We start from the raw sequence: 57,671 nt of genomic DNA on the forward strand, positions 1-57,671 counted from the left end.
GGTTGTTTAACTCATATGCCCCCCTACCAGCTGGGCTCAAAGTGCGCCTGCTGCGCTGGTTTGGGGCTACCGTGGGGCAGGGCGTGTTGATCAAGCCGGCCGTCAACATCAAATACCCGTGGCTGCTGACCATTGGCAACCACGTCTGGATTGGTGAAAACGTCTGGATCGATAACCTCACCCAGGTCACGCTGGGCGATCATGTCTGCCTCTCACAGGGCGCCATGTTGCTGACCGGCAACCACAATTACAAAGTATCAACATTTGACCTGATCGTTGGGGCTGTCACGCTGGAGGCGGGCGCCTGGATCGGGGCCAAAGCAACCGTTTGCCCGGGTGTACACGTCGGCTCACACGCCATTCTGGCGGTGAATTCGGTAGCCACCCGGAACCTCGATCCGTATACGATCTACCAGGGCAACCCGGCAGTGGCGGTACGGAAACGGGAAATTCAGTAACCATGAACGTCTCTATTATCACGGTCGTCTACAACGGTGCCGACACCATCGCCGAAGCCATCGACTCGGTGCTGGCGCAAACGTACCCGGCCATCGAATACATTGTCGTGGATGGCGGCTCAACCGACGGCACGCAAGCCATTGTGGCGGGTTATGGTGACCGCATTAGCCGGTTTGTGTCGGAACCAGACGAAGGTCTGTATGACGCCATGAATAAAGGGGTCCGGATGGCCACGGGCGATGTGATCGGCATTCTGAACGCCGATGATCTGTACCGCCACCCTGACGTGATCAGCCGGGTTGTCGAGACGTTTGCCCAGTCGGGAGCCGATGCCGTTTATGCTGATCTGGTGTATGCCGATCGGACGAACCCTGACCGGGTTACCCGCTACTGGCAAGCGGGCGATTACACGCCCGGTGCGTTTCTGCGTGGCTGGATGCCGCCGCACCCCACGTTCTTTGTTCGGGCAACGGTGTACCGGCAGTACGGTTATTTTTCCACGGAATTACGCTCCGCTGCCGATTACGAATTGATGCTTCGCCTGATTCACAAACATCAGATACGCGTGGCTTATCTGAAAGAGGTAACGGTGGTGATGCGCATGGGCGGGGTTAGTAACAGTAGCCTGCAAAATCGCATTCGAGCTAATCGGGAAGACCGGTTGGCATGGCAATTGAATCAATTGAAACCTAGTTGGTTTACACTGTGGCTCAAACCATTACGTAAAATTGGGCAGTTTTACCGCTCAATAAGCCCAACCAGTTAATGAGTATTTGGTCTTGCCGTTTCGTTTAAAAGCACAATTTTTGTAACCCACTTGTGAGTTCACGCCGCTCAACCACTTGGAAAACGGGAAACCGATCTGTCTATGAATCCTGATCTACTGATTGCCTACATTCAGCAAAAGCTAGGTGAGTCCGTCTTCCAGCAGGGCCTCTACTATGCGATTATGGCCTTTCTGGTGGCCTGCTTTGTAGCAATCGTTTCGGTACCAGTCGTGATCAAAATCACGGAACTGAAGGCCTTGATGGAAAAACCGGGCGAACGCCGGTCGCATACCGTACCAACGCCCACGTTTGGTGGTGTCGCCATATTCGCGGCGGTGCTCATCAGCTATTTTATCTGGCCAATCAACGGCGACCCTACCGATCTGTATTGCACGAACCTGTCGATTGTGGGCGCCGCCATCCTGTTCTTTATTGGCATGAAAGATGATCTGGTCGGCATCGACCCGAACAAGAAGATTCTCTTTCAGTTGTTGAGCGCCAGCAGCCTTATTTTCCTGGGCAATCTGAAGCTCGACTACCTCTACGGCATCATGGGGTTCCATCACATCACGGATGTGGTGAGCATTCTGCTGACCTGCTTCGTGTTTATCGCCCTCACCAATGCCATCAACCTCATCGATGGTATCGACGGCCTGGCGGGCGGCATCGCTACGATCGCCAGCCTGACGTTTGGCAGCTGGTTTCTGTTGTCGGAACACTACGCCATGGCCACGATGGCCTTTGCGCTGGCGGGTGGCCTGGTCGGCTTTCTCCGGTTCAACTTCTCGCGAACCAGCAAGATCTTCATGGGTAACACGGGCTCGCTGCTCATTGGCTTTTTTCTGGCCTTTTTTGCCGTACGCTTCGTCAACCTGAACGCCTCGTATCGCTTCGACCCGCGCAGCTTCTTCAACGCGCCCATCATCGCTATCGTGGTCCTGATCGTGCCGATCTTCGACACGTTGCGCGTGTTCATGGTGCGGGTGCTCAACGGCAAGTCGCCCTTCTCGGCCGATCGCAATCACATGCACCACATCCTGCTCGACAACGGTCTGTCGCACGCGGCCGCAACGGCGGTGCTTTGCGGCGCGTCGCTTGTCAACACGGTGCTGTTTCTGTTCCTGCACCGCAACATCTCCAATACGGCCTCGCTGATTATTCTGGTAGCGTCCTTTTTTGCTTACCTGCTCATCGGCTCCCTGCTCAAGATGCGGGCGGTCTACATGTCGACTCACCCACGTCGGCGGATGGCGGCGCTACGGCGTGAGTTTCAGAACGCCATTACGGGGCGTGAAGGCCGCCGCCTGACTGACCTGCTCTAGGGGTTGTTTTCTAGCCAACAAAAAAGCTGGGTACGTATCGCATGATACGTACCCAGCTTTTTTGTTGGCTATATGGTTACTGCCCGGCCTGCGCCTGCCGGGTCAGAATCAAATCTTTACTGATAAAACGAACGCCCTTATATACGGTCGCAACCAGCGTGTTGGCATCGGTCAAGTGCATAACCACGTCGAACCGGGCCCCCGACGAGGGATGAATCATGCTCCCCCCCTTCCACTCGTTATTCACGTAGGAGAGATCGGTCAGCACAATTTTGTTGCGAATGTTGCCATAGTTGGCAGCCGCACTGGCACTTACTTCTGCCATCCGCCCGTAGTAGCGGCCGTTTTCGCGGTAAATCTCAACACAGGTTTGTTTCTTGGGAAACAGCCAACGACCCAGAATCCGATCAGCACCGGCGTCGGTCGATTGACCTGCCGTCGTGACCACAAAGCAGAGCAATAAGCAAAGTAGGGTTTTACTAATAAGGGCCATGTGATGAGTTTAACCGTGCTGAGCTGTAAACGGTTAGGGTATCGAAATTAGTTTCTTAAAAAACACGAATTAATCTACTAATAAAATAGATTTATCCTACGGTGAAGCCACAAAAAAGCCGTCGGAGAATCTCCGGCGGCTTTCCGCTTCTATCCACACCATTTCAGAGGTGGTCGTGCCGCAACAGGGTTGCGGTTACCGGCCTCTGATGTTCAACCTTCCCTTTGTAAAGGATCTTTATACAAAGCAGCGGTGGCGTTTGCCCCTACCACGTGTATGTCGTTGTTCAGAAAGCGGCTGTGACACCTGCTTGTAACGATAACGCTGTTTCGGCAAAGCTATGCTCATCAACCTGGTTAAAAAATGATGAGAATTTGCTTAGAACTGCCTCGGTAGCCGAACGGTGCCCAGCCAATAGGACTGTAGCGCGTTCATGGTTTCTACCAATTGTGAGAACGTAATCGGTTTAGTAACGAATGAAGCGGCTCCCAAATTGTAGCTCTCCCGAATATCCTGCTCGGCTGATGACGTCGTCAGGATCACCACGGGCAAATGCCGATAATGGGCCGACGACTTGATTTGCTTTAAGGCTTCCAACCCATTCACAATGGGCATGTTCAGGTCGACCAACAGGAGAGCCGGAGCTGGTGGGGCATCTGGTTCGCCCCGCAAACAGGCATCGAGGTATTGGATGAGTTGCTCGCCATTTTCAACAAACTCGATGATGCCATCAAACGAGGCGCTCATCAAGGCCTGACGCAACAACACACGGTCATCATCATCATCATCGGCGATGAGGATAACCATTTTCCCATTACGTTTCATATCAAGTACGGTAGTAGCCCGCCAGACCGGGTCCGACGAGCGCGTAAAGGTAACAACCGTCTTTAATGAATGCTGTACCGGGGCAAGGGGGGCGGCTTTATTTTTTCTTCAATTGCTTAACCGGTATGAAAAAAGCTACTCAGGACTCCTGAATAGCTTTCCGACTATATCCACACCATTAAAGCGAGGCCATAGAATTACTCATATGACCCAGCCGTTATGCTTTTGTAAAAAAGCAGTGCAAAGGTATCAATGGGCTATCTATCAAGCAATAATGGGTTAAAAAAATAATAAATTCCTCGATTGACTACTATCTAAAAAGTAAGTATATATGCTTATTTCACCAAATTCAGTAAAACAGATAACAAGGGCCGATCTATTATCTTTGTTTTATGGTCATTGTCAATTTACTGGCTAAGTTACCGCTGTGGTTTCTTTACCGATTATCGGATGTTTTGTACGGGCTGATCGCCTACGTTATCCGGTATCGACGCGCGGTCATTACCGATAACCTTCGTCAGTCTTTTCCCGATCGGTCCGATGCCGACATCGCCCGGCTGCGGCGCGGCTTCTACCGCAACTTCTGCGATCTACTGGTCGAAATCATCAAGTTACCGGGCCTGTCGGCCGACGAACTGCGGCGGCGGGTGCACTACACTAACCCTGAGCTTGTACGGGCTAGCCTGGAGGCAGGCAAACCGGTGATCGGTTTGGCATCGCACCATTGCAACTGGGAGTGGCTACCGGCCGCCGCCACGTTGTATGGCATGCCGGTCGACAGTGTGTACAAACCGCTGCACAATGCTTTTTTTGAGCAGCTCATGGTTCGGATTCGGTCAACGTTTGGGCCCTTGCCGGTTCCGATGGGCAAGCTCCCCCGGCAAATGGCCATCGACCGTAATCGACCGCGCATTATCGCGCTGGTGGCCGATCAAATGCCCGACCGCCCCGAAAACGCCTATTGGACCGATTTCATGAACCGCAATACACCATTCTACCCCGGCCTTGAGCGGTTGGCGCGGGGGCAGCAGCTCCCTGTTTTTTACATTGAGATGGTCCGGGTACGTCGGGGCTATTACACGGCTACGTTTACGCAAATTGGCACGCCGCCCTACAGTGAATTGGCTACTGGCGAGCTGATCGAACGCTACCGGGATGCCCTCACCAACACGCTGGAAAAGCACCCGGCCGACTGGCTTTGGTCGCACAAGCGCTGGAAACACCATCGCGAGAAATACGACCGGGTGATTACGAAGCTGGAGTAGGAAGAGTGTATAGTGTATCGTATAAAATGCATAATGGGCTGGCGCTAAATCAAGGTGCGCCAGCCCATTATGCATTTTACACGATACACTATACATGCTTTTACTGATACTGAATGTACATCGGTTTTGGATTCAGCGACAGCACTTCCGAAGGTTCCATCAGGTGTGGCACCTTGTGCTTCGAGCGCATATCTACTTTTTTCAAATCGTTGTGGTAGAACAGCTTAAACCCAGTATACTGCACCGGCTGCGTCTGGATGTAGTCGTGGTACGTGTCGCGCTTGAGCGAAGGCGGGCCCCAGCCATCCATGTTCATGACAATCTGTACGTTGGGGTCGAGCTTGATGTTCTTGTAGTTCGTGACCATCCGGTTGGTGAAACGGTGAACCACCAGCACTTTGGGCGGTAACTTGTTTTCGCGAACCACGCGGCTGACGAACTGCACCGCCTGATTGATGTCGGCGGCATCGTACGTACCGATTTTTGTGCCGGGCCGGGCACCCGTTTTCATCGAGAACTCGGGGTCGATACCCAGGTGTACGTAGGGCAGTTTCAGGTACGGCTCCAGAAATTCCATTTCGGGCCCGAGCGGGGCTAAACCCACCTGAATATCCAGAAAGCATATTGAGTTGTGCTCGGCTGCCCAGCGAATCACCTTCCGAATGGTTTTGTCGGACATACGCATGCGGTATTTGCCATCTTTGCCGGGAGCCCCCTGTGCCGAGATCGCGACGAGGTGCAACGCTTTCTGAACCGGTGTTTTGGCCGAATCCTGCTCTACCCAGGCGACCGCCTGCTTATCGAGGCGACTCAACATCTCGTCTTTCGGGTATTCACCCAGAATCCCCATTTTCTTCGAATGCGGATTGCCGTAGTAGGCCAGAATTCGCTTTTTCGGCAGAATAGCCTCCGTAATTTTAGGGCCAATCATGCCCAGCGAATCGAGGGGAGACAGCTCTTTCCCGGGGGCGGTTGCGGTCGTATCGGTTGTGGTCGTGCTATCGGGGGCGACGGAGGCGGTAGTGGCGGAGGTACTGGCGGCCGTTTCGGGAGCGGCCGCAGCGGTGGAGTCGGTGTCTGTCCGGTCTTTAGCGGCGTTTGACTGGCACCCAAGGCTGAACCAAAGGGCGGATAGGGTAAGTACGGTTAGCGAAAACTTAGTCATGCGGTGAAAAATACAGTCGGCAATCGATTTATTCTGTAAAGTAAGGGAAGAAAGAGGAAAGGTACGTTGCCGATTCCAGCAGCCGACTTCCGTACCAGCTAAAAAGTTCGCCATCAACCAGCCTGATACGCGCCATTGGGCAAATCGCCTTTAACTCAATAATGTGTTTTTCTTTAAACGGGTACGGTTCCGACGACAGAAAGACCCAATCGGGCTGAGCGGCAGCCAGTTCGTCGGCCGACACAACGGGGTAGCGCGTTTGGCTGGCAAAGGCATTGTCGCAGCCGGCCTGGGAAAGCATGGCGTCGATGAACGTATCGGCGGTGGCCACCATCCAGGGCTTGCGCCAGATCAGGTACGTTACGCGCGGCCTTCGGCCGTTGGGTACGTTGCGGGCAAGCCCTTCCAACGACGCTTCAATCTGCTCGGCCAGTTGATTGGCCTGGGCGCTTCGGCCAACCAACTGGCCTACCTCACGGATCATGGCGTAGGCGTCGGGCAAGGTTACTACGTCGGTTACGTGCACGGGGGCAATGGCCCGCAGGGCGTCGACGTCGGCCCGGGTGTTTTCTTCCTTGTTGGCAATGATCAGCGTGGGCTGTAAAGCCCGTACCTGCTCGATCTGAACGTTTTTAGTACCGCCGACCTGTGGCTTCCGGGCTACTTTATCGGCAGGATGAATGCAGAATTTGGTGATGCCCACCACCTCCTCATCAAGCCCCAGATCGAAAAGAAGTTCGGTCTGCGACGGCACCAGCGAAACAAGGCGCGGTTGGGGCGCTAGGCTCATAGGGTATGCTCGTTGTCTTGCCAAAGTAAACGCAGTGGGGCACCAAAGCGCCCGATAGCCACCACTATATTTTTCAGCTTCGCCCTACGTACCCAACGGTCCGTTGGCCCACATCTCGTTTCGTCGGTTCACTAGCGGCCTAAGTCGGCACAGATAAGGTATATGTCGGCACAGCACCCGGCTAGCGGGATAGTTCATGCCCAACAGGCCATATCTTGGCGTCAGCAACGATGCAACGCTGCTTCGGCCAATCACGTCTATACCAACATGAACTCACCTCGTTACACCTTTTTAGCGGCGATGCTGCTGACGGTCGGGACGGTAGTTGCCCAAACGGCTCCCAATTCGGGCACCATTACCTACGAAACCATGCGCCGGTTCGACCCGGCCAATATGCGCATCAACATCAACGGGCAGGAGATCCGGCCCGGCGGCACCATGCCTAACGGCGCCACCTTCAACCCGCCCGAAACGATGGAGGGCGAAGAAAGCTTTCAGTTTGGGGGTGGGTGGGCCAAGCGCAACCCGATGGCCCGGGGCGGCAACCGAACGTTTATGATGCGGGGCCCGGGTGGTGGCGACGGCAATGGCAACACGCCTCCGCCGACCCTGACGCCCGAACAGATGCGCCGGATGGAACAGATGCGCAACTTCCGCCCCCCGTTTGAGGAAACGCAGTATACCGACCTGGCGACGGGCAAAACGGTGCAGATCATGACCATCACGGCCGATTCGCTGCACAAGGAATCGTACCGTTCGGAAACGCCGGTTACCCGCCCCGCCGATTGGCAGGTTACCAGCAAAACCAAGAAGTTGCTGGGATACACGTGCCAGAAAATCACCTGCACGATCAAGGAGCAACCCTGCGCTGTCTGGGTCACCACCGAGTTGCCCTATACGTTTTCGCCCGCTCCGCAGTTTACGCCCGACAAAGGCGTGGTCCTGGCCATTGAAAGCGACGACCTGACCTACCGCGCCACCAGGCTCAACGCGGGTCCGGTCGATGCCGCCACGCTACTACCGAGCGCCGATGCTAAAACCGTTTCTGCCGACGAACTGCGCGAGGTGCGTCGTAAAGCGATGGCCAATTTCCGGCAGCAGCGTGGCATGAACATGCCGATGCCCAATCGGGAATAAAATTTAACCAGCCCGAGACGTCTCGGGCTGGCCTTACCCACTCACGCTATGCGTCAACTTCTCTTGGCTCTGCTGCTCCTGCCGGTTTCTTTGTTGGCCCAGAAAACGTCGCCGCGGATTGGCACGGTGCAGGGGGTCGTGCTCGACTCCGCCACCCGCAAACCGCTGCTCGAAGCCAACGTCTCGCTGCTCTCGGCGCGGGATTCGTCGTTCGTGCAGGTGCAGAGCACGGGTGGCGACGGCGATTTCAGGCTCCATAACATAGCGGCAGGTACGTACCGGGTGCTGGTAACCTTTGTGGGGTACGAATCAAAAGCGGTACGCGTGACCATCACCGCCGACCGGCCCGACGTGGCGCTGGGTACGTTGCTGCTTCAGCCCCAGACCCAAACGCTGGGCGAAGTAGCCGTGAAGGCCGAACGGGCGCCGGTGAGCGTGAAGGGTGATACGCTCGAGTTCAACGCCGGCTCGTTCAAGACGCAACCCAATGCGCAGGTGGAGGACCTGATTCGGAAGCTACCGGGCATGGAGGTCGACCGCGACGGGAACGTCAAGGCGCAGGGGCAGGATGTGAAGCGGGTGTTGGTGGATGGTAAACCGTTCTTCGGGAATGACCCCAAGATGGCGACCCGCAACCTCCCCGCCGATATGGTGGAGCGGGTACAGGTGTTCGACCGGCAGTCGGATCAGTCACAGTTTTCGGGCGTCGATGATGGCGAGCGCGACCGCACCATCAACATCGTCACCAAGCGCGACCGGCGGCGGGGTGTCTTCGGGCAGAATGCAGCGGGCTACGGGGCCGATGAGGCCAACGATCCGCGCTATCAGGTACGGTTGGGTGTAAACCGCTTCAACAACGGGCAGCAGCTATCGGCCATCGGGCAGTTCAACAACATCAACCAGCAGGGTTTCACGGGCGAAGGCCTGAGTACAGGCGGCGGGCAATTTGGGGGCGGCGGTCAGGGTGGCAACGGTGGCGGTGGCGGCGGGCGGCAAACCATCACTAACACTGGTGGGGGTAGTTCGTCGGGCAGCAACGGGCTGGGGCCAACCGGCATCACGCGGGCGCTGGCGGGCGGGCTCAATTTCTCCGATGCGCTGGGGACCAAAGTCGACCTGAGCAGCAGTTACTTCCTGAACCAGACCAACACGCGCAACCTGCAAACCAATTTCCGCGAAACGACGATTCCGGGCCGAAACGGGGGCGCACCGACGGTGAACCTGACCAACAGCCACAACGAAAGCGACAACACCTACACCTCGCACCGGTTCAACGTGCAGCTCAACTGGCGCCTCGACTCGATGAACTCGTTGCGCGTAATCCCGAACCTGACTTATTCGCCCAACGTGTCGAACAGTGCCAATAACAGCCGTACCACCGACGCCGCCGGGAACCTGCTCAACAGCAGCGTGGGTACGTTCCGCAACGAGGGCCGCAACCTGTCGGGGACGAATGTGCTGTTGTGGATGCACAAGTTCAAGCGGCGGGGGCGCACTTTCTCGGCCAACCTGGCCACGACGATCAACGACCAGAACAGCACGGGGCTGAATCAGTCAAGAAACGAGTTTGCGCGCTCAACGGACGTGGGCAGCCTGACGAGCGTGCCTGGCAGCAGCACCGTCACGCCGGGTACGTCGGGAACGGGGCCGTTCGCCACCAACATCAACCAGCAGAACCGCCAGATCACCGACGCGATCACTAACAACGTAACGCTGTCGTATACCGAGCCGCTGTCGCTGGCCAAAACGCTAGAGTTTCGGTATTCGCTCAGCAGCAGCAACAACGAGTCGGACCGGCGGGTAGACGATTTCAACGAAGCGACGGGGCAGTATGACCGCGTCAACACAAACTTGACCAACCGCTTCAACAACCTGTTTCTAACCAACCGGGCGGGGATTTCGTACCAGTTTCGGCGCGTAAAATACCAATATACCCTGGGTTTCGACGCTCAGGAAGCCTCCCTGCAATCCGACAACCTTAGCAAAGACACCCGGATCAGCAAGTCGTTTTTCAACATGCTGCCCAACGCCCGATTCCAATACAACCTGGGCCGCAATCGCAACTTCACTGCCGACTACCGCACCCGCGTCAACGCGCCGTCGGTCACGCAGCTACAGCCCGTAATCGACAACAGCAATCCGCTCTATATCCGGCAGGGCAACCCCGAACTTCGGCCCGAGTACACGCACTCGCTGAACCTTAACTACCGCACCTTCAACCAGAGTACCTTCCAGAATTTCGTGGCGTCGGTGAGCCTCACCAATACGTACAACCGCATCGTCAATGCGACGACCATCTCCCCCGCCGGGGCGCAGATCATTCAGCCGGTGAATGCGGATGGGTTTTATTCGTTCTTCGGGTTTGTCAGCTACGGCAAGCCAGCCACCTGGGGCGGGCAACGCGTCAACATCAACCTGACCACCAATATCAACGGCTCACGGGGAATCAGCTACGTCAACCAACTGCTCAACCGGTCACTGACGGTTGGCTTTGGCCAGGGGTTGAACCTGAACACCAACCTGAACGAGAAAACCGACCTGTTGCTGTCGGGCAACGTCACCTACTCCATCGCCAACTACTCGGCTCAACCGCAGCAGAACGCACGTTACCTGACCACGACCGGCAACTTCCGGGGCTTTCACCGGTTTGGGCAGCGCTTCTTTGCCCAGACGGACGCCTATTTTATTGCCAACGCCGGCCGGGCGGCGGGCTATAACCAGCAGTTTGTGTTACTGAATGCCAGCGTGGGGCAATACCTGTTCCGCAACAAACAGGGCGAGTGGCGCCTGACGGGCTACGACCTGCTAAACCAGAACCGCAGCATCACGCGCAACACCAGCGAGACGTATGTGGAAGACACGCAGAGTCTGGTGCTGCGCCGCTACGTCATGCTGACGTTTGCCTACACCATCCGCTATTTTGCGCCGATGCGAGCCAATTAAGTGGTGTCGCCTATCATGCCCTGCCCTGCTTGTATGGGAATCATGAACAATTTCATGATTCTTCTGCCTTCTGGTTCGTTGGGGTTTATATCGGGTGGTAAAATCCACTCCATTCATCACAATCTGTTGCCGTGTGCGGCGTTTGGCCGTATTTTTAACGGAAACTCAAAAGACTGTGCATGAATAGACGACACTTCATTCAACAGGCAGGGCTCGGATTGGGGGCCTTGTCGCTGGCTAACGTACCTGTGGCCGGCATCCCGGTGATGGGTTACGCCGTTTCGCCCGAACGGCTACTCGAACCCGGCATTGATGTGGCTGCCAAAAAGCGCCTGTCCGACGTAGCCCTGAATGCCGCCAAGAGCAAAGGCGCGACCTACGCCGACGTGCGCATCGGCCGTTACTTACAGCAGTACCTGTTTACCCGCGAGAATCGTGTGCAGAGCGTGACCAATGCTGAGAGCTTCGGCGTGGGGGTGAGGGTAATTGCCAACGGCACCTGGGGCTTCGCGGCCACCTCCGACGTAACGCCCGACGGCATTGCCAAAGCCGCCCAAACGGCCGTCGCCATCGCCAAGGCCAACGCCCGGTTGCAGAAAGAACCCGTGCAACTGGCGCCACAGGCGGGTGTGGGCGATGTGAGCTGGAAAACACCCATCAAGCGCAACGCCTTTGAGGTGCCTGTGCAGGAGAAAGTCGATTTGCTGCTGAAAGTCAACGGGGAGGCCATGAAAAACGGGGCCGCCTTCATGCAGTCCAACCTCTTTTTTATCAACGAACAAAAGTATTTCGCCTCCACCGACGGCTCGTACATCGACCAGGACATTCACCGGATCTGGCCAACGTTTACCGCCACCGCTACCGACCGGCAGGCGGGCAAGTTCCAGACCCGCGACGCCATCAGCTCGCCGATGGGTATGGGCTATGAATACCTCGACGGGTCGGCGTCGGAGAAAATTCCTGGCCCCAACGGGCTCGTTGGCTACCGCAACGGCTACGACATGGTGGAAGACGCCATCATGGCCGCCAAACAGGCAAAGGAAAAGCTCACGGCCCGCACCGTGCAGGCGGGTAAATATGATCTGGTACTCGACCCGAACCACCTCGGCCTGACGATCCACGAATCGGTAGGCCACCCCACCGAACTCGACCGGGTGCTGGGCTACGAAGCCAACTACGCGGGTACGTCCTTCGCCACCCTCGATAAGTGGAAAACCAAAAGCTTCAACTACGGCTCCAAGCTGGTCAACATCGTCGCGGATAAAACCCAGCCCTACACGCTTGGTACGGTTGGCTACGACGACGAAGGCGTGCCAGCCAAGCAGTGGGATCTCATTAAAGACGGCGTACTGGTGAACTACCAGGCGATCCGCGATCAGGCCGCGATTATCGGCGAAAAAGCCTCACACGGCTGCTGCTACGCCGACAACTGGAGCTCGGTACAATTCCAGCGCATGCCCAACGTGTCGCTGAAAGCCGGTACCGAAAAACGGTCGGTCAACGACATGATCAAGGACGTCGAGAAAGGTATCTACATCATCGGTCGCGGCTCGTATTCCATTGATCAGCAGCGTTATAACTTCCAGTTTGGCGGTCAGCTCTTCTACGAAATCAAGAACGGTCAGCTGGCCGGGATGCTCAACGACGTGGCTTACCAGTCGAACACCCAGGAGTTCTGGAACTCCTGCGCCCAACTCTGCGATCAGGACGACTACCGCACCTTCGGCTCGTTCTTCGATGGCAAGGGGCAACCCAGTCAAGTCAGCGCCGTATCGCATGGCTCGGCCACCACACGCTTCAACGGCGTCAACGTAATCAATACAGGACGGAAAATATAAAGAAGGCCAGTTGGCTGCGCCGTCATTGGTAGTCATTTGCTCCGCGTCATTTATCGCCAGTTGCTATTTCTGCGACGAATGACAATGAATGACTCCGAATGACCACCAATGACGGCGAAGCCTAATGACCAAAAATCACTTCACAATGGCAATTCTCTCACAAGAAGAAGCAAAACGCATCATCGACAAAGTCTTGAGCTACGCCAAGGCCGACGAGACGGCCGTGAGCCTGAACGGCGGGCGGCGGGGTAACATCCGGTACGCCCGTAACTCGGTGTCGACCAGCGGCGAAAGCAACAACATTTCACTGGCGGTCACGTCGGTGTATGGCAAACGGTCAGGGACGGCCACCATCAACGAACTTGACGACGCTTCGCTGGAGAAAACGGTTCGTCGGGCCGAAGAAATCGCCCGGCTCGCGCCCGAAAACCCGGAGTACGTACCCATGCTGGGGCCGCAAACGTACCTGAAGACCAACCCCTACGCCGAAAGCACCGCCAAAATCGACCCGGCCTACCGGGCGCAGGCCGCATTCGACAGCCTGGACCCCTGCCGCAAAAAGAACCTGACCGCCGCCGGGTACCTCGAAGATTCGACGGGCTTCAACGCCATTGGCAACAGCAAAGGGCTCTCGGCCTACAACCGCGAAACCTCCGCTGAATTTTCGGTGACGGTCCGTACCGCCGACGGGCTGGGTTCGGGCTACGCCACCCGCGACGTAACAGACGTGTCGAAGCTGAACACCCGCGAAGCCACCGATATCGCCATGCAGAAAGCGGCCGCGTCGGTAAACGCGCGCGCCCTGGAACCGGGTAAATACACCGTCATTCTAGAACCGGCCGCGCTGGTCTCCAACACCGATGCGTCGCTGCTGGCGGCGATGGTTCGGTCGATGGATGCCCGCAACGCCGACGAAGGGCGTTCGTTCCTGAGCAAGAAAGGGGGCGGCACCCGCCTGGGCGAGAAGCTCTTCGACGAACGTGTCACCATCTACTCCGACCCGCAGAACCTCGACGTACCCACGGCCGCCTGGACGGGTGACGGTCGGGCGCAGAAGCGCGTCACCTGGGTGGAGAAGGGCGTGGTCAAAAACATGTCGTATTCACGCTACTGGGCTGAAAAGAAAGGCGTCGAGGCCATCCCGCCCGGCGGCAACTTCATCATGGAAGGTGGTACGGCGTCACTGGCCGACATGATCAAGAACACCGAGAAAGGCATTCTGGTGACGCGCCTGTGGTACATCCGCCCCGTCGATCCACAGACGCTATTGTACACGGGCCTCACCCGCGACGGAACCTTCTACATCGAGAACGGGCAGATCAAATTCCCGGTGAAGAATTTCCGCTTCAACGAGAGCCCGGTCATCATGCTCAACAACCTCGAAGCGATGGGTAAGCCCGTCCGCGTCGGGGGCAGCCTGGTACCGCCTCTGAAAATCAGAGACTTCACCTTCTCATCGCTTTCTGACGCTGTGTAAAACAAGAGGAACGCGGAAGCCACTGATCAGAAGGATTCACACGTATTTTTATAAATGATTCTTAAGTGGATTTCATCGAAACAATTTAAAAATACGTGTGAATCCTTCTGATCCGCGTCATCCGCGTTCCCATCCTTTCTCAAAAACTTTCCATGAATCGCAGAGACTTTAACCAAATGTTGGGCCTGGGGGCGGCCGGCATACTGATGCCCACCCTACCCGCCTTTTCACATACCGTTAGCCCGGAAGCCCTCTTGGAGCCGGGTGTCGACGTGGCCACGAAGAAACGCCTGGCCGATGCCGGGCTGAACGCGGCCAAAGCGCGCGGCGCCACCTATGCCGACGTGCGCATCGGGCGTTACCTCAATCAGTTTGTCATTACCCGCGAAAACCGCGTGCAGGGCATCGTCAACACCGAATCCTACGGGGTGGGTATCCGCGTGATCGCCGACGGTTGCTGGGGTTTTGCGGCCGTAGCCAACCCGAAAGATGAGGCTACCGTAGCCAAAGCCGCCCAAACGGCCGTGGCTATTGCCAAAGCCAACGCCCGGATTCAGACCGAACCTGTGCAGTTGGCCCCACAAAAAGGCTACGGCGACGTAAGCTGGAAAGCACCCATCAAAAAGAACGCCTTCGAGGTGCCCATCAAGGAGAAAGTCGACCTGCTGCTGGCGGCCAATGCCGCTGCCATGCAGAATGGAGCCAACTTCGTGAACAACGTGTTGTTTCAGGTCAACGAACAGAAGTACTTCGCCTCGACTGATGGCACGTATTCAGATCAGGACATTCACCGCATCGGGCCTAACTTCACGGTAACGGCCGTCGATCCGAAGAATGGCAAGTTCTCGACCCGCAATTCGCTGAGCGCCCCGATGGGCATGGGCTACGACTACCTGCAAGTCAATCCGGCCGATAAAGTTGGCGGCATCACGACCCGGTATAAAATGGGTTATGACATGCTCGAAGACATTACGGCGGCGGCGAAACAGGCCAAAGAAAAGCTGAATGCCAAGTCAGTCGAAGCTGGTAAGTACGACCTTGTGCTCGACCCGAGCCACCTCTGGCTGACCATCCACGAGTCGGTGGGTCACCCGCTTGAGCTCGACCGCGTGCTGGGCTACGAAGCCAACTACGCGGGTACGTCCTTCGCCACCCTCGACAAGCTGAAATCAAAGAATTTTAACTACGGTTCGAAGCAAGTCAATCTGGTTGCCGACAAATTGCAGCCGGGTTCACTGGGCGCAGTGGGCTACGACGACGAAGGCGTAGCGACCAAAAAATGGGATCTGGTGCGGGACGGAACGCTGGTCAATTTCCAGGCCATTCGCGATCAGGCGGCCATTATCGGCGAAAAGGAATCGCACGGCTGCTGCTACGCCGACAACTGGAGTTCGGTGCAGTTCCAGCGCATGCCCAATGTATCGCTCGAAGCGGGCAAAACGCCGCTGTCGGTCGAGCAGATGATCAAAGACGTCAAGAAAGGCATCTACATCATCGGTGATGGCTCGTTCTCGATCGATCAGCAACGGTATAACTTCCAGTTTGGCGGGCAATTGTTCTACGAAATTCAGAATGGCGAGATCGTGGGCATGCTGAAAGACGTGGCGTATCAGGCCAACACCCAGGAATTCTGGAACTCGTGCGTAGCAGTTTGCGACGAGCGCGACTACCGCCTGGGCGGCGCGTTCAACGATGGCAAAGGGCAACCCAGCCAGTCGAGCGCCGTTTCACACGGCTCAGCCACCGCCCGTTTCAACGGCGTCAACGTAATCAACACGGCACGGAAGATATAAGAAAGGTCATTGGTGGTCATTTATAGTCATTCATTGTCATTCTTTGTATCTGCGACGAATGACAATGAATGACTATAAATGACGCGAAGCCAAATGACCACAACTGACGCGAAGCAAATGGCTATACTAACCAAAGAAGAAGCTAAACGCATCACCGACAAGGTGCTCTCGTTTGCCAAAGCCGACGAAACCGCGGTGACGTTGAGCGGTGGGCGCACGGGGAACATCCGGTACGCCCGCAATACGGTGTCGACCTCGGGGGAGTCGAACAACATGAGTCTGGCCGTCACGTCGGTGTATGGCAAGCGGTCGGGGACGGCCACCATCAACGAGTTTGACGACGCCTCGCTGGAAAAAACCGTTCGCCGGGCCGAAGAGATTGCCCTGCTGGCGCCCGAAAACCCGGAATACATGCCGATGCTGGGGCCGCAGACGTACCTGGACACCAAGTCGTACGCCGAAAGCACCGCCAAAATTGACCCAACGTACCGGGCACAAGTGGCCATCGACAGCATCGAGCCCTGCGCCAAGAAAAACCTCACGGCGGCGGGTTACCTGGAGGATACAACCGGGTTTACGGCCATCGCCAACAGCAAAGGCCTGTTTGGCTACAACCGTGCCACCAGTGCCGATTTCTCGGTGACGGTGCGTACGGCTGATGGGTTGGGGTCTGGGTACGTGATCCGGGACTACAACGACGTGAGTCAGTTCAGCGCAAAGCAGGCCACCGAAATTGCCATGCAAAAGGCCGCCGCATCGGTCAATGCGCGGGCGCTCGAACCGGGCAAGTATACCGTGATTCTGGAACCGACGGCCGCGTCTGATTTACTCAACGGACTTTTCTTCGCCCTCGACGCCCGCAACGCCGACGAGGGGCGCTCGTTCCTAAGCAAAAAGGGGGGCGGCACGCGGCTAGGCGAAAAGCTTTTCGATGAGCGCGTCACCATCTACACCGATCCGCAAAATCTCGACGTACCCGGCTCGCCTTTTAGTGCGGGCGGTGGTGGTGGCGGAGGCGGCGGTCGCTTCGGCGGCGGTGGCCCCGACGGTCGACCGCAGGTCAAAACAACGTGGGTCGAGAAAGGCGTGGTCAAGAACATGTCGTATTCACGGTACTGGGCCGAGAAGAAAGGCGTAACGGCTACCCCGCCCCCGTCTAACATCATCATGGCAGGCGGCTCGGCCTCGCTGGCCGACCTCATCAAGAGCACCGAGAAAGGGATTCTGGTCACCCGGTTCTGGTATATCCGCTCGGTCGACCCGCAAACGCTGCTGTACACGGGCCTCACCCGCGACGGAACCTTCTACATCGAAAACGGGCAGTTGAAGTTCCCGGTGAAGAATTTCCGCTTCAACGAAAGCCCCGTTATCATGCTCAACAACGTGGAGGCGCTGGGTAAACCCGTCCGCGCCAACGGCAACCTGATTCCCCCCATGAAGATTCGGGACTTCACGTTCAGCAGCCTGAGCGACGCCGTGTAGTTTTGATTTACGTACCAGTATTACTTAACAGATACGGTAGGTACGTATTTTTGTCAGCTTCTGGCCTACGAATAGGCCTATGATACCGAATCGCCAACTTGATTAGTCGTTCGACAAACTCAGCCGGGCTACCCGTCAAGTTGGCGATCCAAAGCAGGTCACCATGAATAGCTTCAACGCTCCGCTTCTGGATGAAAAACCGGCCCAGTCCATTCTTCCGCTTTATGGCGGGGCTGAAAAGCCACTGGAGAAAATGACGGTCGATGAGTTGGAAGAGGCGGCGTCTCAGGTCTACCGGAAAGTGCGTGAAGCGGCTTTCAGCCGGGGATTGCCGGTTATCATCAAGCGTAACGGCCAGCTCCTCAAAGAATACGCGGATGGGCATACTGAGCCTTTGCCTTCATGAAACCGTTCTTCTACGTTGTGGCAGGCCCTAACGGAGTTGGTAAATCGACGGCTTCATTTCAGTATTTGCCCGCTGGGGTAGAGCTAATCAACTCCGATGACATCGCCCGGCAAATTCGGCAACAGCAAACGCACCAGGAGGTCATTCAACGGCTCACCAACGAAGCAGCCCAGGCGCGGATTCAGCAGCACCTGTCGAAGCGTGAGCCGTTTGCCGTAGAAACCAACCTACACGACGCCGAAACGTGGCAGTATTTCAAGGCACTGCAACAGACCGGTTACGAATTCCGGTTACTTTTTATTTGCCTTGACGATCTCCCGATTCTCTATCAGCGCGTCATCAATCGTCATGTACAGGGTGGGCATTTCGTTCGGGACGATGTCATTCGCGGCCGATATGCAGCGGGGCTTTCCTTGCTCAACCACTTCTTTGCGACACCTGACAACCTTACGCTCCTTGACGCTTCTGACCAGCTACAGGTCGTGTATCAGCGTATCGACGGTGAAGTCACTATTCAACAAACGCCGCAACCCAACTGGGTGCTCCTCAACCTGGCCGACCATATGACCAACGCCGGTAGTGATGCAACGTTGCCTGCTACACCTGCATCCATTGACGAAATCAGAGCCCGCTATCAACAGCAGATGGGCAAAAATCGCCCTGATTTACCTGATAGCCCTATTCACTAGTATTCGCTAACTCACTTCCCAACACATGAACCGCCGACATTTTGCCAATCTTATGGGCATGGGAACAGCCGGCCTGTTTCTTCCCAGCCAGTTGGCCGCCGCCATTCCTACCCTTGGCCGCCCCGTTGATGCGGCCGTCCTGCTCGAACGAGGGCTCGACGTGGCCGTAAAAAAACGACTCGCCGATGCTGCCCTCAACACGGCTAAAGCCAAAGGAGCCACCTACACCGACGTGCGTATTGGCCGCTACCTCAACCAGTTTGTGGTTACCCGCGAAGACAAGGTGCAGAACATTGTCAACACCGAAAGCTACGGCATTGGGGTGCGGGTGATTGCCGATGGCTGCTGGGGTTTTGCCGCCATCGTCGACGCCAAAACGGAAGCCGACATGGCCCGCGCTGCCGAACAGGCCGTTGCCATTGCCAAGGCCAACGCCCGCCTGCTCAAGCAGCCGGTGCAACTGGCGCCGCAACAGGGCTATGGCGAGGTGAACTGGAAAACGCCCATCCAGAAAAACGCCTTCGAAGTGCCCATTGCCGAGAAAGTCGATTTGCTGCTGGGCGTGAACGCCGCCGCCATGAAAAACGGGGCCAACTACGTCAATTCGGTCATGTTTCTGGTCAATGAGCAGAAGTACATCGCCACCAGTGACGGCACTTACGCCGACCAGGACGTGCACCGGATCTGGCCCATTTTCAACGTAACCAGCATCGACCAGAAATCGGGTAAGTTCGAGACGCGGCAGGCGCTGAGCGCGCCGTCGGGGATGGGCTACGAATACGTCCAAACCAACCCCGCCGACAAAGTCACGGGCGTGACCACCCGCTACAACAAGGGCTACGACATGCTCGAAGACGTGATTGCCGCCGCCCAGCAGACCAAAGAGAAGCTGTCGGCCAAATCGGTCGAGGCGGGCAAATACGATCTGGTGCTCGACCCGAGCAATCTGTGGCTAACCATTCACGAGTCGGTGGGCCACCCGCTTGAGCTCGACCGCGTGCTGGGCTACGAGGCGAACTTCGCAGGTACGTCGTTCGCCACGCTTGATAAGTGGCAATCGAAGAATTTCAACTACGGGAGCAAGATCGTCAACCTCTTCGCCGATAAGCTGCAACCCGGTTCGCTTGGTGCCGTGGGCTACGACGACGAGGGCGTCAAAACCAAACAATGGGACCTGGTGAAGGATGGCGTGCTGGTCAACTACCAGGCCATCCGCGATCAGGCCGCGATTATCGGCGAAAAGGAATCGCACGGCTGCTGCTACGCCGATTCGTGGGGTACGGTGCAGTTTCAGCGAATGCCCAATGTCTCGCTGGCCGCCGGTAAAACGCCGCTGTCGGTACAGGACATGATCAAGGATGTGAAAAAGGGCATCTACATCGTGGGCGACGGTTCGTTCTCGATTGATCAGCAGCGGTATAACTTCCAGTTTGGCGGGCAGTTGTTCTACGAAATCAAGAATGGCGAAATCGCAGGGATGCTGAAAGACGTGGCCTACCAATCGAACACGCAGGAATTCTGGAATTCGTGCGCGGCCATCTGCGACGAGCGCGACTATCGCCTCGGCGGTTCCTTCTTCGACGGCAAAGGGCAACCCAGCCAGTCGAGCTCGGTATCGCACGGCTCGGCCACCACGCGCTTCAACGGCGTCAATGTGATCAATACAGCACGGAAAATATAAGGGAGGTCAGTTGGCTTCGCCGTCATTGGTGGTCATTCATTGTCATTTGTAGCCGATACAATGAATGACTACCAATGACCATCAATGACGGCGAAGCCAACTGACCACAAATTACTTTCTTCAATGGCTACCATTCTTTCCGAAGCAGAAGCGAAAGCGCTGCTGACCAAAGTCCTCAGTTACTCAAAAGCCGACGAGTGTGAGGTAAATATATCGGGCGAAGAACGCGGCAACATCCGCTACGCCCGCAACGAAGTATCGACCAGCGGCAGCCGAACCAATCAGAACCTGGTGGTGCAGTCGGCGTTTGGCAAAAAAGTGGGTACGGCGACCATCGACGAGTTTGACGACGCTTCGCTCCAGAAAGTGGTGCGCCGGGCTGAAGAGTTGGCCCGGCTGGCACCCGAGAACCCCGAGTACGTGAGCGTACTGGGGCCGCAAACGTACCTGAAAGCGAATGGCTTTTTCCCCAGCACGGCCAACCTGACGCCCGCTGCCCGCGCCGAAGCCGTGGCCAAAAGCCTCGAACTGACCCGCGCTGCCAACCTGACCGCCGCCGGCTTTATGGACGACTTCCGGGGGTATCAGGCCATGATGAACTCGAAAGGGCTGTTTGCTTACTACCCCAGCACGAACGTCAATTTCTCGCTCACCGTGCGCACCGCCGACGGCAAAGGGTCTGGGTACGTTGCCAAGGGGTATAGCGACGTTGCGAAACTCGACACGGCCGCCGCCACGCGCATCGCCATGCAGAAAGCCGCCGCCTCGGCCGATGCGAAGGCGCTCGAACCAGGCAAATACACCGTTATTCTGGAGCCAACCGCCGCCGCCGTTATGCTCGAACAGTTGTTTTTCAGCATGGATGCCCGTTCGGCTGACGAAGGCCGCTCGTTCCTGAGCAAACCGGGTGGCAAGACCAAGCTGGGCGAAAAGATCGTCGACTCGCGCGTGACGATCTACTCCGACCCGACCAACGCCGAGCTGCCCGCCGCACCCTGGTCTGGCGACGGCCTGCCGCAGCCCAAAAACGTCTGGATCGACAAAGGCGTGGTCAGGAATATGGCCTATTCGCGCTATTGGGCGCAGAAGCAGGGCAAGCAGCCCGTACCGTTTCCGAACAACCTGATCATGGCGGGTGGCACGGCGTCGCTGGCCGATCTGATCAAAGGCACGCAGCGGGGGATTCTAGTTACCAAACTCTGGTACATCCGCTCGGTCGACCCGCAGACGCTGTTGCTCACGGGCCTTACCCGCGATGGAACGTTCCTGATCGAAAATGGCAAGATCAAGCACGCGGTCAAGAATTTCCGCTTTAACGAAAGCCCGGTCATCATGCTCAACAACCTCGAAACGCTGGGCAAACCGGAGCGCGTCGTCAGCACCGAATCGGATAGCAACTACCTGATTCCGCCGATGAAGATTCGCGAGTTCACCTTCAGCAGCCTCTCCGACGCCGTGTAATTTTTCGTATATTCAGTCAGAAAATAGTCTTTGTCATGATCGCTCACACCTATCGGCTTCATCTGGATAGCCCGTTCGTTCGATTAGCGGACGTAGATGACCTATTGGGCAAAGAGGTGGAGATAACCGTTCGCGAATTGCCTCCGGCAACAGACGGCAATGCTCATCGCCTTGCCCAATTCTTGGACCAATCAGCCTCTTCGGCGTTCTTCAGCGCTATTGACGAACCAGCAGAGTGGCAAAAACGGCTCCGTGATGAGTGGGAATAGACTGTTATTGGACAGTAACATTGTAATCTATTTGTCGAAAAAGTCACTGCTAGTCAGTGACTTTTCTCGTCCAGATGATGAGTTACTGGTTTCGCTGATCACCTATATGGAGGTCGTCGGCTATCCGTTCGCTGACGCCAGTGAAGAGGCGTTTACGAAAACGCTTTTTTCGCTGTTGGCTCCATTACCTATTACGCAAGCTATTGCTGAGCGGGTTGTAGCCTATCGGAAAACAAGAAAGATAAAATTACCAGATGCCATTATTCTGGCTACAGCCCGCGAACACGGCTGCCAATTAATTACGCGAAACGTGACTGATTTTGTGGGATTGGATGATCAGGTCAGTATCCTAAATCCATTTGATTCCGATGTAAGTTAATACGGCGTCATTCTGCTATGGCATGCATTAACACGAAGAAAGCCACTGCTAGTCGGTGGCTTTCTTCGTGTTAATGCATGCCAGATATTTCTCTTTGAAAAGCTGTATGTGGTGGGCTTCATGGCCGGCCAGCACGTGAATCAGTGCCCGCACGCTCAACACATTCCCATTAACTACACCCACCCGAGCTAGCGCCGATTCGGTGAGGCTATTGAGTAAAAGCAGAGTAGCCGTTCGGACAGCCTCATACTCCGCCCAAATGTCGGTAAGCAAACGGGCATCGGCTCCGGAGTTGGGTACGTAGTCATCCTGCTCGAAACCCGGCAGGGGCGTCTGGTCGCCGCGGGCTATGCGAAGCGCACGATAGGCAAAAATTCGCTCGGTGTCGATCAGGTGAACCAACGCTTCCTTGATGCTCCATTTTCCCGGCGCATACCGAGTCAACGCCTGCTGATCGGTCAGCGAACCGAGTAACGCCCTTACGTCGTCGGGCTGTCGCTGAAGCAGGACAAGCGGGTCTGTTCCTTCCGGCACAAACCGCAGATAAGGGATGTGATAGGGGCTGTATTCGGCAGGGCCAGGGCGAGTGATCGTCATAATTCTCTTGGCGGGCGATGAAGTACCATATTCGTTTTCAACAGGTTAGGGCATGGTATAATGGCAGAAAACCTGCCGGGCTTTGCCGTCTTCATCCAGTTGAAAGACCTCCGAGGCAAGCCGGCCATTCACCGATGTATAGTGAATAACCAGTGTATTGATGCCCACAAAAACGTGATGCAGCGTAAAGTGCAGGTCAGGATAGGTGGCCAGCCCAAGCTGAAAATACCGCTTCAACGCCTGTTTGCCGGTTACGCAGCCTGATTCGTTGACCTGCAACAGCGGAATGAAAGGGGAATAAAATACGACGTCCTCCGTATAATGCGCCAGAATGGCCTCTAGGTCGTGGGCATTGAAGGCAGTGATCCAATCATTGGCAAAGTGGTTGGCTTGTTCCGACGTCATCATCGTTCATCTGGTTTTGATTCATTGTTTCCTAGGAATTCAGCCGTGTAATGTTCGTTGTGTTTCGGCTGGGCGAACTTGTCCTGATTGAATTGCCGGGATGCCCCTCTCGGAATAGACAACGACGTCCAGTTGGTGGCCAGCATCTTACCCAACAGCACAATCTGCCCAACATGGTAGGGGTAATGCGCCAGTTGCCGGTTGATGGCTTCCCGAACAGAATGCCCCTGATTACGGATGTAAACCGTTTTAGTCAGATCCTCTTCTTTCAGGGCGCGGAGGGTGCTCAGCAACACGTGCCAGCCCTCGTTCCAACGCTGTAGCAACTCATCGCGCGACCAGCCGTCGTTGTCAAACTCAGCCTCCCGATCGCGCCATGTTTTTTCGCCATCGGTCGTCAGAAAATCCGTCCACCGGCTCAGCATATTTCCCCACAGGTGTTTGACGACGGTGGCCGCACTGTTGCAGGTCGGGTTATACTGCCAGTTCAGTTTATCGTCGGGAATCTGGGCCAACGCCTTTTCGCCCAGTTGTTTGTAATACTCGAATTGGTTAATCAGATCCTGTAAGGTGTCATTCGGCATAACGTATGGCGTTTAGTAAACCATCAGCACTATCTTGTTGGAGGCAACCCCTGACAACCTTGGCGAGTTGTTCTTCGCCGACACGGGGAAGCGAGTCCCTCAAGCTACGCTTTTATGCAGCCCAGCGGTAAACTGGCGCTAACTAGGGCAAAAGAAGGCAGCAGGTACGTTCCTGAACAGAGGCACTTTGCTCCATTTACCGGCATACAGTTGGCCGCCTTACGCCTGCCGGAACGCCAACCAACTGTATGGCTTTTTTAGGTGAAAAGTGTATGGTAAAGCGTACAGTAAGCCCGCTTACTTTTGCCCAGCATCGACTCGACAGTCGCTAACAGCAAGCCAATGGTTGTCTTCATCCCTAAATACCAGCAGGTGGCCCGTCAGCTTGGCGATAAACTCCGACTGGGCTTGCTGGCCGAGGGCGACAAGCTCCCCTCCGTCCGTACGCTCAGCCAGGAACTAGGTGTCAGCATCAATACGGTGCAGCAGGCCTATTACTACCTGGAAGCCGAAGGACTGGTAGAAGCCCGCCCGCAGTCGGGCTATTACGCCCGCACGCAGGGCCAACGGCAGCAGCGCGTACCACGCCGATCGGCGCCGCAGGCCTTGCCACAGCAAGGGAGCCCGTTGGATCTGGAGTCGATTCTGCTACGGCTGATGCGACAACAGCGCGAGGCCGACTGGCTTCCTTTTTCCATGAGTGTGCCAGCCCCCAGCCTATTACCTATCCCAAAGCTGACCAGGGCTTTCCAGCAGGCGCAACGCAACATGCCTCATGCCGGTATTGGGTATGAGCTGATGGAAGGGAATGCAGCCTTACGGCGGCAGATTGCCCGCCATGCCCTGTTCTGGGGTGGGCAGCTCACCGACGAGGAGATTATCACGACGGAAGGCTGCACGGGAGCCATGACGCTGTGCCTGAAGACCGTCACCCAGCCGGGCGATACCGTCGCTGTGGAGAGCCCCATCTACTTCGGTATTCTCCAGAGTATTCTTTCGCTAGGGTTAAACGTACTCGAACTACCCACCGACCCCCTGACGGGCATCGATCTCGACGTACTCGAAACGCATATGCAGGCGGGGCAGGTGCAGGCCTGTTTGTTGGTGCCTAACTTCAGCAATCCGCTGGGCAGTTGTATGCCCGACGCGCACAAGCAGCGGCTTGTTCGGTTGCTTGAAAGGCATCAACTGCCCCTTATCGAAGACGACCTCTACGGCGATCTGCATTTTTCGGCCTACCGCCCACGCCCCTGCAAAGCCTACGACGAACAAGGGTGGGTGCTCTGGTGTGGTTCGTTCAGCAAAACGCTGGCTCCCGGTTACCGGGTTGGCTGGGTAGCGCCGGGGCGATATTACCACGCACTGCTCCAGATCAAGCGGTATCAGGCCGGTTTTTCACCGGGTATCACCCAGCAGGGCATCGCTACGTTTCTGGCCAACGATCGTTATGAACTGCACCTTCGGCGGCTCCGTCGGACGCTGACGAGTAATTGCCAACGCTATCAGCTCGCCATTCGGACTTACTTCCCCAAAGGCACCCGCATCAGCGAACCACAGGGCGGATTCACCCTATGGGTTGAAGTGGACCCGGCTGTCGACACGATCGCGCTGGCCGATAAACTGGCTCCGTTTCAGATCAGCATCATGCCCGGTCAGCTGTTTAGCCTTCAGCCCCAGTACACCAACTGCATGCGGCTCAGCTACGGCCTGCCTTTTAATGAGCGGGTCGAATGGGGCCTGCGCCAGATTGGCCACTGCATCCACCAACAAGTAGCCCGATGACTCGACACCTACAGATCGGCAAACAGAGCCGGCTAAACGCTGTTTTCACCGTCCTGCTGAGTTTGCTCTGGCTACGGGCCACCCCGGCAGATACGCCCCCGGTGCGGGAGCAGTACCAAAAGTTTGAGTACAACGTACCCATGCGCGACGGGGTAAAGCTCTACACGGCGGTCTATGTTCCCCGCGATGCTTCGGCCCAACGTACCTACCCGCTGCTGATGCAACGTACCTGCTTCGGGTCGGCACCTTATGGCCCCGACCAGTACAGAGAGGATCTGGGGCCATCCCCTACCCTACAGGTCGACGGGTACATATTCGTGTATCAGGATGTGCGGGGGCGCTGGGCGTCGGAGGGGCGCTGGACCAACATGACCCCTTTCGTCACCAGTACAAAACCGTTGCCTAACGGTCAGCCCCCGGTTGATGAAAGCACCGATACCTACGATACCATCGACTGGCTGTTGAGGCACCTCAAACACCACAACGGGCGGGTTGGGCTTTGGGGCGCGAGTTACGCCGGTTTTTACGCGATGGCGGGTGCCGTTAACGCGCATCCCGCGCTGAAAGCGACCTCGCCGCAGGCCCCCATCGCCGACTTCTTTCGGGAAGATATGCACCATAACGGGGCCTTTACCCAACTGGCGTTGCTGGCTTACCCACTCTTTGGCGAAAGCCCACCCCGGCCAACCACCAAGCCGTGGTTTGCCGATGCGCTCATTGAAACGGGCACCCAAACCGAGTTCGGCTGGCACAAGAAGCTGGGGCCGCTAACCAACGCGCAGCGGTATCTGGCCCGAAATACGTTCTGGCAGCAGACAGTGGCCCATCCCAACTACGATGCGTTCTGGCAGCGGCGAAATCTGTTACCTCACCTGCACCAGATCCGGCCCGCCGTGCTGGTGGTTGGGGGCTGGTTCGACGCCGAAAACCTGTACGGGCCGCTGAGTATCTACAAAACACTAGCCAGACACAGCCCACAGGCCCGGCCAATGCTGGTGATGGGACCATTTGGGCACCGGGGCTGGTCGCAGGAGACTGGCCATACGCTCCACAATGACCTGTACTTCGGTGATAGCCTGGCTACCTACTACCAACGCACGCTGGAAGCGCCTTTTTTCCACCATTACCTGAAAGGCGCGGGCGACGGCCAAACCGGCCTACCCAAGATCTGCCTGTACGATACAGGACTGAAGCGCTGGCAAGCCTTTGACCAGTGGACGTTGGCTACCTCCCGCCGCCTGCGCTGGCACTTAGACCCGAGCGGCCGATTGACAACAGCGTTCCCCGGCTCAACCAGCGATTCGGCTAGCGATTCAGTCCGTTTTCGGGAGTATGTCAGCGATCCGGCCAATCCTGTACCGTACTCCGAAGCGTCCCTGACCGCCGAGCCGGATTTCAGTGCGTTGTTTAGTTATATGTCGGCCGATCAGCGGTTTGCCAGCGCCCGACCGGATGTGCTTACGTTTCAGACCGATACCTTATCCGACAACCTGACCGTGGGGGGCGAAATCACGGTTCGGTTACAGGTCAGTAGTACCGGTACCGATGCTGACTGGGTGGTGAAACTCATCGACGTGTACCCGCCCAACGAGCCGAACCATCCTTACCTGCCCAACCCCCAAACCCAGTTGGCCAACTACCAGCAGTTGGTCCGAGCTGATGTGCAACGCAGCCGGTTTCGCCGGAGTTTCGAGAAGCCCGAACCATTGACGCCCAATCGGGTCACCGATGTAACGTTTCGCCTGCCCGACGTACTGCATACGTTCAAAAAGGGGCATCGTGTTATGATACAGGTGCAGAGCAGTTGGTTTCCGCTGATTGACCGCAACCCACAAACGTTCGTCAACTCGATCTACAAAGCCAAACCAACCGATTTCCGGTCGGCTCGGCATCGAGTCTATGGCCGTTCGGCTATCGAGGTAACCCTTCTCCCTTAAATTATGCAAACACCGATTTACATTGTCGGGGCGGGGGCCATTGGGATGACCCTGGCCGTTCTGCTGCGGCAGGCGGGCAAAAACGTCGTCTTACTACGGAGTCGCCCGACGAGTCAGGCAGAAGCCGACGTGCTCATCACCGTCGAATTCAACGACGGAACCAGCCAGACAGCCCGGCTCCCCATCGGCACGCTGGACGACATAGACCGCCTGCACGGCCTTGTTTTGCTGACGAACAAATCGTTCGGTAACGCTGAACTGGCCCGGCGGTTACGGGGCAAAACGGGCGACTCCCCGCTTATCCTTCTTCAGAACGGACTGGCTATCGAGCAACCCTATCTGGAAGCGGGTTTCCCGCAGGTTTACCGCTGTGTGTTGCTGGCTACCAGTCAGGTACGTACCCCATACATGGTCAGTTACAAGCCCGTGGCGGCGTCACCGGTGGGTGTTATCCGGGGAGATGCGTCGGGGCTGGCTGCGCTGGTCGAGCAGATCACGACGACCGACTTTCCGTTCCGGGCCGAAAAGAACATTCAGGTCGCGATCTGGGAGAAGGTTGTTACGAACTGTGTGTTCAACGCCATCTGTCCGCTGCTGGGCGTCGACAACGGTATCTTCCACCGGAATGCATCGGTGCTGGCATTGGCTCGTGAGGTGATCAGCGAATGTGTGGTTGTGGCGGGAGAAGCGGGTATTACGCTGGATAGTCAGGCAGTCGAGCAACGGCTACTACAAATCAGTCAACGCTCTGACGGTCAACTCATTTCCACCCTGGTCGATATTAATCAGGGGCGCGAGACGGAAATCGGCACGTTAAATCTGGAAGTGGCCCGCCTTGCCCATCGGCTAGGCAAGCCCGAGCTGGCTATACGTACCCAGCTACTCGGGGAGTTAACCCGCCTCAAAGCCGAAGCCAGCCGATCTACCACTGGCGGCTGACTGACATTCACCCCACTAAAAAAGCCTTATGCGCAGGATTCGCATAAGGCTTTAGGTATACAAGCAACCCTGTCGGGCAGGTATTAATAGGCTTTGGGGATCACCTTTCCCTGGTTCAGCTCCCACAGATAACCGTCGGGGTCGGGGAAATAGATTTGGGTGACGCCATCGAACCGTACCTGCTTATGGTAGGTGATATTCTTTGACTTCAGGTACGCTTCCGACTTGGCGATGTCATCGACGAACAGGGCAAAGTGGCTGGCGTTTTTGTCGTGAATAATCTGTTCGGTATCGGGGCGGCCCGCCATCAGGTGCAGTTGCTGGCCGTTGCCCAGATCGAACCACGAACGGATGGCTTTCAGGTTTTCGGGCACGGGGATGGGTTTGAAGCCCATCACGTCGCGGAAAAAGGCCGTGCTGACGGCCATGTCTTTCACGTGCAGCGCCATATGGTTGTGGCCCACAACACCCAGTTTATCCTGGGCGACGGCCAGTTGGGCAAGCAGCAGAAGAGGAAGAAGGAAGCGCATGATGCTCTGTTGCGTTTGATGTCTAACGGTTATCGTCACCCGGCGCGTATAAGCCGGCGAGTACCGTCAGATAGCAAACCAGAAAGGGCGACCTTCTTACTTCACCACCGCCGTGCTTTTAACCCCGTCGGCGGTTTGCAGGCGCAACACATACTGCCCGCTGGGTACGTTGGCTAGCCCGATGGTGCGCCGCTGCTGGCCGCTGGGTACGTTGGTTTCGGGTTGGGTCAGCACGGTTTGCCCCAACAGGTTCACCAGCGAGAGCGTCAGGGGGCCGGGTTGCTGCGTCGTAAACTCGACCGTGAGCTGATCGGCGGTGGGGTTCGGAAAGACGCGCAGGTTGATCGCCTCCTGCGTAGCCAATACCACCGCCGTTCCGCCGGTGGGGGGCGTTACCTGCTGCGCCCGTTTCAGAATCCAGTTGTTGGGGTCGAACAGGGCGCCGGTCACCGCGCCGCTTCCCGTAACGGTAAACGACTGAACGGGCCGATCATTGACGACCGTAACGATTCGATCGCCCGCCGCCGACTGCACTGTCACCTGGATGGGCATCGTAAACGACGTAGGATTGCTGCCCGCCGTTTGTGTCAGGCTCAACACCGCCGTGCTGGTACCCGCCACCGGAGCGATCGACCACTGGTAGGTGGGGTAACGTTCGCCATAAACCCATTCTTTGAAAAAGTAGTCGAGCGGTTGCCCGGACGTTTGCTCCATAATGCGCTGAAAATCTTCCGTCACGGCCGTGCTGTATGACAGGGGTGAAGTCGCGTAAGCCCGCATGCCCTTGTAGAACGTGCTGTCGCCCAGCACGCCCCGGAGCATGTGCAACACCGTAGCCCCTTTGGCATAGGAGCGGCCTGAGTTGAAGATTTCGTTGATGCTGTTGACGTTCTGCACGTAGAGCGTACCACTCACCAGTAAGGCTTGGTTCATGAAAGCATCCATATAGGCTTTATAGGCCGTTCGGCCGCCGATGGCCTCCTGATACACGGCTTCGCCATACGACGCGAACCCTTCATTGAGCCAGATGTTCTGCCAGTCGCGGCAGGTGATTTTATCGCCAAACCACTGGTGCATCAGTTCGTGCGAAATCACGTTGCGAGTCAGGGAGTTGGGAGCCATCGAGCTGATCGTCTGGTGTTCCATACCGCCCGCGTAGCCAAACTCGGCATGGCCGTATTTTTCCCGGATGAACGGGTACGGGCCAAACAAGTTGGAAAAGACCCGCATCATGGCGTTGGTTTCGTCGACGGCCGTTTTGTAGGTAGCTGCATCTTCGGGAAAAAGGTAATGCGTCACGGGCATCGTCTGGCCGTTGTAGCTGAAGGGCGTGTCGTACTGCTGGTAGTTGGCGCAGGCGATCGAGATCAGGTACTGGGCGATGGGGTAGCTGTTTTTCCAGCGGTACGTCTTGGTGCCGTCGGCGTTGGTCGTGACACCCTGCAACAGCCCGTTGGACACCGACACGAAAATGGGCGCGGCCGTAATGCTCACCGCCGACGAATCGGCCTTGTCGGCGGGGGTATCTTTGCAGGGAAACCAGTTTGAGGCGCCGTAAGGCTCGCTCAGGGAATAAATCAGCGGATTGTTAGGCCCGCCCGAGCCGTGGGTCGTAAAGACGAAGGCGTCGTCGGTGTTTGGGGGTACGCCCTGGTAGTATACCGTAACCCGGCCCGTTTGCCCCGCGGCTAGTGTCTGCGGGAGGGTTATCGTTAGGCGATTGTTTGCGTGTGCGTACGTCAGGCGCTGGCCGTTGCTCTTGACGGAGTCGACTTTTAGCACTGAGTTGAGGTCCAGAAAAAACTGGCTGATCGCGCTGCTGGCGGGGCGCAGGGTTACGGTCGTCGCGGCGGTCAGGTAGTTGGGCGTGTGCGTCAGGCGCAGGTCGAGTCCGTAGTAGGTGACGTCGATGGTCGCGTCGCCCGCCGACTGCACGGCGGGCCCCAGCAGCCGGGCCGATCCCTGACTCAGTCGACCCGGTTGCCCGAAAAAACGCACCTTCCCGGCCACGCAGGCATCGGTTCCGGGTACGTCCATACTGCCCGAGCCGGCGGGTACGTTGGTCTGCGCCCACACGCTGGTTGTCAGCAGGCAGCCTAGCAAGAAGAAGTAATTCATAAGCGCTGTCACCTAGCACCGCGGGGGATTGCCGGTCCGCTGACGGACGCGGATCGTTGCGGCCGCTACTTTAGTTGGATTGAAATAGTTTTTCCGGCTTCGCCGACGACCACTTTGCAGTCGTCGTAAGACGGGGCCGACATGCGAGGGCGTACGTTGTTGCTGAATCCATAGGGTTCGGTGGGGATACCAAACATCTTTTTGTCAATCTTGTCGTTGCCGTTTACGTCGTGGTAAATAGCCAGCGCGTAGGTGCCGGGGTCTACCTCAAACGTCGCCTGAACCGTCCGGCCCGTTGCCCCAATCGATTTGGCCTGTGCGGGTTTGGCTTTGTCGGGGAACCCGTTCTCGGAGGTGAACAGCCCGAAGCGCACCTGCCCTTTCAGCTCCCGGATGTTCTGGGCTTCGACGGTCAGCGTGGTTTTTTTGACGGGCGGATGGGAAGTAAACAGGCTGGTAAGGGCAAGCAGGAAAATAAGCATGGTGGAAACTGTTTTTGGATAAACGAAATTAACTTGCGTACTGATGCCCCGTACGCAAGTCGCATGATTGTACATCCCGCCCCGCCCTCAAAACGCTGGATTCTGAAGCCCTTCCCCGATGCACCGGCCCAACAAACGGCCGTTGAATCGTTGGTGCAGACGTTGAATATCAGCCCATTTCTGGCCAGCCTGCTGGTACAGCGTGGCGTCAGCAACTTCGAGGAGGCGCGTACGTTTTTCCGACCCGAGCTAACCCATCTGCACGACCCCTTCCAGATGCGCGACATGGACCGGGCCGTTGAGCGATTAACGCGGGCGATGCATACAGGTGAAAAAATTCTGATTTACGGGGACTACGATGTCGACGGTACCACGTCGGTATCGCTAATGTACGGTTTCCTGCGCACGCTTTACGACCGCCTCGATCATTACATTCCCGACCGCTATAAAGAAGGGTACGGTATCTCGAAAGCGGGTGTGCAATGGGCCGCCGACAACGGGTTTACGCTCATCATCGCGCTCGACTGCGGCATCAAGTCCATCGACCGCGTGGCCGAAGCCAACGCACTGGACGTCGATTTTATCATCTGCGACCACCACCGTCCGGGCGACGCCCTGCCTGATGCGGTGGCCGTGCTCGACCCCAAACGCACTGACTGCCACTACCCGTATAAGGAACTGACGGGCTGCGGCGTGGGCTTCAAACTCCTGCAAGCGCTCTGTCAGGTACGTGGTCTGCCCGAGTCGACGCTTTGGCCCTACCTCGATCTGGTGGCAGTGAGCATTGCCTGCGACATTGTGCCGATCACGGGCGAAAACCGGGTGCTGGCCTATTTTGGGCTGAAACAACTCAATACAGCGCCCCGGGTTGGGCTTTGTGCGCTGCTGCGCGTGGCAGGCTTTGTGAAAGAACACGAAACCTGCCCCCCACCCGAACGGGCGCTCGACATCACCAACGTGGTGTTTGGTCTGGGGCCGCGCATCAACGCCGCCGGGCGCATCAAGCACGCCCGCGCTGCCGTGGAATTGCTGCTCTGCAACACCCACGACGAAGCCGACGACCACGCCTACGGCCTGCAAACGCACAACAAAGACCGGCAGGACCTCGACAAGAACATGACCGAGCAGGCGCTGGCCATGATCCGCAACGACGAACTGTTAATAAAGGCTAAATCGACGGTGCTGTTCGATCAAAAATGGCACAAAGGCGTTATTGGGATAGTGGCATCGCGGTGCATCGAGCAATTTTACCGTCCCACGATCATCCTGACCGAGTCGAATGGCAAAGCGGCGGGGTCGGCGCGGTCGGTGGCAGAGTTCGACGTCTACGAGGCCATTGAAGCGTGCTCGGAGTTGCTGGAGCAGTTTGGCGGACACACCTTCGCGGCGGGGCTCACGCTCCCCATCGAGAATGTCGACGCCTTCCGGCAGCGGTTTGAGGAAGTGGTATCGGCTAAAATCCGCGATGAGCAATTGATTCCGCGCGTCGAGATCGACATTCCACTCGATTTCAGCGAGATCAACGGCAAGTTTTACCGGATTATGCGGCAGATGTCGCCGTTTGGTCCGCACAACATGTCGCCGGTCTTCCGTTCCGACGAGGTGGTGCTGGTGGGCGAGCCGGTCGTGATGAAAGAGAAACACCTGAAGTTTACGTGCCGTCAGGTACGTTCGGGGCACTCGTTCACGGCCATCGGTTTCGGCATGGCGGTGTGGGCCGATCACCTGCATCAGGGCGAACCCTTCTCGATCTGCTACTCCATCGACGAAAACCACTACGGCGGCACGTCATCGCTGCAATTGTATTTGAAGGATATTCGATTAGGGTAGTCAGTGAATGGATAAACTGCTGTTGGCGTTCGCTCTAGCTTTACCAACTTTGGCCAGTAGCCAAGGTCTTCCTAAAGGGGTCTACAGAGGGAATGAGCTCAATTTCTTGTTATGCTACCTTACTGTTACGGATTCTACTGCAGAAGTTGAGTATTTCAACAAGAAGGGCGGTGAGATATTCGGCCATCTGCCTCCTACCCGGGTACTCCTAACTCAGAAAAATAGTCCACTTTACCAGTCAATGGATGGCATCATTCGTGTCTATAAAAGGACAGGCTATTTGATGGTAGAAAAGAAGAAGTACGCTAATGTGAAGGTACGCTTGATGGAGTCAGGGATGGCTCAGCTTATCGATTACAGAAGACGTAATATTCTTTTTAAAAACCGTCTTCGTTCTGAGAAACCGCGTTCATCTAGCAGTGAACCAGATTGAAGTCACCGATCCACGATCATCCCGAAAATCCGCTTCATCCGCGCCCCATCAATCCCATATGATTCTCAGAACTGAAAATTTAGTCAAGAAGTACGGCAGCCGCTTTGTCAACAGCAATGTGTCGTATCAGGTCGCGCAGGGCGAAATTGTGGGCTTGCTGGGACCGAACGGCGCCGGTAAAACGACCTCCTTTTACATGGCCGTGGGGCTGGTGAAACCTAACAGCGGTAAGGTCTACATCGACGACCGCGACATCACCGACCTGCCCATGTACAAACGCGCCCGGCTCGGGCTGGGGTATCTGGCGCAGGAAGCCTCGGTATTCCGCGACCTGACGGTGGAGGAGAATATTCTGGCGGTGCTGGAAATGACCGAAAAGCCCAAAGACGAGCAGAAACGGCGTGTGGAGGAGCTCATCGACGAGTTTCACCTCGGCCACGTGCGTAAGAACCTGGGCAAAGTGTTATCGGGAGGGGAGCGCCGCCGCACCGAGATTGCCCGCGCCCTGGCCGTCGACCCGAAATTCATTCTGCTCGATGAGCCATTTGCGGGCGTTGACCCCATTGCGACCGAAGACATTCAGAGCATCGTAGCGCAGTTGAAACACCGCAACATCGGGATTCTGATTACCGACCACGACGTAAACGCCACGCTATCGATCACCGACCGGGCCTACCTGCTGATCGAAGGAAAAATCTTCAAACAGGGGTCGGCCGAAGACCTTGCCAACGACGAGCACGTCCGTCGGCTGTATCTGGGCCAAAACTTCGAGCTGAAGCGAAAAGTAATGTAGCGCCGCGCTAGTCCTTTGTTTCGCTGCGGCCAGTCTTACTCAGAATGCGGATGCGGTAGACGATGGTAGATGGAAAGTCGGCCACTCCGTTGGCATCTGGCTCTTTGTGTGGCGCCAGTCGGGCGGGGCCAAGCCGCTGTAGCGCGTGCTGCCGTTCGTCGCCCTGCAACTCTTCATACACGCCCTGCACGACTACACTCCGCCAGCAGGTGGGCGTGGCCTGTTCATCGACCTCAAAACAAACCGACGGATTTTGCCGGAGACTGCGGGTTTTGCCCCCTTCGCGGGTCTGCCCGTAAATGGCCTGTCCATCGTACAGGTACGTTACCGGCAATACCTGCACCTGCCCATTCTCGGCATAGCCAAGCCGCCCAAAGAACTGATTGCGGAGAATATGGTCGGTTACTTCCGGGGTCAGGTCACGTAACATAGCGGTCGGGGTTTGTCTATAAAGCTACCTAAGTGGGTCTCGTTTTTCCCGACTCCCGATCAGCCTATCAGGTGATTTCGCTCAACCGGGCAGTATCGGCCTAGCTATGGGCGCGGTGGCATTGCTGGTGGTGAGCCAGAGGGGCTGGGTACGTGTCCGGGCCAATACGTCAGCCATCATCTCCATTAAATCTTGATCATCGACGAGCCAGCCATCATAGGGCCTGATGAGCAAATGGAGCGTGGTCGCGTGTTCGGGGCTGGCCAGCAGCGTCTCGGTGGTCAAGTTGCCCAGCTTGGCATCACCCAGCATGGCAACCCACTGTTGCAAATGGCCCTCAGCGGCGGCTTTAGCCGGACGCAGCACGTCTTTATGCAGCGGTTGGTCGGGCGCCAGATCGTAGGGCAGCACCACGGTCAGCCGCGGCGCTGGTTGAGTGTGAGCAGTCAGCCAGTTTCTCAGCGTCAGAGCCGAATCGACCGAGCCATCGGTTACGTACAAGAGGGAGTTCATCAACGGGGCAGTTCGTTTACCTCAAAACTACCCCACCCACCCGCGCCAGCGGCTGACAAGAATCAGCGCTTTGATTGATTTATGGCACGTGTCAGGCAGCTCCCACCGGGTACGTTACCCCAATACTTCGCGCAGTACGGCCAGCGATTTTACCTCGCCGAGGTTATCGAAATGAATACGGTAATAAGCCACCAGGCCATCGAGCAGGTCGGCGCGCTGGGCCCGATTGAGCCGAACGGGCGTGTGGATAGGCGTGCTCAGAAACGTGTTGACAGCCTCGCTCATGGTGTCGTCGGCCAGGAAGGGCACCGAATGCTCGCGAAGTTGGGCTTCAAACTCGCCCGCACTTTCGGGACCAAAGCCCAGGAACGACGCCAGTTGCAACAGAAACGCGAGGTGGAAATTTTCGTACTGCTCGGTGGCTTCTTCGAGGTACACGATCGACGTGAGCAGAAACCGGAACAGCGCCGGGTTGCTGGCTTCTTCTTTCAGCGTTTTGGTGAGCATCTCGGTCACGAACAGGGCGATGCTCGACTTAGCCACTTCGAACGGAATGTGCTGAAACGGATAGGGCGTTTTCACCTCCGAAATCCGGTGCAGGTCGCGGTCTTCTTTGTAATACACGACCATGTCGAGCAGCGTCAGGGGCTGGAAAAGCGCAATCCGGTTGGTTTTGCTCTTGGCCGACCGCACCCCGTTGATGATGTAGCTTTGCAAGCCAAACGCTTCGGTATAAACGCGGGCAATAATCGATGATTCGCGGTAACGGATGTAGCTAAGGGCAATGCCCTGGGTTTTGTGCAGCATGAGCAAACGGGACGCAGTGACGCTACTTTATCAACAACCGAAGCGCTCAAAAAGTACCATTAGGGGCTGCCTTACCAGCCAGTTATTGAGTTGAGCAACAATCTACCCCGGCTACGCGTTGGACAATGCAGTGACCATTAACCTACCATTTCCCGTTGAAAGCTTTTCTACTTGCTGGCTGTTTGCTGCTATTCGTAGCGCTGTCAGGCTATGCACAACGCGATACGTCGTTTTATCGCACTACGCCCGTTCCGGCGCATCTACGGCCGATTGAACGGGCCATTGGCTCGTCGGCAATCGGTAGTGTGTATTTCTACGGCGGTAAGCGCCTGACGTCGGCGGCCTCTTTAGAGATTCCTTTTTTTGAACTCAACGATCCGCTCGTCAACCGGCATTACCGCAACTACCGCACCTGGACGACCGTGAGCCGACTGACGGCACTCGTGCCGCTGGTTTATTTCTTTACCCGGACCAAGTCCGTCGGGTTCAATTCGGGCGAATATTGGACGGTTTACGGTGGCAGCATAGTGCTGGCGTTCGGTACGGTGATCGTCGCCAACACGCAGGTCAACAAGGCCGTGGCCCGCTACAACACCATGCTCCGGCAAGTGCCCCGCGCCGAGTACCGCGTTGGGGCCGCCCTCGCCCCTACCCCGCTGGGTACGTATGCCGTCGGCGTAGGCGGGACGGTGCGGTTTTGACAAGACGTTTGAGGGTTGACGGTTCGCGTTTAAGTTGGCTGACGTTTTTTGTCATTCCGACCGGCGGACCGGTCGGAATGACAAAGAAAGCCGATCCCTCATTTCCCGTCAAACACCAGCACGACGCCTTTTTTGCCGTCGCCTTCACTGGCGATGTAGAGCGTGCCGTCGGGGGCAAAACAGATGCCTTCGGGCTGGCGCAACAGCTTTTCGTCGAGCGGCACCAGCGATTTCACCTTGCCCGAGGGCGTCATAACCAGCAGCCGGTGCGCGGCGCTCGACAGCACGTAATAGTCGCGGGTTTTGGGGTGTACGGCGATCCCTGACGGCTTAAATTCGGGCAGATCCGGCTCAAAGGCGCGAATGTCCTCCTGTTTCAGCACCGTTCCCTGAAACAGCGTCTTGTGCTGCAGGCTGTAGAGGTAAATCGTTTTGTCGAGCCCCTTGCCATCTTTAGTAGCCAGCACCAGCGCTTTGAGTTGCGGGTCGTAGCCGAGGCCTTCCATGTCATTTTTGCCAGGCAGGTCAATCTTTACGTGGCGCGTCTGCGGGCTGCCGCCGATAATTTTGATGCCATCGCGCGGCTCCATCTGGTAGAGTTCGCCGTCGCTGCGCATGATATACAACTGCCCGTCGACAAACTCGACGCCTTCATAATCACCGTTTTTACCGAAGATGTGCTCGTCGGCGACGGCGTGGGTACGTGTGTCATAGATAAACACTACGCCCAGTTCGTCCTGCACACAGGCGAGTTTGCCCGGTTTGTAATAGCTCAGGCCCGAAATTTCCCGCAGGTCATTGGGAAGTTTGTGGGTCTCGGCGGGCTGGTCGAGCGCATACGGAATCGGCGCACTGACGACCGCCGCCTGCGTGGTTTCGGCAGGTTGTTTTTTTGCAGGCTGGCAGGCGGCCGCCACCAGTACACTGGCAATAACCAAATTGAGGCGCATAGTTATAGAGCGTCGCTCCAGCAAGCCGGCTCAGGGTCGGGCCGTTAGGTGTAACTCAATGGGGCGATTTGGGCGCAAGGTAATTAACGGTTTGGGCCTGACAAGACGGGTATTAGCCGGTTGGAAGTCAAACCGCTGCACCAGCAAGGCCAGCAGAATCTGCATTTCGAGCAAGGCGAACTGATTGCCAATGCATAAGCGCGGCCCCCCACCGAATGGTAAATACGCGTAGGCGGGGCGTTCTTTCTCCTGCTCAGGCAGGAATCGGTCGGGGTCGAAGCGGTCGGGGTCGGGCCAGTGAGCAGGGTCGCGGTGCAGCAGGTACGGGCTTACCAGCACTGTATCGCCCTTTGGAATACGAAACGGGCCAATCTGATCCTCGCCCAGCGCCATCCGGCTCATCGCCCAGGCGGGCGGGTACAGCCGCAGTCCTTCCTGCACGACTTGCAGCGTGTAGGGCATGGCCCGAAAGGCCGCGATCGACGGCAACGTACCTGGCGCGTAAGGGCCCAGCGTGGCATCGACTTCGGCGCGCAGGCGGGCCAGTACGTCGGGGTGGCGGGCCAGCAGGTACGTTGTCCAGGCCATCGAGACGGCCGTGGTTTCGTGGCCCGCCGTGAAGAGCGTCACGCACTCGTCGCGCAGCTGCTGCTCCGACATCCGCCCGTTTTCCTCGTCTTCGGCATACATCAGCATGTCGAGCAGGTCGTCGTGGCGCTCGCCGGTCCGTTGGCGGTCAGCGATAAGGCTGTAAATCAGTTTATCGACCCGCTCACGCGCCTGCCGAAAGCGGATGTTGCGCGGCGTAGGCCAGTGCTGCGGCCATTTGATGGGCGACAGCAGCGAATCGTTCGCCAGTCGGTTGAGCGTATCAAGCGCGTTTGAGAGGCCGTCGAGCGCATCGCTGCCGGTTACGTCCGTGCTGAACAGCGTCTTGCAGACGATGCGCATGGTCACGTCCATAAACGCCTGCGACGTGTTCACGGGCGTTGTCAGGTCGTGCTGTGCCAGTTCGTCGATCCAGGCGGCCGATTCCTGCACCATGGTTTCACCAAGCAACGCAATTTTCTGCCGGTGGAAGGCCGGTTGCGCCAGCCGCCGTTGTTGCCGCCAGAAATCGCCATCGCTGGTAAGCAGCCCTTCGCCCAGAAACCGCTTCAAAATGAGAAAGGCGGGCGACCGGCCGTAGTTGCGGTGGTTTTCCTGCAACACGTGTTTGGCATCTTCGGGCCGGAAAACCAGGTACTGATTCCGCCCGCCGATGTTGATCTTCACGATCCGGTCGTACCGCTGAAAGAGCCGGCCGAACATCGCCAGTGGATCACGCGCGATTTCGAGCGTGTTTCCAACAAAGGGCAGGCCGGGATGAATGGGAGCGTCCATAAACAAAAATAGTCATTGGCCGCGCGTCAACTACGGTTATTCATTGCTTTTCACCAACGAATTCACCGACGGAGGCGCGGCCAATGACCACGGTTGTCTGAGCGGACGCAACGCCCGCTTATTTCACGCTCGCATAGCCCAACTGAAGGGCGTTGGGTTTGCCGGGGCGGCGCAGTTCGTAGGCCACCACCAGTTGATCACCCACTACGAGGCCGCTTGCATTCTGGCCCTGCTCCGAGCCAGCCAGCCATTGCATGTCGGCGGCTTTTTTAGCGTTAACCACACGGTAGGCAATGGCCGTAGTGGGGGTTTCGCCCGCGCCACGTACCTGCTGCCACAGTAACACGCCCCCGTTCGGTGCTTCAACCAATGAGGCCCCTTTTGCGGAGGGATCTTCAACCACAGCCAGCCGCTCGCCTTCCTGCGTGACGACCCGTACACCCGCCGTGTTGCTGGTGGTACCCGAGAACCAGGCTACCAGCGCCGATTTACCAAGCCGCACCGCGCTGGGGCCGCTGTGTGGGCAACCGTTGATCTTCCAGTTATCGGCGTAGAGGTTTTTAGGGGCCGAAAACGTCTTGCCGTTGTCGGTCGATTGCAGGCGCGAGATGTCGCGGATGTCGTCGTTGTTGTCCCGGTAATAGATGTTCAGCGTTCCGTTGGCATCCACCAGCATGCTGATGTTGCAGCAGTCGCAGGCGACGGGGTCGATGATGCGTTCAGGCTGAAACTGCCCGTTCTGGCTCACCACCAGCCGCAGGTTGCGCTCTTCATGCTTGGTGCTGCCCGCTACGTCTTTCAAGTACGCAATGGCAATTTCGCCGTTGCTGAGCACGGTCGCGTCGAAGAAACCGCGCAGCAGGTTAGGCGTTTTGTCAGAATCGACGGGCTGGGGCTCCGTCCAGGTACGTCCCTGATCGGTCGAGGTGCAGGTTACGATCTGCGTCGTAGCCGGGGCGCGACGGCCTCTGGGCTTTTCAGCAGCCGGTGCCGCTGGTGCGGCCGCTGCCGGCTGATGATCGCCGTGGTTCATACCGGCATGGTTTTCGGCCGGTGCGGCGGCCGGCGCAGTCGGCTGGGCCGACTCGGTACGTAGCGTGAACACAGCTACCAGCGTGCCGTTGGGCTTCGCCAGCACGCGTGGCTTCATCAGCGCGCTCGCGCCGATACCGTTAGCGGCATAAACCAGGTTTTTTTCGGAAAAGGTTTTGCCTTTATCAGCCGATGTGGCCGTGTACAGGAATAGTTTACCGTCGGGGTCTTTTTCGGTCCAGGACAATAAAACGTTGCCGGCAGGTAGCCGGGTCAGCACGGGGAGGGCTACGGCGCGGGTATCGTCGGCCACCAGCGGATTACCGGGACGACAGAAAGCCGGGCTGGCCAGCAGCAGAGCCGTCGCGATTGACAAGAAAAAACGCATGGTCGTGATTGGTTCGTGTGATTTCAAGGGCAAAAGTATACACTATTTAGAATCTTTCAAATCAATAATTTAACTATTGATTGTCAATGCCTTCAACGATCAAGTTGGGTAGAAATAGTATAACTACCTATTAAAAAAGCGCCACCGGACGAATCCGATGGCGCTTTCTACGCACTAAAAGTGGCCTTAGCTATTCACGACTTCTCCGCCGTTGACGTGGATAACCTGTCCGGTGAAGTAACTGGCGTCTTCCGAAGCCAGGAACACATAAGCGGGGGCTAGCTCAGCAGGTTGGCCGGGGCGCTTCAGCGGTACGTCTTTCCCAAACTCAGCCACTTCCTCGGGTGATTTGGTCGCGACGATCAGCGGGGTCCAGATCGGGCCGGGCGCGACGGCGTTAACCCGAATGCCCCGATCGACCATGTTCTGCGACAGCGAGCGGGTGAAGGCCGTAACGGCGCCTTTGGTGGCTGCGTAGTCGATCAGCGATTCGCTGCCCCGGTACGACACCACCGAGGTGGTATTGATGATGCTATCGTTGGCGTTCATGTGCGGCAACACGTTTTTGGTCAGCCGGAACATCGCCAGGATATTCAGCTCGAAGGTCGCCTTCATCTGTTCGTCGGAGATGCCCGTGAACTCCTTCTGCTCGACGTGGTTCGCCGCGTTGTTGACCAGAATGTTGATGCGTTTGTAGGTGCTGAGCACTTTCCCCACCGCCTCGCGGATGTGTGAAATGCTGCGCAGATCGCCGGGGATGAGCAGGCAACGCCGCCCTTCGGCTTCTACGAGCCGCTTGGTTTCCTGCGCATCCTGCTCTTCGCGGGGATGGTAGCAGATGGCTAGGTCGGCCCCTTCGCGGGCGAAATGCACCGAAATGGCGCGCCCAATACCCGAGTCGCCGCCCGTGATGAGCGCAATTTTATCGACCAGTTTATCGGCCCCCTTGTAGTCGTCCCGGATGTAGATGGGGCGGGGGTTCATTTCATATTCAAGACCCGGCTGTGCATCCTGATGCTGCGCCTGGGTAGGGATTTCCATTTGATCCATGATGAGGGTGGTTGGCGTTTCGAGGGTTAAGCGTTTACAATCGTGCCGCCGTTGGGGTGTAGCACGGCACCGGTTATGTACGAGGCGTCGTCGGAGGCGAGGAAGACATAAGCGGGAGCCACCTCGGCGGGTTGACCGGGGCGTTTCATGGGTACGTCCTTCCCAAACTGCATAACCATCTTCGAATCCATCGACGACGGAATCAGCGGGGTCCAGATCGGGCCGGGCGCCACGCCGTTGACCCGGATTTTCTTCTCGGCCAGATTGCTCGACAGGGCCCGCGTGAATGTCATAATCGCGCCTTTGGTCGATGAATAATCGATCAGATCGGCGCGACCCTGGTAGGCGGTGATCGACGTCGTGTTGATGATGGCGTCGCCCTCGTGTAGGTGCTTCACGGCGGCTTTCGTCACCCGGAAAAACGAATAGATGTTCGTCTCGTAGGTTTTCACCAGGTCTTCATCCTTGATCTTCTCGAACTGATCGTGGACGTACTGCACACCGGCGTTGTTGACCAGGATGTTGAGTTTACCGAAGTGCAGCACAGTATCGTCGACGACCTGCTCGCAGAACTTAGGGTCTTTCAGGTCGCCGCTCAGCAGCAGGCAATCGCGTCCTTCGGCTTCGACCAGGTCTTTGGTGCGTTGCGCATCGGTTTCCTCGGCGGGCGTGTAAACGATCGCCACGTCGGCCCCTTCGCGGGCGAAATGAATGGCCACGGCGCGGCCAATACCCGAATCGCCGCCCGTGATGAGGGCCACTTTGTCTTTGAGTTTATCGGCGCCCTTGTACTGATGCCGGATGTATTTGGGCTCAGGCACCATTTTGGCGTTGGAGCCGGGTTGCGGTTCCTGATGCTGTGGCGGAATGAAGCTGTCCATAAGTCGTTGTCTACCGGCTCGGCCGGGTTGCGTATCTGACAACGATAATGGAAAACCGGAAGGCGTTGTTTGGATAAATCTATCGAAATAGTGGGCTACTCCGCTTAAACCCAATTTTATCGGTAGCTCTGCGTCGTTTGACAATAGATCTTTTGTCAACATCTTTAACAAAAAATCTATTGTCAACTGTGTTGCCGCTGCTTCCCTTCAACTTCTCTCGCGATCCGTACCTGCTCCTCGACTTTTCGGCCAGCAACCCCGATCTAACTACGCTTGACCTGACCAATATCGACGTGTTCAACGACTATGTGTTCGGGAAGCTACGCGCCGCCGGAGCCGTAGTGGGCGTTGGGGGGTATAACGAGCACCGGGTCGTGTACCGGAACAGCCCGCACTTCACGCCCACGACCGACGAAGCCCGCGAAATTCACCTCGGCATCGACTTTTGGGCCGAGGCCGGTACGGCTGTCGTCGCGCCGGTTGATGGGGTGGTGCATAGCTTCCGCGACAACGCCCAATACGCCGACTACGGCCCAACAATCATCCTGGAACACCAGACGGAGGGCTTTCCGCGCTACAGCCTATACGGCCATCTGTCGCGGGCGTCGCTGGTCGGATTGCAGGAAGGGCAACCGTTCAGGGCGGGCGACAAACTGGCTGAATTGGGTCCCTACCCCGAAAATGGCGACTGGCCGCCGCACCTGCATTTCCAACTGATGCACGACATGCTGGGCCTGCACGGCGATTACCCCGGCGTCTGCAAACCATCGGAGCGATCCCTCTGGCTCGCCCGCTGCCCCGACCCGAATCAGTGGCTGGGAATTGAGGGACTCTAGGCGGGTTTAAGGTTCAATATCCAAAGTTCAAGGTTCAACGTGGCTGGCGCAAGCGTATTACTAACGCGACAGCCACGTTGAACCTTGAACTTTGGACATTGAACCTTAAACCTATTCACAACCACCTCCCCAACGCGCGGAGGCTGTTGGCGTTGTGGGCGGGCAGGAACCCATCAAGCAGGGGCATAGCGGCCTGCATGGCGGCGGTGTCGGGGCGGAAAGTGGGGTTGCCCGCCAGCGGGTTGAGCCACACCAGCCGGTGAGCCTTGCTTTTCAGTTTGGTGAGGGCGTCGGTGAGCAGCGTGGCGTCATCGGTGTCCCAGCCGTCGCTCAGGATCAACACCAGCGTGTGTTTGTTGACCAGCGACAGGTGGTTCTCGACGAACTGCTGGAGCGAATACCCGATTCGTGTGCCGCCGCCCCAGCCCGTCACCGTGTCGGCCAAGTGGTGCAGGGCCTCGGCGAAAGGGCGATTTTTGAGCGACTGCGTAACGCGGTGCAATTCGGTGCTGAACACGAAGGTATCGATCCGCCGGTAGACCGACTGGAACGCATACATAAACTGGATCAGGAAGGTGCTGTATAGGTCCATCGACTGGCTTACGTCGGCCAGAATGACCACGTTGAACCGGTTTTTGCGCGGCTTCTGGTAGATCAGTTCGAGCAGTTCGCCTCCGCGCCGCAGGTTCGTTCGTAGCGTCCGGGGCAGGTTTAGTTGCCGGGCCGCCTGGGTACGTTGCCGCCGCCGGTTGGCCCGGCGGGCGAGCGTCAGCGACAGTTCGCGGATGTGCTGCATCACGGCCTGTAAGTCGTCGGGCGCGATGGCCGAGAAATCCTGCCGGGCCAGGTTCTGCTGCGTCGAATAGGTCGTCAGCGTGGTTTCTTCCGTAGGCTTGTTACCGTACAGCCACGCCTTGAGCTGATTGAAATCGGGGCCCTTCTTCGGCTGGGTACGTTGCCGGGGGTTGGCCCCGTCTTTGGTTTTCGAGTCGACGGCTTTTTCCAACTCTTTCCAGTACTGCGCAAACAGCCGGTCGAAGGCATCCAGGTCCTGCGCCCGCCGACACAACACCGTCCGCAAGGCGAGCCAGAGCTGGGTACGTTCGCCCAGATCCACCTGCGCCAGCGCCAGCAGGGCCGTAGCGGCTTCGTCGGGCCCGACCGCCAGGCCATTGGCCCGCAAGAACCGGCAAAAGGCCACGATGTTGTGCGATAGGCTGGTTCGGCGCGTGATCATAGGTAACTTGACTTACGGAAACAGTGCTGACAGTCAACTAAGGGCAACTTAAACCTTATTTCACGTTAGGTACGTCTGTTGATTGACAAAAAATGATCGCGGTAGTAATTCGGGTGCCGAAAAGCTCCCAATTCGGTTTTACCCTACGGGAATTACGGCCGTTAGGCTTTCACTACGTCGGCTGCCGGCAAGCTAATCAAAAACGTAGAGCCTACACCCAGCTTGCTGTCGACAGTGAGCGTGCCACCGTGGGCTTTCGTAATGATATCGTAGCTCAGACTCAGCCCCAGCCCGGTGCCTTCGCCGGTGGGTTTAGTGGTAAAAAACGGCTGGAAAATCTTTGTTTGTACAGTCTCAGCAATACCTATCCCATTATCGGCTACCCGGATCTGCACGTGTCCATTATTTTGTTTTGTACTGACCGAAAGCGTGGGTACGTAGTCGGCAGGGCTTGTTTTGGCCCGCTCCTGCACCGCATAGAACGCGTTGGTGTAGAGGTTGAGCAGCACCCGCCCGATGTCGGGCGTCGCTACGTTTACGTCTTTCATTGTGGCGTCGAAATCAGTTTGCACGGTTACCGGAATGGCCTTCCCGTTTGCCTGCTGGCTTTCCTGCGCCAGCCGCAGGTATTGGGTAGCCAGCGTGTTGAGGTTCGTGGGCTGGCGGTTGGCCGAACTCATGCGCGAGTGGTCGAGCATGCCTTTCACGATAGCGCTGGCTCGCCCACCATGTTGCCTGATTTTTTGCAGGTTCTGGCTCAGATCGCCAAGGAGTTCATCGGTGTAGCCCTGCTCGGTTTCAGGCAGATGAGGTAGTGAGGCCTGTTTTAAGTCATCGACCAGTTCGGTGCTCACCTCCGCAAAGTTGTTGACGAAATTGAGTGGGTTCTGGATCTCGTGGGCGATACCAGCCATCAGTTCACCCAACGAAGCCAGTTTTTCTTTCTGGATAAGCTGCGCCTGCGTGATGGTCAGGTCGGCCAACGCTTTTTCCGCTTTGTCGCGTTGGTGGTTGATCTCGTCGCGCTGCTGCTGGAGCATCTGGTTGACCCGGTGTTTCTGTCGGTTGTTGCGGTAAAGCAGCACGGCCAGCAGCATAAACACCGCCAGCGCGCCCACCAGCACGTAGAGCATCACCCGCGTTCGGTAGGCTTCCTGCGCCTGTAGCGACGCTTGCTGCCGCATCTGCTCGTTGAACTCAATCGTCTGAAAATTGCGGGCTTTGTCGGCGCTTTCCAGGCTGTCTTTGGCCACGGCGGCCCGTTTCAGATAAGCCAACGCCTGCTCAGGAGCGCCCTTCTCGTGGAGGCTCGCCAGCAAGGTGCTGGCACTTAATACATTGGCTGGCAGGTTGGCCACTTCGGCCAGAGCGAGCGCCCGTTTAGCGTACACAATGGCGGAGTCGGGTTGCTGTTGTGCCCGGAAGACCTCGGCCATTTCCAGATAAGTCTGGCTAAGGGTGCTGTTGTTTTCAACCGACACCGACGCCGGAATACTCTGCCGGTAGTAGGTCAGGGCCAGCGCATAGCTGCCTAGGCGTTTGTAAATGTTGCCCAAGTTGATCAGCTCGATCTGGGCGTCGCTGGCGTTGAGCCGCCGGGTGATCTCGTAGGCGCTACGGGTGTAGGCCAGCGCCGAGTCCAGTTGATTCAGAAAGGCATAGTCGGAGCCGATATTCGAGAGGGCTGTCCGCTTCAGGTCATTGTCGGCGAGTTGGTCGGCCAGCGCGCGGGTCTTCTGGAAGTAACTGATGGCTTTGCGCGAATCCTTGCGTTCAGAATACACGATGCCAATGTTGTTGTAAGCGCGGGCCAGGGCATTGTCATCGTGGTTGGCTTCGGCAAGCTGCCCGGCGGCCAGGTGCGTTTCCAGCGCTTTGTCGTAGTTGCCCGTCAACCGCAGAATGGTGCCAATCCGGTTCAGGATACGGGCCTTTCCCCGCTTGAACTCAATTCGTTCGGCCAGTTGAAGCCCTTCCTGTGCGTACTGCATCGCCACGATAGGTCGCGAATACATCAACGAGCGCCCTAACTGATCGAGCAGGACCACGCGGGCCGTGTCGGGCATGGATTGGGCAAGGCGGGCGGTCAGGCTATCCGACAGGCTACGCTGAGCCAGCGCAGTCTGGCACCAGAGGTAACCCAGCGTGAGATACAGGAATCGTTTCATAGGCTGTCTATCCCGATACGTACCTGAAAAAGGCCGTTGTACTCCTACCCTCGTTTGCTTGCCTGCAAAGCCAACCTAAAGCTTTTTCAGGGTTAACGTGGGGTGTTAACAAATATAGTCCTGCGCGCCATCTAAGCCGGTTATCAACTAACTATATTTACTCAAAATCCACCCTTCATAACTAGCTGTGCGTCACTTAATTCTACTGTTATTAACGTTACTGGGTACGTTCGGGGCCAATGCGCAGCGACTTCACGTCGTTTATGCACTTGAACAGAACGACCGCGCGCTGGGACTCGTCACCCTGGCGAACGATGAACTGATGACGCAGGTGATGAAAACGGTGGAATGGGGGCTGGGCTACCCGATGGCGATCACGTACCTGCCGAAGGAGTCGTTTACCGGCGTAGCGCTCAAAAAGACACTCGCAAACCTCAAAACCGGCCCCAAAGACGTGATCGTGCTGTACTATTCAGGTTTCGGCCTAATGCCCACCCGCCCCGCCGACTCGTTTGCCAACTGGCGCTTTACCGACGTGGCGCAACGGGGGTTGGCTGTGAGCGACGTCGAGTCGTGGTTAATGGCCAAAAAAGCGCGGCTACGGGTCATTATCGCCGATTGCACGACCGAGCGTATTCGCAACGATAAGTATGTAGCGGGTGGTATTGGCGTGGGGCCCGATCTACGAAAACAGGTGGTCCGGCGGTTATTCCAGCAACCCTGCGGTCTGGTAAAACTGGGCAGTTCCCTACCGACCCAACTCGCGTGGATTCGTGAAGGGATGCCAGGAACCGTGTTTACGATTGGCTTCAACCAGGCCTTTCAAAACCTGCTCCTGAGCACCGTCGATTCGGCTAGTCTGGCCCGTGTGTCGTGGCCGTTTCTAGTCGAGAACACGGCAGGGATGATGAATAACCTGTTGTACAAGCTGCCCTTTGGGCAACAGCCCGTGCTGGAAGTAAAACCCTGCCAGCGTCAGCCGGGCAGCGTGACTCCGCCAACGGTGGTTGACCCGCTGGCCAACGAAACCCTGAGCGGCTTATTCAGTGCCCTGCTGTTGAACCCCGACTCACTACGACGCGCTCAACTGACCAAAAAACTGCTGGCCCTATGCGACGATAAAGCAACGGTGGCCGTAAGCCGGTTTATGAGTCACGAGCGCTATGATGACCCATTGGCGATCAACACGGTGCCGCTATCGTATCCGTTGCGAACGTACCTGAGCCAGCTACGCAATCCACTGGTACCCGTACCGGCCACTGGTTCCGCCAGCCCACCTGTGCCAATCAGCTCGCTACAGGTCATTTCGGTCGTGAGCAAAGAGGCGGATATGGCCGCCCCAAAACCCATTAAAAGCTTTGCGCTCCGCGAAGACTGGATAGATTACTAGCGGAAGCACACGCTGGTAACCTGTCCAGCCGACGGTAGCCGGGGGGTGCCCGTAGAGTACGGGCCTGTTCCGGGGCATCGTACCGCTGATCATAGATCATACATCGCTATGAAACTACTGCTACTTCTCGCCGGGCTCCCCTCCCTCCTGCTGGCGCAGGGACTGACCAACGACGATGCCCGCTATACCAGCCTGCCGCAAAAACGATTGGGGCAGGCTGTGTTACCGTCGCGGGTCGATTTGTCGGCCTACGTACCGGACGTGATCGACCAGGGCAAATTCAACACCTGCGTAGGCGTATCGGTTGGCTATTACCTGCGCACCATCCTCGAAGCCAAACGGCGCGGGATCACCAACAAAGCCGCCATCAACGGGCTACGGTTTTCGCCCGCCTACCTTTACAACCAGATCAAGGATGCCAACGATGCCGATTGCGTATTGGGAGCCGAAATCAGCCGGGCCCTCGACTACCTGAAAAAAAACGGACTCCCTACGCTGACTCAGCAGCCCTATCCCGCCTGCCAAACCACGACGCTACCCAGCCGACCCGACTCGCGCCTGCTCGACTACGTGCGGCTGTTTGCCCTTGCCGACGTACCCGACGACAAAGTGGCCGCTACCCGAAAAGCCCTTGCGGAGCAATCGCCCGTGGTGATTGGGGTGCAAACGACGCCATCCATTCGTGACCTGGCGTTCCGAAACAGTTTGTTCTCGCGTATAAAGACGGGGCTGGGTCAATCGGCCTCACAGGCTGACTTCTCACGCTGGCAACCCAGCAAATCGACATCGCTGGGTTTCGGCCACGCCATGTGCGTGGTGGGGTACGACGACGCCATGTTTGAGGAAGGCGCCTTTAAAGTCGTTAACAGTTGGGGGAGCAGTTGGGGCGACAAGGGCTATTTCTGGATCAGCTACGCCGATTTCGGGCAATATGCCAAGTACGGCTTTCAGGCCTACGTGCCACCCGTTACCAACCCCGGCAGCATTGTCCTGTCGGCGGACCTGACCATTTCGCTGGGTACGTTCGTGACGGGTACGGCCGTCGACGTCGACCGCTCCCGGATAGGCACAAAACTAATGGCTTACACGGTCAGGCAACCGCAACGGACCGGTACGCCGTTTTCGTTCAGTGCCGACGTATCCAAACAAACCTACCTCTACCTCATTACGGTCAATGCCGCCGATAGCGTGGCCGTCAAGTTATTTCCCGAGTCGGGCTTTAGTCCACTCATCGGCCCCAACACGCACATGGATTTACCCAACGACAGGCTGCTACGGCTAGACCGGTACACGGGCCTCGAATACTGGCTGTTTCTGTTTTCAGAGCGAGCCATCGACGTAGACAGCTACGTCAGGCGGATCAATGCCCAAAAAGGCCCATTCCCCGACCGGGTGTTGGCGGCTTTCGGGCCGGCGCTTGTACCCTATCAGCAGGTCAACTACAAGGACAAGAAAATGGGCTTTTTCCTGAAAAGCCAGCACCGGGGTCAGATCGTACCGCTACTAGTCAGCATGAAGCACATACCCTGACTACGCCGCCTTACGCCGGGAACCAAGCAGGTAGCCGATGACCAGGCCGACTACCACGCCGATACCGAGCGACAAAAAGTCGATGCCGGTTGATTCGTTACCACCACCGTCGCGGTGTACCTGGGCGAAGGCGCTACTGGCTACCGATAGGAAACAAAGCGCAGAGAATGTTAATTTTATCATGATTATGAGGTAGTTACATGAACGGAAATCACCTCAATGTACCGCAAAACGCGCTCTTTCCAAGAATAATTATTGAGCGCTGCGGGCGCCAACGCCTGCAAGGCAGGTCGCCAACAGGAGCCCCCTTTTTTTATGGCAACGGCAGCGAAAACCGTGCATACGGAACGGGGCCTTTGTAGAAGGTATCGCTGACGGCCTGCATGCCAAACCGGCGGTAAAAATCGGCGGCGTCGAGGCGGGCATCGCACCAGAGCCTTTTCGCCCCCAGCGCGCGGGCCTGCGCAATCACGTGGTTCAGCAACAACGTACCCACGCCCTGCCGCTGGCAGTCGGGGCGGGTGGCAAACTTGCGAAACCGCGCGTCGGGGCCAGCTACAAACAACGAAATCACCGCGACCAACTCCCCATCGCGGAACGCCCCGTAATGATGCCCCTCGTGGTCATTATCGACCTTCACGAAGTCGAACGGTTTATCGGGCCAAAGCACGGCATGGCGCAGTGGGTACGTTTGTTCGGGCGCGATGGGTTGGATGATGCTCATCTACAACTAACAGGATTAAATGTTTTCTAAATTCCTCCGCAAACAATGACATATATTAAAATAAATATAGAATAGTAAATGCATCTAATTACTGAATCTCATAGCAGTTGAATATAGCTCAAAGACCAAGAACCTAAAAATAAAAACCACAATAACATCTCTATAGAATAACAGAATTACTATTTCAGGAATTTTTTAAAACTCAAACTAATCAACATCTGAAAAAAATTATCCTTCTAAACTATTTCCCTCAGTCGACTTTCTAATAATTGTCGCCTTAGTTCTGAAAACTCTTTGAAATTCTCCGGAGACAAATCACACTCAGGAATAAAATGTCTGACTTTAAATTCTACTTGTTTTCTATTCTCTGGGAAATTAATTTTCAACCATTCATTGAAAGGTTTATCTTGCTTTTCAATATTCTCTTGCCCAGCTAAAAGCTGAAGATTTACTACAGTATTCGAAGAGTAAGAATAAGAGACAGTATTCCTTGGATGAATATGATCAAGGTGAGGTTTAATATCAAAATCTGGATTTCCGTATATAACAGAAAGTAAATTATAAACTCCTCGATCTCCATAAGATGTCCACAAAAGGCTTGAGATTTCTTCTGAATTAAACGATAAATTCCTCGAAGTATTTTTCACAGAATCCTTCAAAGAAGAAAAATCAAAATCTTTCTTTTCTTTAATTGATTTCCTAAAATATATCAATAGAGCGTCTGTTTGACCGCTAAACGTCCTTTTTAAAATTGTTATATTGATCCATTTCAAAATTTCTTCCCGCTTATCTCTGTAGTGCGTAGATGTCTTAAAAGATGGATCATGTTGATAATTATGTAAATAGTATGCGATTGGCAAAAAAGCGTTATAGCTATAAATATTACTGTAATCAAAACCAAACCTATTAGCTAGAGCTACAGTCCTTAATAATGAAACTTTTATCATATCCCATTGATCTTCAATCTTACTCATATTAACTCTATTGAAATTATCTACTTTAAATCTTATATCATTTATGTCGGCAAGATACAAACATGCTTTTAGTATCCAATCTTTTGTTATGCCCCAAAAGCCTAAGCTTCTTAACTCATCATACAAGCGGTTAATTTCCTCCCTGGCATCTTTTTTCAACCACTGTGCTGCAGCTGTAGAAAACAGCATATCAGAATAACTCAGATTCACACCGCCACTATTAATCCTTATGAATATATTTAATACTTTATCAAGTTCGGTTGATTTTTCTAAAAAGAAGTTTATTAACTGGGTCTTGTTTACAGCTTCGTAGAGCCTATATAAAATCGAAAATGGTTCTTTACTAGCATTCAATTGTTTTTCATGTATATAATTATTAATATCAGTCAAATCATTTATTTTCAATATATCAGAAACTTTATACCAAAACATATCATCCCCCCTAACATCTGCTTTATCTTTGGTCAAAAACTGAAATTGATATTTACCTGATTCATCATTTGAAAGCGATGATATATTTAAATATAATTCACGTTTAAAATAATTAGCCTTTACACCTTTCCTAGTTTTGTAATATCGCTCCCCATAACTACCCATCAAACCAATATAAAAACTAGTCAACCTCTGCTGTCCATCTAAAATTGCAGTGAAGTCACCGTTCAAACTAGCCAAATTAGCTTTTTCATTATGCTCGCCAATTTCTTCAGTGTAATCTTTAATAAACTCGTAGAATTGATAGTCATATCTATTTTCATATTTTACTTGCCAAAACAAAAACGAATTAATGGGAAATCCTTGCATAATACTATCAAATAGCCTTTCGATTCGCTCTGGTTTCCACACAAACTCTCTTTGGATTGCTGGCAAAAAATATTTTCTACTATGTATATTTTCGACCGCTTCTCTAATTGTAATTGGAGTTTGAAATGACATGTTTAGCTTATTTTATCTTTCTTATTAATGAGTGAATTGGTCCGTAAAGTCCTCCTACAGTAGAAGCTGTCTTATTTGCAGTTTAGCAATAGACCTATATTACAAATATGTACACGAGCCATGTAGCAAACAAAATAAAAGCAAACTAAATGCTAAAACTATGCAGTGCATTTTCCTTGTACAGTCACAAGCTTTCCCACTTTGAGACGATACCGGCTTTTTCGTACAACTCGCTGAGCGATAGCTGCACCTGCCGCATGTCTTTCCAGTCCTTCAGCATAACACCCAGCGTTTGTTCGATGATGGCTTTGTCGAGATGGTCGATGTGGAGGGCGGCGAGGGCCATGGCCCAATCGAGGGTTTCGGCAATGCCGGGCGTTTTTTCGAGCCGCAGCGACCGCACCGCCTGCATGAACGCCGTGATGGGCCGGGCCAACGCCTCGTCGATGTCGGGAACTTTGGCCAGGATGATGCTCAGTTCCTTGTCGTAATCGGGATAGTCGATGTAGAGGTACAGGCAGCGGCGGCGCAGCGCTTCCGACAATTCGCGAACGCGGTTGCCCGTCACGACGACGTGGGGGATGTGCGTGGCCCGGATAGTGCCGATTTCGGGAATGGTAATCTGCCAGTCGGACAGCAGTTCGAGCAGGAAACTCTCAAAATCTTCGTCGGCCCGGTCTACTTCGTCGATCAGCAGGACGGGGGCTTTCGGGTGTGTGATGGCCTGCAACAGCGGGCGTTTGAGCAAAAACGTATCCGAAAACAGCGTCTCTTCCAGTGCGGGCAACGTACCTGATGCCTCGGTTTGATCCGCTGGCGGGGTGGTGATCGCCCCGTTCAGTTCCAGCAGCTTCAGGTGCAGGAGCTGCCGCTGGTAATTCCATTCATACAGGGCGTGGTTGGCGTCGAGCCCTTCGTAGCACTGAAGTCGGATCAGGTCGGTGTTCAGCGCCCGCGCCATTACCTTGGCAATCTCAGTTTTCCCCACGCCCGCCGGCCCTTCAATCAGCAGCGGCTTGTTGAGCCGCAGGGCCAGAAAGACCGACATGACGATCTGTGGATCGGTCTGATAGCCCTGGTTTTCGAGCAATGTCTGAATGGATTCGCGGGTGTGTTGCGGCATGGGATAAAGATGGGAACGCAGATGACACGGATAGCTGGATTTGCACGGATTTTTAGGATACGCCTGGCTTACTGACCCATGCAATGCCAAAATCCGTGCAAATCCACTCTATCTGTTTCATCCACGTTCTAGTTGTCAATTAACGGCTTGCATCGCCCGTTTGAGGTACACGTTGGCCAGGTGCTTCCGGTATTCTTCGGAGGCGTAATGGTCCGACATGATCGACACGCCGGTGGCGGCATCGGCCTCCTGCCCGGCCTTCAGTTTCTCTTCAGCAGCTTTGTCGCGGAAGGGTGCTTCCGACACGCCCGAAAACGCCACGCGCAGGCTACCGTCGGCCTGTTTGACCACGGCACACCCCACAATGGCGTAGCGGGAAGCGGGTTGAGAAAACTTCTGGTACGTCATTTTCGCGCCCGCCTGGATGGGGACACGTACCTGCGTGATCAGTTCGTTTTCGTGCAGCGCCGTGCTGAACAGCCCCGTAAAAAACTGCTCGGCTTTCACCGACCGGCTGCCCGACGGCCCCTGCAACACCAGCGTGGCGTCAGCGGCAATGACCATCGCGGGCCAGTCGGCCGAGGGGTCGGCGTGGGCAAGAGAACCGCCGATAGTGCCCCGGTTGCGCACCGCCGGATCGCCGATATGGCTCGCCCCGTCGGCAAACATGGGTAGGTGTTGTTGCACCAATGGCGAGCTTGCAATGGCACCGTGGGTGGTGCCCGCCCCGATCACAAGTTCGTTGCCATCGACCGAGATGCCTTTGAGTTCCTCAAGACGCCCCACATCGACCAGCGTGTCGGGGGCGTTGAGGCGGAGTTTCATGGCGGGGATGAGGCTGTGTCCACCCGACAGGGCTTTGCCGCCATCGGCCAGCAGCGCCACCGCATCGGCCACGCTGTTAGCCCGTTTATATTGGAAAGGGTATGTTATCATGGGGAAAAGTCATTTATGGTCATTATGTGGTCATTCGTAGTCATTGATGGTCATTAATTGTTTTTTACAACGAATGACAATCAATGACTACGAATGACCACATAATGACGTTTCATCAATTCATGGCTCGCCAGACGCGTTCGGGGGTTAGCGGCATCAGGATGTCTTTGACCTGATGACCACCACTCCAGAGGGCGTCGATGACGGCGTTGACCACGGCGGGCGTGGACCCGATGGCTCCCGCTTCGCCCGCGCCTTTGACACCCAGCGGATTGTGCGGGCAGGGAGTTTCCTGTCGGTCAGTTTCAAACATCGGCAGGTCGTCGGCGCGGGGCATGCAGTAGTCCATGTAGGAGCCGTTGGTGAGCTGGGCGTTCTCGTCGTAAATCGTGCCTTCCAGCAACGCCTGTCCGATCCCCTGCGCCAGACCGCCATGGATCTGCCCTTCCACTATCATCGGGTTGATCACGTTCCCGACGTCGTCGACGGCGATCATGCGTTTCAGATCGACTTTGCCGGTTTCTTTATCGACCTCCACCACAGCGATGTGACAACCAAACGGGTACGTGAAGTTAGCCGGATCATAGAAGCTGGAGAAATCGAGGCCGGGTTCCAGACCAGCGGGGTACACGTGGGGTACGTAGGCAGTCAGGGCCACGTCGCCGAACCCGATGCTCTTGTCGGTGCCTTTCACCGTCCATTTGCCTTCGGCGTACTCAAGGTCGCCCTCGGCGCATTCGAGCTTGTGGGCCGCGATCTTGGCGCCTTTTTCCAGCACCTTGTCGATGCTCTTCATGATGGCCGAACCACCCACCGCCAGCGAGCGCGAGCCATACGTACCCATGCCAAACGCCAGCGCGTCGGAGTCGCCATGCACCAGATCGACGTCTTCCATCGGGATACCGAGTTTATCGGCCACCACCTGCACGAACGTGGTTTCGTGCCCCTGCCCGTGCGAGTGCGAGCCGGTAAACACACTCACCTTACCCGTGGGCTGCACCCGCACCTGCGCCGATTCATAGAGACCGGCCCGGGCACCCAACGCACCGACCACCGCCGAGGGCGCAATGCCGCAAGCTTCCACGTAGGTCGAGAAACCAACGCCGAGCAGTTTGCCGTTGTTAGCCGCTTCTTTCTGGGCTTTCCGGAAGTCGTCGTAGCCCAGCATGTCGAGGCCGCGCTGCAGAACGGGGGCGTAGTTGCCCGAATCGTACTGAAGCGCCACCTGCGTCTGATAACCCGGTTGCTCCACACCGTCGAAGGGCGGAATGAAGTTCTGGAACCGAAGCTGAGCCGGGTCTTTGCCCATTTCGAGCGCGGCCAGATCGATCAGGCGTTCGAGCAGGTACGTTGCCTCGGGCCGGCCCGCGCCCCGGTAGGCATCCACCGCCACGGTATGCGTGAACACGCAGGTCATGTCGATGTTGATCTTGGGCGTGGTATACAGGCCCTGCAACAGCGTGCCGTGCAGGTACGTGGGTACGGCCGGCGCAAACGTCGACAGGTACGCGCCCATGTTGGCGACGGTTTTGATGCGTAGTCCCACGATGTTTCCCTCCGCGTCGAAGCCCATTTCGGCTTTGGTCACGTGGTCGCGGCCGTGTGCATCCATCAAAAACGCCTCCGACCGATCCGACGTCCATTTGACGGGCTGCCCGAGTTGTTTCGATGCCCAGGTTACGAGCGCTTCTTCGGTATAATGGTAAATTTTTGAGCCGAAACCACCGCCCACGTCGGGGCCCAGCACGCGCACTTTGTGTTCGGGAATGCCCAGCACGAAAGCGCACATCAGCAGCCGGATCAGGTGCGGATTCTGGGTCGAGGTGTAGAGCGTGTATTTGTCCGACACCTCGTCGTAAGACCCGATGTAGGCGCGGGGTTCCATCGCGTTGGGCACTACCCGCTGGTTCACAAATTCGAGCGTGGTCGTGTGCGCAGCCGTTTCCATGGCGGCATCGACTTCTTCGATGGGGTTACCAAAGGTCCAGTCGAAAGCTACGTTATCCGGGAACTGCTCGTGCACTTTGGGTGCGTCGGGCCTGAGCGCCTCGGCTGGATTGGCCACGGCGGGCAGTTCGTCCCACTCGACAATCACCGACTCGGCGGCATCGGTGGCAATGGCCCTGCTTTCGGCAATGATAACAGCGACCGGGTCACCCGCGTGTTTGACGGTGTCGCCCGTGCCCACCAGTAGCGGGTGCTTGGGCTCGCGCATGGTCTCGCCGTTGCGGAAGTTCACCTGCCAGCCACAAGGCACCCCGTTGACGTCTTTCACGTCGTCGCCGGTGAAAATAGCCACGACCCCTTCCATGGCGGCGGCTTCCGAGCTGTCGATGCTCACCACGCGGGCATGGGCGTAGGGGCTCCGGACGAAGTGGGCATGCAGCATCCCAGGCAGCACAATATCGTCGGTATACCGGCCTTTGCCGGTCACGAATCGCTTGTCTTCCAGCCGCTTCACCGACTGGCCAATGAATTTATTGCTCATGGTTTTGGGAAATGTCATTAGGTGATCATTGGTGGTCAGTAATGGCCATTCGCTGTTTTTACAATGAATGACCACTACTGACCATCAATGACCCTAGTTTCAATGTGTTTCGACAACCTCGCCGGT

General features: G+C 56.3%; 52 protein-coding genes (2 of these 52 only partly in view). 25 read left to right on the plus strand and 27 right to left on the minus strand.

Annotated features, from left to right (window positions below):
- The 3 genes from FAES_RS24765 to FAES_RS24775 all read left to right on the plus strand — a co-directional run.
- Positions 1–458 carry the 3' portion of a WcaF family extracellular polysaccharide biosynthesis acetyltransferase gene (locus FAES_RS24765; RefSeq protein ID WP_015333945.1) on the plus strand. 142 nt of this gene lie to the left of the window's left edge, so only the last 458 of its 600 coding nucleotides appear in the window; its start codon lies beyond the left edge, outside the window; the stop codon is at positions 456–458.
- A gap of 2 nt (positions 459–460) precedes the next feature.
- A complete protein-coding gene (locus FAES_RS24770; RefSeq protein WP_015333946.1) occupies positions 461–1,225 on the plus strand; it encodes a glycosyltransferase family 2 protein in 765 nt (254 codons plus the stop codon).
- Between the two features lie 102 nt (positions 1,226–1,327).
- Positions 1,328–2,548, plus strand: coding sequence for a glycosyltransferase family 4 protein (locus FAES_RS24775; RefSeq protein WP_015333947.1), 1,221 nt, complete (start codon positions 1,328–1,330; stop codon positions 2,546–2,548).
- Positions 2,549–2,624: 76 nt separating this feature from the next.
- Here FAES_RS24775 and FAES_RS24780 read toward each other — a convergent pair whose 3' ends face one another.
- Together FAES_RS24780 and FAES_RS24785 are read right to left on the minus strand one after the other, a co-directional pair.
- Positions 2,625–3,041: a DUF2147 domain-containing protein gene (locus FAES_RS24780; protein WP_015333948.1), complete on the minus strand. Its 417-nt coding sequence runs from the start codon at positions 3,039–3,041 to the stop codon at positions 2,625–2,627.
- A gap of 378 nt (positions 3,042–3,419) precedes the next feature.
- Entirely contained in the window at positions 3,420–3,848 is a 429-nt protein-coding gene (locus FAES_RS24785) for a response regulator (protein ID WP_041258368.1), read from the minus strand.
- A 392-nt stretch (positions 3,849–4,240) separates the two neighbouring features.
- Here FAES_RS24785 and FAES_RS24790 point away from each other — a divergent pair, with 392 nt between their 5' ends.
- Positions 4,241–5,131, plus strand: coding sequence for a lysophospholipid acyltransferase family protein (locus FAES_RS24790; RefSeq protein ID WP_262493808.1), 891 nt, complete (start codon positions 4,241–4,243; stop codon positions 5,129–5,131).
- A 100-nt stretch (positions 5,132–5,231) separates the two neighbouring features.
- On the opposite strand, the gene FAES_RS24795 is transcribed toward FAES_RS24790, so the two are convergent.
- Positions 5,232–6,296, minus strand: a complete 1,065-nt coding sequence (locus tag FAES_RS24795) for a hypothetical protein (RefSeq protein ID WP_041258369.1) — start codon at positions 6,294–6,296, stop codon at positions 5,232–5,234.
- A 28-nt stretch (positions 6,297–6,324) separates the two neighbouring features.
- Positions 6,325–7,086, minus strand: a complete 762-nt coding sequence (locus FAES_RS24800) for a helical backbone metal receptor (protein WP_015333952.1) — start codon at positions 7,084–7,086, stop codon at positions 6,325–6,327.
- 267 nt (positions 7,087–7,353) lie between these two features.
- On the opposite strand from FAES_RS24800, the gene FAES_RS24805 reads away from it, so the two are divergent.
- The 11 genes from FAES_RS24805 (at position 7,354) to FAES_RS24860 (ending at position 22,641) form a co-directional block, all read left to right on the plus strand.
- A complete protein-coding gene (locus FAES_RS24805) occupies positions 7,354–8,223 on the plus strand; it encodes a hypothetical protein (protein ID WP_041258370.1) in 870 nt (289 codons plus the stop codon).
- 48 nt (positions 8,224–8,271) lie between these two features.
- Positions 8,272–11,166, plus strand: a complete 2,895-nt coding sequence (locus FAES_RS24810; protein ID WP_015333954.1) for an outer membrane beta-barrel protein — start codon at positions 8,272–8,274, stop codon at positions 11,164–11,166.
- A gap of 179 nt (positions 11,167–11,345) precedes the next feature.
- Complete coding sequence (locus FAES_RS24815) at positions 11,346–13,004, plus strand: TldD/PmbA family protein (RefSeq protein ID WP_015333955.1); 1,659 nt, start codon at positions 11,346–11,348, stop codon at positions 13,002–13,004.
- 145 nt (positions 13,005–13,149) lie between these two features.
- Complete coding sequence (locus FAES_RS24820; RefSeq protein ID WP_041259452.1) at positions 13,150–14,481, plus strand: TldD/PmbA family protein; 1,332 nt, start codon at positions 13,150–13,152, stop codon at positions 14,479–14,481.
- 152 nt (positions 14,482–14,633) lie between these two features.
- The gene (locus FAES_RS24825) at positions 14,634–16,274 is read left to right on the plus strand and encodes a TldD/PmbA family protein (RefSeq protein ID WP_015333957.1); all 1,641 of its coding nucleotides are present in this window, start codon (positions 14,634–14,636) and stop codon (positions 16,272–16,274) included.
- A 117-nt stretch (positions 16,275–16,391) separates the two neighbouring features.
- Positions 16,392–17,756, plus strand: a complete 1,365-nt coding sequence (locus FAES_RS24830) for a TldD/PmbA family protein (protein WP_041258371.1) — start codon at positions 16,392–16,394, stop codon at positions 17,754–17,756.
- A gap of 163 nt (positions 17,757–17,919) precedes the next feature.
- Positions 17,920–18,162: a hypothetical protein gene (locus tag FAES_RS30230; RefSeq protein WP_015333959.1), complete on the plus strand. Its 243-nt coding sequence runs from the start codon at positions 17,920–17,922 to the stop codon at positions 18,160–18,162.
- On the plus strand, positions 18,159–18,851 hold the full coding sequence (locus tag FAES_RS24840) for an ATPase (protein ID WP_015333960.1): 693 nt from the start codon (positions 18,159–18,161) through the stop codon (positions 18,849–18,851). Before FAES_RS30230 ends, FAES_RS24840 begins: the two co-directional genes overlap by 4 nt.
- 25 nt (positions 18,852–18,876) lie before the next feature.
- Positions 18,877–20,532, plus strand: coding sequence for a TldD/PmbA family protein (locus tag FAES_RS24845; protein WP_015333961.1), 1,656 nt, complete (start codon positions 18,877–18,879; stop codon positions 20,530–20,532).
- A 123-nt stretch (positions 20,533–20,655) separates the two neighbouring features.
- Positions 20,656–21,993, plus strand: a complete 1,338-nt coding sequence (locus FAES_RS24850; RefSeq protein ID WP_041258373.1) for a TldD/PmbA family protein — start codon at positions 20,656–20,658, stop codon at positions 21,991–21,993.
- Between the two features lie 159 nt (positions 21,994–22,152).
- Positions 22,153–22,641 carry a type II toxin-antitoxin system VapC family toxin gene (locus tag FAES_RS24860; RefSeq protein WP_083891509.1) on the plus strand — a complete coding sequence of 163 codons (489 nt, stop codon included), beginning with the start codon at positions 22,153–22,155 and terminating at the stop codon, positions 22,639–22,641.
- Positions 22,642–22,689: 48 nt separating this feature from the next.
- Here FAES_RS24860 and FAES_RS24865 read toward each other — a convergent pair whose 3' ends face one another.
- Genes FAES_RS24865 through FAES_RS24875 form a run of 3 tightly spaced genes read right to left on the minus strand, consistent with a single transcriptional unit; the run spans position 22,690 to position 24,227 of the window.
- A complete protein-coding gene (locus FAES_RS24865) occupies positions 22,690–23,238 on the minus strand; it encodes a DinB family protein (protein WP_015333963.1) in 549 nt (182 codons plus the stop codon).
- Positions 23,239–23,283: 45 nt separating this feature from the next.
- Positions 23,284–23,643, minus strand: a complete 360-nt coding sequence (locus FAES_RS24870; RefSeq protein WP_041259456.1) for a nuclear transport factor 2 family protein — start codon at positions 23,641–23,643, stop codon at positions 23,284–23,286.
- Positions 23,643–24,227, minus strand: a complete 585-nt coding sequence (locus FAES_RS24875; RefSeq protein ID WP_015333965.1) for a DUF1572 family protein — start codon at positions 24,225–24,227, stop codon at positions 23,643–23,645. Before FAES_RS24875 ends, FAES_RS24870 begins: the two co-directional genes overlap by 1 nt.
- Before the next feature lie 342 nt (positions 24,228–24,569).
- Between FAES_RS24875 and FAES_RS24880 the strand changes: the two genes are divergently transcribed.
- From FAES_RS24880 to FAES_RS24890, 3 genes are read left to right on the plus strand one after another with little or no spacing between them, the layout of a single operon-like run.
- Entirely contained in the window at positions 24,570–26,009 is a 1,440-nt protein-coding gene (locus FAES_RS24880; RefSeq protein ID WP_015333967.1) for an aminotransferase-like domain-containing protein, read from the plus strand.
- The gene (locus tag FAES_RS24885) at positions 26,006–27,946 is read left to right on the plus strand and encodes a CocE/NonD family hydrolase (protein WP_051054303.1); all 1,941 of its coding nucleotides are present in this window, start codon (positions 26,006–26,008) and stop codon (positions 27,944–27,946) included. Before FAES_RS24880 ends, FAES_RS24885 begins: the two co-directional genes overlap by 4 nt.
- Positions 27,947–27,949: 3 nt before the next feature.
- Positions 27,950–28,885, plus strand: coding sequence for a ketopantoate reductase family protein (locus FAES_RS24890; RefSeq protein WP_015333969.1), 936 nt, complete (start codon positions 27,950–27,952; stop codon positions 28,883–28,885).
- A gap of 83 nt (positions 28,886–28,968) precedes the next feature.
- Here the strand turns inward: FAES_RS24890 and FAES_RS24895 are convergent, their stop codons facing one another.
- From FAES_RS24895 to FAES_RS24905, 3 genes are all read right to left on the minus strand, one after another.
- On the minus strand, positions 28,969–29,415 hold the full coding sequence (locus tag FAES_RS24895) for a VOC family protein (RefSeq protein WP_015333970.1): 447 nt from the start codon (positions 29,413–29,415) through the stop codon (positions 28,969–28,971).
- A gap of 96 nt (positions 29,416–29,511) precedes the next feature.
- Complete coding sequence (locus FAES_RS24900) at positions 29,512–31,533, minus strand: M1 family metallopeptidase (RefSeq protein WP_015333971.1); 2,022 nt, start codon at positions 31,531–31,533, stop codon at positions 29,512–29,514.
- Positions 31,534–31,598: 65 nt separating this feature from the next.
- On the minus strand, positions 31,599–32,015 hold the full coding sequence (locus FAES_RS24905) for a DUF2141 domain-containing protein (RefSeq protein WP_041258375.1): 417 nt from the start codon (positions 32,013–32,015) through the stop codon (positions 31,599–31,601).
- Positions 32,016–32,078: 63 nt separating this feature from the next.
- Here FAES_RS24905 and recJ point away from each other — a divergent pair, with 63 nt between their 5' ends.
- Genes recJ through lptB form a run of 3 tightly spaced genes read left to right on the plus strand, consistent with a single transcriptional unit; the run spans position 32,079 to position 35,071 of the window.
- Entirely contained in the window at positions 32,079–33,845 is a 1,767-nt protein-coding gene (gene recJ, locus FAES_RS24910) for a single-stranded-DNA-specific exonuclease RecJ (RefSeq protein ID WP_041258376.1), read from the plus strand.
- A 7-nt stretch (positions 33,846–33,852) separates the two neighbouring features.
- Positions 33,853–34,278 carry a hypothetical protein gene (locus FAES_RS24915; protein WP_041258377.1) on the plus strand — a complete coding sequence of 142 codons (426 nt, stop codon included), beginning with the start codon at positions 33,853–33,855 and terminating at the stop codon, positions 34,276–34,278.
- 58 nt (positions 34,279–34,336) lie between these two features.
- Positions 34,337–35,071 carry an LPS export ABC transporter ATP-binding protein gene (gene lptB / locus FAES_RS24920; RefSeq protein WP_015333974.1) on the plus strand — a complete coding sequence of 245 codons (735 nt, stop codon included), beginning with the start codon at positions 34,337–34,339 and terminating at the stop codon, positions 35,069–35,071.
- Between the two features lie 7 nt (positions 35,072–35,078).
- Here the strand turns inward: lptB and FAES_RS24925 are convergent, their stop codons facing one another.
- From FAES_RS24925 to recO, 3 genes are all read right to left on the minus strand, one after another.
- Positions 35,079–35,501: a pyridoxamine 5'-phosphate oxidase family protein gene (locus FAES_RS24925; protein ID WP_015333975.1), complete on the minus strand. Its 423-nt coding sequence runs from the start codon at positions 35,499–35,501 to the stop codon at positions 35,079–35,081.
- Positions 35,502–35,582: 81 nt separating this feature from the next.
- Entirely contained in the window at positions 35,583–36,014 is a 432-nt protein-coding gene (locus FAES_RS24930; protein ID WP_015333976.1) for a hypothetical protein, read from the minus strand.
- Positions 36,015–36,128: 114 nt separating this feature from the next.
- A complete protein-coding gene (recO, locus tag FAES_RS24935; RefSeq protein ID WP_015333977.1) occupies positions 36,129–36,821 on the minus strand; it encodes a DNA repair protein RecO in 693 nt (230 codons plus the stop codon).
- Positions 36,822–36,976: 155 nt separating this feature from the next.
- Here recO and FAES_RS24940 point away from each other — a divergent pair, with 155 nt between their 5' ends.
- Complete coding sequence (locus tag FAES_RS24940) at positions 36,977–37,522, plus strand: hypothetical protein (RefSeq protein ID WP_015333978.1); 546 nt, start codon at positions 36,977–36,979, stop codon at positions 37,520–37,522.
- A gap of 98 nt (positions 37,523–37,620) precedes the next feature.
- Here FAES_RS24940 and FAES_RS24945 read toward each other — a convergent pair whose 3' ends face one another.
- The 5 genes from FAES_RS24945 to FAES_RS24965 all read right to left on the minus strand — a co-directional run bounded on the left by FAES_RS24945 (position 37,621) and on the right by FAES_RS24965 (position 43,206).
- On the minus strand, positions 37,621–38,472 hold the full coding sequence (locus FAES_RS24945) for an SdiA-regulated domain-containing protein (RefSeq protein ID WP_015333979.1): 852 nt from the start codon (positions 38,470–38,472) through the stop codon (positions 37,621–37,623).
- Between the two features lie 30 nt (positions 38,473–38,502).
- Positions 38,503–39,855 (minus strand): cytochrome P450, encoded by a 1,353-nt coding sequence (locus tag FAES_RS24950; RefSeq protein WP_015333980.1) that lies wholly within the window; start codon positions 39,853–39,855, stop codon positions 38,503–38,505.
- 118 nt (positions 39,856–39,973) lie between these two features.
- Positions 39,974–41,275 (minus strand): sialidase family protein, encoded by a 1,302-nt coding sequence (locus FAES_RS24955; RefSeq protein WP_015333981.1) that lies wholly within the window; start codon positions 41,273–41,275, stop codon positions 39,974–39,976.
- Positions 41,276–41,461: 186 nt separating this feature from the next.
- The gene (locus FAES_RS24960; protein ID WP_015333982.1) at positions 41,462–42,325 is read right to left on the minus strand and encodes an SDR family oxidoreductase; all 864 of its coding nucleotides are present in this window, start codon (positions 42,323–42,325) and stop codon (positions 41,462–41,464) included.
- 26 nt (positions 42,326–42,351) lie between these two features.
- Positions 42,352–43,206, minus strand: a complete 855-nt coding sequence (locus FAES_RS24965; RefSeq protein WP_041258379.1) for an SDR family oxidoreductase — start codon at positions 43,204–43,206, stop codon at positions 42,352–42,354.
- Positions 43,207–43,394: 188 nt separating this feature from the next.
- Between FAES_RS24965 and FAES_RS24970 the strand changes: the two genes are divergently transcribed.
- Positions 43,395–44,042, plus strand: a complete 648-nt coding sequence (locus tag FAES_RS24970) for a peptidoglycan DD-metalloendopeptidase family protein (protein ID WP_229364531.1) — start codon at positions 43,395–43,397, stop codon at positions 44,040–44,042.
- A gap of 115 nt (positions 44,043–44,157) precedes the next feature.
- Here the strand turns inward: FAES_RS24970 and FAES_RS24975 are convergent, their stop codons facing one another.
- Positions 44,158–45,279, minus strand: coding sequence for a vWA domain-containing protein (locus FAES_RS24975; protein WP_015333985.1), 1,122 nt, complete (start codon positions 45,277–45,279; stop codon positions 44,158–44,160).
- A gap of 161 nt (positions 45,280–45,440) precedes the next feature.
- Positions 45,441–47,447 (minus strand): tetratricopeptide repeat protein, encoded by a 2,007-nt coding sequence (locus tag FAES_RS24980; RefSeq protein ID WP_015333986.1) that lies wholly within the window; start codon positions 47,445–47,447, stop codon positions 45,441–45,443.
- 187 nt (positions 47,448–47,634) lie between these two features.
- Between FAES_RS24980 and FAES_RS24985 the strand changes: the two genes are divergently transcribed.
- Positions 47,635–48,837, plus strand: a complete 1,203-nt coding sequence (locus FAES_RS24985; protein WP_015333987.1) for a hypothetical protein — start codon at positions 47,635–47,637, stop codon at positions 48,835–48,837.
- 108 nt (positions 48,838–48,945) lie between these two features.
- Positions 48,946–50,367, plus strand: a complete 1,422-nt coding sequence (locus tag FAES_RS24990; RefSeq protein WP_015333988.1) for a C1 family peptidase — start codon at positions 48,946–48,948, stop codon at positions 50,365–50,367.
- Here the strand turns inward: FAES_RS24990 and FAES_RS24995 are convergent, their stop codons facing one another.
- From FAES_RS24995 to FAES_RS25025, 7 genes are all read right to left on the minus strand, one after another.
- Positions 50,368–50,550: a hypothetical protein gene (locus FAES_RS24995; protein WP_015333989.1), complete on the minus strand. Its 183-nt coding sequence runs from the start codon at positions 50,548–50,550 to the stop codon at positions 50,368–50,370.
- Positions 50,551–50,680: 130 nt separating this feature from the next.
- Positions 50,681–51,091 carry a GNAT family N-acetyltransferase gene (locus FAES_RS25000; RefSeq protein ID WP_015333990.1) on the minus strand — a complete coding sequence of 137 codons (411 nt, stop codon included), beginning with the start codon at positions 51,089–51,091 and terminating at the stop codon, positions 50,681–50,683.
- A 236-nt stretch (positions 51,092–51,327) separates the two neighbouring features.
- A complete protein-coding gene (locus FAES_RS25005; protein ID WP_015333991.1) occupies positions 51,328–52,998 on the minus strand; it encodes a DUF262 domain-containing protein in 1,671 nt (556 codons plus the stop codon).
- A gap of 184 nt (positions 52,999–53,182) precedes the next feature.
- Positions 53,183–54,121 carry an AAA family ATPase gene (locus tag FAES_RS25010; RefSeq protein WP_015333992.1) on the minus strand — a complete coding sequence of 313 codons (939 nt, stop codon included), beginning with the start codon at positions 54,119–54,121 and terminating at the stop codon, positions 53,183–53,185.
- 135 nt (positions 54,122–54,256) lie between these two features.
- Positions 54,257–55,057, minus strand: a complete 801-nt coding sequence (locus FAES_RS25015; protein WP_015333993.1) for an FAD binding domain-containing protein — start codon at positions 55,055–55,057, stop codon at positions 54,257–54,259.
- A gap of 115 nt (positions 55,058–55,172) precedes the next feature.
- Positions 55,173–57,563 (minus strand): xanthine dehydrogenase family protein molybdopterin-binding subunit, encoded by a 2,391-nt coding sequence (locus FAES_RS25020; protein WP_015333994.1) that lies wholly within the window; start codon positions 57,561–57,563, stop codon positions 55,173–55,175.
- 81 nt (positions 57,564–57,644) lie between these two features.
- Positions 57,645–57,671: the 3' end of a (2Fe-2S)-binding protein gene (locus tag FAES_RS25025; protein ID WP_015333995.1), read on the minus strand. Its footprint extends 543 nt past the window's final position; the window shows 27 of its 570 coding nt (coding positions 544–570); its start codon lies beyond the right edge, outside the window; the stop codon is at positions 57,645–57,647.

The organism is Fibrella aestuarina BUZ 2 (assembly GCF_000331105.1).
Taxonomy (GTDB): domain Bacteria; phylum Bacteroidota; class Bacteroidia; order Cytophagales; family Spirosomataceae; genus Fibrella; species Fibrella aestuarina.

What these genes read in the sequence shown, in the direction of transcription:
- FAES_RS24770 (WP_015333946.1), top strand. Translation starts at nt 461, where the DNA reads ATGAACGTCTCTATTATCACGGTCGTCTACAACGGTGCCGACACCATC.
- lptB (WP_015333974.1), top strand. Translation starts at nt 34,337, where the DNA reads ATGATTCTCAGAACTGAAAATTTAGTCAAGAAGTACGGCAGCCGCTTT.
- FAES_RS24980 (WP_015333986.1), bottom strand. Translation starts at nt 47,447, where the DNA reads ATGAAACGATTCCTGTATCTCACGCTGGGTTACCTCTGGTGCCAGACT.
- FAES_RS24830 (WP_041258371.1), top strand. Translation starts at nt 16,392, where the DNA reads ATGGCTATACTAACCAAAGAAGAAGCTAAACGCATCACCGACAAGGTG.
- FAES_RS25010 (WP_015333992.1), bottom strand. Translation starts at nt 54,121, where the DNA reads ATGCCGCAACACACCCGCGAATCCATTCAGACATTGCTCGAAAACCAG.
- FAES_RS24870 (WP_041259456.1), bottom strand. Translation starts at nt 23,643, where the DNA reads ATGACGTCGGAACAAGCCAACCACTTTGCCAATGATTGGATCACTGCC.
- FAES_RS24950 (WP_015333980.1), bottom strand. Translation starts at nt 39,855, where the DNA reads ATGGACGCTCCCATTCATCCCGGCCTGCCCTTTGTTGGAAACACGCTC.
- FAES_RS24965 (WP_041258379.1), bottom strand. Translation starts at nt 43,206, where the DNA reads ATGGACAGCTTCATTCCGCCACAGCATCAGGAACCGCAACCCGGCTCC.
- FAES_RS25000 (WP_015333990.1), bottom strand. Translation starts at nt 51,091, where the DNA reads ATGAGCATCATCCAACCCATCGCGCCCGAACAAACGTACCCACTGCGC.
- FAES_RS24955 (WP_015333981.1), bottom strand. Translation starts at nt 41,275, where the DNA reads ATGCGTTTTTTCTTGTCAATCGCGACGGCTCTGCTGCTGGCCAGCCCG.
- FAES_RS24990 (WP_015333988.1), top strand. Translation starts at nt 48,946, where the DNA reads ATGAAACTACTGCTACTTCTCGCCGGGCTCCCCTCCCTCCTGCTGGCG.
- recJ (WP_041258376.1), top strand. Translation starts at nt 32,079, where the DNA reads ATGATTGTACATCCCGCCCCGCCCTCAAAACGCTGGATTCTGAAGCCC.
- FAES_RS25005 (WP_015333991.1), bottom strand. Translation starts at nt 52,998, where the DNA reads ATGTCATTTCAAACTCCAATTACAATTAGAGAAGCGGTCGAAAATATA.
- FAES_RS24810 (WP_015333954.1), top strand. Translation starts at nt 8,272, where the DNA reads ATGCGTCAACTTCTCTTGGCTCTGCTGCTCCTGCCGGTTTCTTTGTTG.
- FAES_RS30230 (WP_015333959.1), top strand. Translation starts at nt 17,920, where the DNA reads ATGAATAGCTTCAACGCTCCGCTTCTGGATGAAAAACCGGCCCAGTCC.
- FAES_RS24840 (WP_015333960.1), top strand. Translation starts at nt 18,159, where the DNA reads ATGAAACCGTTCTTCTACGTTGTGGCAGGCCCTAACGGAGTTGGTAAA.
- FAES_RS24805 (WP_041258370.1), top strand. Translation starts at nt 7,354, where the DNA reads ATGAACTCACCTCGTTACACCTTTTTAGCGGCGATGCTGCTGACGGTC.
- FAES_RS24915 (WP_041258377.1), top strand. Translation starts at nt 33,853, where the DNA reads ATGGATAAACTGCTGTTGGCGTTCGCTCTAGCTTTACCAACTTTGGCC.
- FAES_RS24825 (WP_015333957.1), top strand. Translation starts at nt 14,634, where the DNA reads ATGAATCGCAGAGACTTTAACCAAATGTTGGGCCTGGGGGCGGCCGGC.
- FAES_RS24775 (WP_015333947.1), top strand. Translation starts at nt 1,328, where the DNA reads ATGAATCCTGATCTACTGATTGCCTACATTCAGCAAAAGCTAGGTGAG.
- FAES_RS24850 (WP_041258373.1), top strand. Translation starts at nt 20,656, where the DNA reads ATGGCTACCATTCTTTCCGAAGCAGAAGCGAAAGCGCTGCTGACCAAA.
- FAES_RS24880 (WP_015333967.1), top strand. Translation starts at nt 24,570, where the DNA reads ATGGTTGTCTTCATCCCTAAATACCAGCAGGTGGCCCGTCAGCTTGGC.
- FAES_RS24960 (WP_015333982.1), bottom strand. Translation starts at nt 42,325, where the DNA reads ATGGATCAAATGGAAATCCCTACCCAGGCGCAGCATCAGGATGCACAG.
- FAES_RS24925 (WP_015333975.1), bottom strand. Translation starts at nt 35,501, where the DNA reads ATGTTACGTGACCTGACCCCGGAAGTAACCGACCATATTCTCCGCAAT.
- FAES_RS24945 (WP_015333979.1), bottom strand. Translation starts at nt 38,472, where the DNA reads ATGCGCCTCAATTTGGTTATTGCCAGTGTACTGGTGGCGGCCGCCTGC.
- FAES_RS24845 (WP_015333961.1), top strand. Translation starts at nt 18,877, where the DNA reads ATGAACCGCCGACATTTTGCCAATCTTATGGGCATGGGAACAGCCGGC.
- FAES_RS24860 (WP_083891509.1), top strand. Translation starts at nt 22,153, where the DNA reads ATGCTCATCGCCTTGCCCAATTCTTGGACCAATCAGCCTCTTCGGCGT.
- FAES_RS24795 (WP_041258369.1), bottom strand. Translation starts at nt 6,296, where the DNA reads ATGACTAAGTTTTCGCTAACCGTACTTACCCTATCCGCCCTTTGGTTC.
- FAES_RS25020 (WP_015333994.1), bottom strand. Translation starts at nt 57,563, where the DNA reads ATGACATTTCCCAAAACCATGAGCAATAAATTCATTGGCCAGTCGGTG.
- FAES_RS24865 (WP_015333963.1), bottom strand. Translation starts at nt 23,238, where the DNA reads ATGACGATCACTCGCCCTGGCCCTGCCGAATACAGCCCCTATCACATC.
- FAES_RS24890 (WP_015333969.1), top strand. Translation starts at nt 27,950, where the DNA reads ATGCAAACACCGATTTACATTGTCGGGGCGGGGGCCATTGGGATGACC.
- FAES_RS24905 (WP_041258375.1), bottom strand. Translation starts at nt 32,015, where the DNA reads ATGCTTATTTTCCTGCTTGCCCTTACCAGCCTGTTTACTTCCCATCCG.
- FAES_RS24995 (WP_015333989.1), bottom strand. Translation starts at nt 50,550, where the DNA reads ATGATAAAATTAACATTCTCTGCGCTTTGTTTCCTATCGGTAGCCAGT.
- FAES_RS24885 (WP_051054303.1), top strand. Translation starts at nt 26,006, where the DNA reads ATGACTCGACACCTACAGATCGGCAAACAGAGCCGGCTAAACGCTGTT.
- FAES_RS24815 (WP_015333955.1), top strand. Translation starts at nt 11,346, where the DNA reads ATGAATAGACGACACTTCATTCAACAGGCAGGGCTCGGATTGGGGGCC.
- recO (WP_015333977.1), bottom strand. Translation starts at nt 36,821, where the DNA reads ATGCTGCACAAAACCCAGGGCATTGCCCTTAGCTACATCCGTTACCGC.
- FAES_RS24930 (WP_015333976.1), bottom strand. Translation starts at nt 36,014, where the DNA reads ATGAACTCCCTCTTGTACGTAACCGATGGCTCGGTCGATTCGGCTCTG.
- FAES_RS24785 (WP_041258368.1), bottom strand. Translation starts at nt 3,848, where the DNA reads ATGGTTATCCTCATCGCCGATGATGATGATGATGACCGTGTGTTGTTG.
- FAES_RS24820 (WP_041259452.1), top strand. Translation starts at nt 13,150, where the DNA reads ATGGCAATTCTCTCACAAGAAGAAGCAAAACGCATCATCGACAAAGTC.
- FAES_RS24780 (WP_015333948.1), bottom strand. Translation starts at nt 3,041, where the DNA reads ATGGCCCTTATTAGTAAAACCCTACTTTGCTTATTGCTCTGCTTTGTG.
- FAES_RS25015 (WP_015333993.1), bottom strand. Translation starts at nt 55,057, where the DNA reads ATGATAACATACCCTTTCCAATATAAACGGGCTAACAGCGTGGCCGAT.
- FAES_RS24800 (WP_015333952.1), bottom strand. Translation starts at nt 7,086, where the DNA reads ATGAGCCTAGCGCCCCAACCGCGCCTTGTTTCGCTGGTGCCGTCGCAG.
- FAES_RS24900 (WP_015333971.1), bottom strand. Translation starts at nt 31,533, where the DNA reads ATGAATTACTTCTTCTTGCTAGGCTGCCTGCTGACAACCAGCGTGTGG.
- FAES_RS24895 (WP_015333970.1), bottom strand. Translation starts at nt 29,415, where the DNA reads ATGCGCTTCCTTCTTCCTCTTCTGCTGCTTGCCCAACTGGCCGTCGCC.
- FAES_RS24975 (WP_015333985.1), bottom strand. Translation starts at nt 45,279, where the DNA reads ATGATCACGCGCCGAACCAGCCTATCGCACAACATCGTGGCCTTTTGC.
- FAES_RS24875 (WP_015333965.1), bottom strand. Translation starts at nt 24,227, where the DNA reads ATGCCGAATGACACCTTACAGGATCTGATTAACCAATTCGAGTATTAC.